This is a genomic window from Candidatus Chlorohelix sp. (assembly GCF_037138995.1).
GTDB lineage: Bacteria > Chloroflexota > Chloroflexia > Chloroheliales > Chloroheliaceae > Chlorohelix.
Genome location: NZ_JBAXHI010000025.1, coordinates 1 through 57,671, shown reverse-complemented (window position 1 = coordinate 57,671; position 57,671 = coordinate 1). Strand labels below are relative to the sequence as shown.

The window sequence follows — 57,671 nt, the reverse complement described above, 5'->3', positions numbered from 1 at the left end:
AGCTTAGTTTTAACCGCTTCCGCTACCAGAGTGCTGTCATCCACTACCAGTATTTTTCGTTTTGGCATCAATAATCTCCTAAGATAATGAGACACGCACAAATATATATAATTATAGCAAAATTTTAACAGTCTAATCGGTCAAATATTCGATTGTATTAAGCAAACTATTTTGATTAAAATCACTTTTTGTAATATACGCCTGAGCGCCAACGGCAATACCCTTACGTTTTTGTTCCTCATTATTTAGTGAGGATACAATTATAACAGGTAAATGACGAAGTTTAGAATTTGATTTTATGTTGGTAGTTAGCTCAAATCCATTCATATGTGGCATTTCAATATCAGATATTACAAGATCATAGCGATTATCAACCAATAGAACCTCAAGAGCGCGAGTACCATCATCGGCAATATCTACCAAATAGCCATTCGCCTCAAGAATGCTTTTTTCCAATTCGCGGGTGGTAATGCTATCATCCACCACCAGAATACGCTTCTGGCGCGGTTTTTCCTCTTTTAATTTCAAACTGCTGCGGGTAGTTGTTATTTTTACTCGAGCGGTTGAAACCAGATTGGGTACATCCAGAATCATTACAACCCTACCGTCACCTAGAATAGTCGCACTACTGACATGCGGAACTTTTAACAGCCTTCCCAGACTCTTTATTACGATTTCAACTTCATCTTCAAGAGAATCGACCAGTAAGCAGAAATAGCGTTCGCTGGAACCAACCACAACGGCGGGCATCCGCTCAAAATTAAAACGCGCCGGATTACGTCTTTCACTTTCCATATTCATCATCAGGATACGGGTACTCGCGGTAGGGTCAGCCAAGGTCAACCCGATTTGCGCTTCAGCAATAGCGCCTTTCGGACTCGAATCGCCTGAGTTATAGCTACCCCTAACCGCCAAACCTTTTCCGGCAGTTTCATTCCGGTTTCGTTGCATAGCAGTTTGTTGCCATTGGAAAACAGGATGTTTGGCGTTAGGAAATTCCCCTAGCAATTCGCTCAACCGTATAATCGGCACCAGTATATTCCGATGCAGCACTACATCTCGTCCTACTCTAGTTAGAATATCTTTTGGCGCAAGATACAACATTGAATCGATGTTAGGGGCAGGAATAGCATAAACCTGAGAATCAATCTTAACCAGCAGAGCGCGACTGGTGGCAATTGTTAAAGGCACTTTCAGGGTAAAGGTTGTGCCTTTTGTTTCTTCGCTTAGTATGGAAACCTGACCGCCCAACCGTTCCACATTCTTCTTAACTACATCCATCCCTACACCACGCCCGCTGACATCGGTAATTATGGCGCTGGTGCTAAAACCGGGTTCGTAAATTATCGCAATCAGTTCTTCTTTGGACATGTTGAGCGCACGGCTTTCCGACATCAAGCCCTTCATTATGACACGTTCTCTAATTCTATCGAGATTTATACCGCTGCCATCATCCGAGATTCTGATAGCTACAAAGCTTCCTTCCTGCGCCGCTTCCATAGTCAAGTGACCTTCTTCCGGTTTCCCAACCGCAAGTCGTTGTAATGGGAATTCTATCCCATGATCTAGCGCGTTACTGAGCAAATGCAATAGCGGGTCGCGAATATCCTCCAGCACCTTCTTGTCAACTTCAATTTCACCGCCCATTACGGTTAGTGTAGGATTGCCGCGCCCCAGAGAACGCGCCAAATTACGCACAAAGGGGCGAAATTCCTCAAATAAAGCGCCAATTGGCAATATACGAATACTCAGTACATTGCGTTCCAGTTCATCTACAGTATTTTGTAGATGGTTGGCATGCTCCTCGTAAACTCTAAAAGTGGAGCGCAAAAGCCCTTCTATAAGATTATCAATTTCCTTAACATCGAGCAGTTCTTCACGTAATTCAAAAAGAGTTGCAATCTCGGAAAAGACGCGGTTATTTGTAATAAGCGCACGTGATAAGGGACCAGAACGTTGCTTGCGCCTTAACAATTCCATAATATGCCGCAATTTATCCAGCACCGACATTGCTTCCATTTTACTCAGCACAAATTCGCTGGAAATATTCATCAGGTCATCCAGTTTGTTGACATGTACCGATAGGGTTTGCGCTTCTAATCGGTTTGCCGGAGGGGATGAAATTTTCTGGACAAAACCAGTTGAAGGCACTTCTGTTTCTAGCTCACTCGTAGTACCGAGCAGGCTATGTAATTTTTGAGCTAATTCGCCGGTATCCTCATCAGAAGGCATATTGCTCACCGCATGCTCGATATATTCCAGTCCCTCAAAAATAGTATCGAGCATATTAGGCTGTAGCTCCAAACCATTATCGCGAGCAGCAGCAAAAATTTCTTCAAGTTCATAGGCTACCTTCTTGATGCTATGATAGCCAAGCATCGCGGCGTTGCCTTTCACAGTATGCGCTAACCGGAATAGCTCTTGCAAAATCGCGCTATTGCCGGGCGAACGTTCCATTTCAACCAGCAACTGGCTGATTTTTAGGAGTTGTGCATGCGCTTCTTCGGAGAATCTTTGATTGTGCGATTGAACATGAGTAGCAGCTAAGGGAACTTGCAAAAGCTTTTTCAGTTTATCGGTTATTAAAGTTGTATCGGGTAAAGTAGAGCCGGAAGTAACCGAAGCGTTCACACAACTCTGCAATATATCCAACGCTTCAAACAGCAGGTCGGTTGTTTCGGGGCGCATAGCTAATTTGCCATCGCGCATTTCGCTGAAAATAGTTTCCATTTCATGCGCTAAATTACTAACCGGAATAATATTCAGCATTCTAGCGTTACCTTTAAGCGTGTGCGCCGCTCTGAAAATGGAATTAATCAATTCCAAGTTCTGCGAATCTCGCTCAAGGTCAACCAACTGCTGGCTTATTTGTAGAAGTTGCTTATCAGCTTCTTCTTTGAACTTTGGTAGAAATTTATCCCTTTCCAATTTCATCTACTTCCCTTATCAATTCTGCTATCAGAGCAAGGAATTTTTGCCTCTCCAATTCTGAAAAAAGGTCGGGTCTTTTTAAAACTTTGTTCAGGCTATTTTCCAGTCGCTCGGCTTTACTGGCAATTTCTTGCAGCCCCACCATTGCCGCCGAACCCTTAATAGTATGACTCAAGCGAAATAATTCCCGCAATTCAGGGTTGAGAGCCATAAGCTGTTCAGTATTTTCGATAGGTTGGGGAGAGATATTGGGCTGAACTTGGCGCAAGCCCTTTTCAAGCAGTTGCAAATGCGCCGCTGCTTCTTGCTTGAAACGAAGCACCCATTTCAAACTTGTTGGCGGTAAATTCATAGCATTCTGCCTGAATAAATAATATCTTTAAGGGTAGCCAGATTAATCAAAGCTACCGGACGACGGGTATCATGGGCAACTTTATTTCTATCCACATTAGCGCCATCCAATTTCGGTTTGCCAAACGCAATAGCCTTATTCTCGATTGAGCTTATCAAGTTAACCGGCTGTAATATTCCAGCATCTAGCAATGGTGCATCTTTCAAGTGCAGAAACTCATGTTCCACCAGTACCATTCCCATCAAAATTCCTTTGAGAGCAGGAGCTACCCAATGTGGTAGAGTATGAATATCGGACAGACGGAAGTTTTGAATTGTAAGCAAATCATCCAGCGCAATACCGAAGGGTTGTAAAATCGTACCGCCTGCTCTGGTTGTGCCGCTAACTAGGACACGAGAACGGTTAAGCGTGTCCAACTGTGGTAATTTTAACAGGCGAGCTAATTCCAACACGGGTAATCTACTATCCTGATATGCTACTTCAGCCCAAAAAACTTCTTCATTGGGTTGTGGTGAACGCAACACCTGAATATCGGAAACAATAATGTTATAAATCTGGCTCATCAGCAACGCCACGGGTTGATTTCCGGCATAACCAAGCATTAGAGAAACCTGCTTGAGCGTAGTTGATTTGCCAGATAGGGCAGCGCCATTTAGCAATAACTCATTTAGCCCTTTGGAAAAAGAAGGAAATTCAGAAGGCAAACTTACCAACTCATTTCGTTAGATTACGCCTAATCTTCATCGGCTACAATTCTTAATATTGCTTCTATATTTAAAACCCCAAGCAATTTACCGTCAAGACTGATTTCAGCATTAATATAGTTGCTGATACCAGAACTGCTCTCTACCTGTTTGTTCAATCCACTTTGGCGTACATGCTTAACTTCGGTAGTCGAGTCAACCAGCACCCCGAATGGGTCGCTTTCATGATTGATTATTACTATGCGACTGGCACGAGTTGGCAGTGAAGGAATCAATTCAAACATTTTGTGCAAATCAATCAAGGGATATATTGCGCTCCGATAATTGACTACTCCCAATATGTATGTTGATGCGCCCGGAACTTGTGTTACTTCCAGCATCCGCGATACCACTTTGATATGCTCTAGCAGTATTCCAAACCATTCATCGCCAAGGTAAAAAGTTAGCAGAGTCACATCCGGTTCAGGGGAGATTTGCCCTGCACGCTCATTGATGCGTTTCTCTAACTCAAGGGCAAGGAGTTCTGCTTCAGTAAATTCTTCACTTTGCATGCTCACTTTAATTATACCCCTTCCGGTTTGAGTGAAGAAGTATCCAATTTATCATGATAAGAAATTTCCTCATCTTCTGATTCCAAACCGGGTATATTGACATTTGTTGATGAGATGCCGCCGCTACCCGTTTCAGCAAGTCGTATTTTGAATTGGCTAGTAAGTTGCTTCATAGCTTTAGCTACTTCATCTAGAGAGGCTGCCAGTTTGCTATTCTGAACCGCAGAGGCAGCCGCATCCTCAATTACTAGGGCTATTTGCCGCATGCTTGCCACTACTTGTTCGCTGGCGCTACGTTGTTGCTGAGTTGCCAAAGAAATAGCATTGGATAATTGGGCTGTTCGGTCAATTTGCTGAATTATATTCTCATTAGCATCGCCGGAACGATGCGCCAACGCCACACCGTATTCCGCCTGTTTCATACCCTGTTCCGTGGACATAACGCTGGCAGCAGTAGCGTATTGGATTTCGGTTAGCGCTTCTTGAACCTCCCGGGTAGCGGCACGGCTGCGTTCTGCCAGTTTTTTAACTTCAGCCGCTACTACCGCAAAGCGTTTACCGCTTTCTCCCGCTGCGGCGCTTTCGATGGCAGCATTTAGAGCCAGCAAATGGGTTTGGTCGGCAATTCCGGTAATCTGCTCAATTATATGACCTACACGCTGTGAACGCTCATTCAGTGCTAGAATTTTCTCAGCAATATCCTGCACTTTCAGTTTTAGCTGATTTATACTGTTAATGCTTTCCTTTAAAGTAGTCTGACCTTCGCCCGCATCTACCAAAGCTTCTTCAGCCGCTTTCACCACCAGTGAGGCTGATTCGGCAATCTCTCCGGCAGTATGATTTAGCTCCTCGATTGTCAGGGTAACTTTCAGCACCGCTTCAGCTTGTTCATTGCTGGAAGTTGATGAAAAGCGACTGGCAGACGCAATCATTGCTGAAGATGCGCTAATCTGGATGGATTTTTCCTGTAATTGGCTATAGGATTCGGCAAGACGCTGGATTGTGTCATTGTAGGTTTTGCCCAAATCTCCAAATTCATCCCGATTGATGATTTCCAGTGAAGTAACCAAGTCACCTTCTGCTAAACCCTTGAGACGCTCTTTAAGAGTCAGAACAGGACGTGTAAATAAATAGCTGAAACCTGTACCAAGTCCCAATGCCAGCGTTATGGCTAAAAGACTAGCAAATAATAAAACCCACAAGGCGGTTTCCTTGTATAGGCTGGCTTGCCTGACTATCTCGGTATTTCGCACCTGAACATTGGCTTGAATTTTCGTTACCGCATCATGAAATTCAGATATTTTTGTGGTTACGTTGTTTAGTTCTATATCTGTCTGAGTCCATAGATTACGAGCCAATTCAAGTTGATTAGTTACGCTCAATTCTATAACCCGATCTAAATCCGTCATAAGAGTCTGCAAATCGCTAAGCACGCCACGCGCTATTTGTCGAAACTCTGAGGATTGCAAATCCTTCAAGGAAAAGTTGTCTAACAAAGCCTGAATCTGCTGGATGGTTGCATCAATCTGAACTCGTTGCCCTTTATAATCCACCACATAGCCATTAAGAAGAGAAATAACTATAGAAGATTGAGCAGAATTGGTTAATCTTAGCTCATTAGTACGGTTGATTGTATTTATGTCAACTCTTATACGACTAAGTTGACTCCCTAAATTATCAGTATAATGTATCAGATCATGTGCATTACTGAATTCAATTTGTGAAGAATAGACCTGATTCAAATTATCTATCAGGTTTACTCTCACAGAAATTCCGAAGATAGCAATGATAATAATACAAAGGCTGGTAACAAAAAAACCGCTGAGCAATTTAAAAAAAATGTTGGCTTTCCACAATTCAAGCCAGCGCAACAACTTGTTCATTTGCTCTGGTTACATGCCTTTCCAAGTCAGATTTATGCAGTAGGTAACGAAGATAAAACTTGGCAAATATAGTACGATTTTTACAAGATATATTGTAATCTTTGTAAAAATAATACTACCATAAAAAGGGGAATTTGACAGTAGTAATTCTCAAGATTTAAACCAGCAGAGCGAGTCCCCTTTCTGCCAGTTTAAGGGCAAAAGAAACAGAGGAAGCCAGTTCTTCAAGCTCGGTCAGGCTCAGAGAGTCTATATTTATTTGAACCAGCCGGTCACGCGCATCTTTGGCTTTAGAATAAAATTCGCTGGCGCGTACCGGAACTGCCTGTTTTTCATTTATAGTTACCCGCAGGCTGATAACAGCTTGCTGCAACTGCTGAACCAGACTCCGCGAGTTAGCCTGTAGCTCTTTAAACCGGTTAGCCTCTTGAACAGCACGCTGTAACCCATCTTCCAGCAAATTTAGGGCTTCTACCGAAAGCCGATAGCAAGTGAGGTCTTGGGGAGGGTTTGCTTTAGTAGCTCTACGCGCTTCACCTATGCGTTGAATCGCATCAAATAAATAGGTGTTAGGGTCAATTTTGATAACAGGGGTAAGACTGTCAAGTTCGTTTTTTACTTCCTGTAACCGGCTAAGAGCTTTTTGCAGCGTTTGTTCAGCTTCCCCGGCAGCCTTTTCAAATTCTTTTCCCGCCAGTTTGATACTATCGAGTTTGGTCATAGCCGAATCAAGCATGGAATCGGCACGTTGGCACAAATCCAGCGCCTCATGAAAAACCGAACGCTGGTTAGACTGACGAGCCGCAATAATAAGCTGAGTCGCTGCCGATGCTTCTCGCTCTGAGGTTAGCAAAGCTGCGCTGGTTTCGGGGTATTTTTCGGCGTGTGCTAACCCCATTTGTTCCACTACTGAACGAGCGTTCGCCAGCGCCGAATCAACGTTCAGTCGTTTCTTTTCCACATTATCAAGGCTTTGGTCAACATTCTGGCGGGAACGATCCAGTTTCTTTTTTAGGTCGGTGGCTCGCTGTAATTGCTGGCGCATTTCGGCAGCTTTCGCTTCAATACGCAAAGCAGGTTGCACCAGCATATAAGCTTCTTGCTCAGTTATACGTTCTCCGACACTGGAAACGGTCATCTGTGCCACTTCTTTGAAAAGGTCGTCCAGCATAAGCTGACCGCGCTCCACCAGTTTTTTCAGGCTATCCAGTTCGGAAGGGCGGTAATAGGGCGCGTCTAGTTCTGTGCTTATCCGAATTTCCGCCAATGCCGAATCAAGGTCGGTTACTTGCGCTGCCGCCAGATTGCGCCGCCTAGAAACGGCTTCCGCCCTATCCTGTGCTTCCTTTTTACCTCCACCCGGAAACATAAATTAAGCTATTGCGATTTGAATATTATAGCGAGTACCGATTTTAATCACATCTCCATTCTTGAGTAGCACCGGCTCACCCGGTGGCATATCCGCATCATTTAGAAGGGTACCGTTTGAGCTTTCTAAATCCTGTGCGTAAAATTGTTCATCTCCAGCCTCTCGCCAAATAGAAAGATGGCGGCGAGAACTAGCAGAATCATCCAGCGCTACATCCGGGAAAATTCGAGTTTTTATATCCTGCCGTCCTAATAACAACTCACGACCTATGTAAATAACAGTTGCCACGCCATAGGGACCAGAAATTGTGAGAGTTAAATTTCCGGCGGCTTTGGCAGGCGCAGCTACCTCCTGTACAGCTACGGCGGCAAAACCCGAAGCAGGTTGAACCGCAACCGCTACAGGGGTTGGTTCGGCAGCCTCTACGGCAGGCAGCGGCGCACCGCTCACAAGCATTTTCTCAAAATCATCCGCGCTAATATCTGGTTGTGCGTTATTTTTCACGGCAGAAGCTGGTTGCGGGGCTACTACCGGAGCAACTTGAACCGAACTGGCGGGTATGGCGTGTTGTTTGGTTAAATCATAACCGCAATTGAAGCAAAAAACATCGCCGATGGTAAATGGCGCTTTACAATTGGGACAAATCAGAATATCTGAAACCGGAGTAGGAGCAGGTATAGCGACTGAGGCGGCAATTACTCCGCTTGCCGGTACGCTCACCGGAAGTTGTACGCCACAATTCTCGCAAAATTCCACGTCATCAGGGTTTTCACGGCTGCATTGCTGGCATTTTACGCTCATTTTTCCCCCCTTAGTAACTTATACATTCCTGTCAGATTTTTACTTCAAGCGACTGGTTTTGCCACTATTAACCGCTACACTCTTGAGGTCAACGGCGCTGGCAGCTTTGTTCAACCGTGCCGTACCATTCGGCTCATTGGTAACGATTTTCTTGAGCATTTGGGTCATATTTTCGTTGCCAGTTTGCTCACTCAATTGCAAAGCCCGACCCAGTAATTGGGTGGCACGCTCGTTGTCACCCTGCGCCAACGCTTTATGACCTTCTTCAACAATGTTGCTAAGCTCGCTCTGATTGGTGTAATGCGCTACATGCCGCTCGATTTTAGAGGATTCTACCGGGTCATCTGTCCATTGGGCGAATATCCAGCCTTTTTTATCGGTTTTCTCCTCAATATCACCCTGTCCGGCTACGTAATACAACAAACTTGGACGCGCCATCAAAAATTGCTGACCCGGTGTGTAAGTGGGTATAGTTAAATCTACTACATAATCCCGCTTTTCATCGCGCCCAAACGAACCAAGTTTAAACTCGGTAATCCTGGGGCTATCAGGGTTTGGAGTGCCTGTCAAAGGCAAAATACTGGGATAAACCTGTTGCACCGATTTAATGGTTACGCCCACAGGTGTCCAAAGATTTAACCGCACGTTGGTAGCGGTAATTTTTTGCATCTCGGAAAAGGCAAAACCAAAAGCTCCGGCAATCTGGTCTGGAGATGGGATTATATCGGCGCTGCCCTTTGTCTCATTGGCAATATATTTTAGCTCGTCTTCATCCCAATCCACTCCCATACCCCACGCGCTAACCTCAATATCGGCTTCTTTAACCCGTTGTACCGCTTTATCAAGGATATTGCGCTTCTCTCCCTCGTTTTTGCCATCCGTCAGAAACAGGATTTTACGGGCGCGTCCCTGTGCGGAAGACATTTCGCGGGCAACCGCCGCCAACCCAGTGGACATGCAAGTGCCGCCATTGCTATAAACATTGCGAATAGCAGCAATAGCGCGAGCTTTACTTTCGGGGGTTGCCGAAGTAGGCGGGACAATTACATTAGCCGTTTCATTAAAAGTAACTACCATAAAAGCGGTGCTAGGGTCAGCCGATTGAATTATGCGAATGGCAGCATCTTTAGCTGCCTCAATCTTCTGCCCTTCCATTGAGCCGCTGCGATCAATAATTATACTCAGCGCAAGCGGCATAGAGCCTGTTTTGACCAACCCGCTATCTTCAAGGCTAAGTGACACCACTGCCTGCATAGTAGAAGCGCCAGTACGCAAATATGGGTTCTGGTAAGCCGAAACGTCGAACATCGGAGACTCCTCATCGGTGTTAGTTCGAAAATGGCATGATAGCGCTTAGCTATCTTTAATTATACGCAATAAGACACCAAATAGTCACAACTCGTTTCAAAATACGCTTAACCAATTTTAAGCTTTAAATCAGCCGCCACGGTGCAACCTTGAACTTGGCTCGCACTATCGTTTCTCGGTTAAGAGCTTGCGGGACACGATGCAAATACGCCCGGTAATTTTCCTCTGCCAATTTGCCCAACACTCGGCGCGATGGCGTAGGGGGCGGGGTTTGCGATAAAGGTTGGTGCGGTAAGGAAAATTGAGAGGGCAATTTGTTTTCAGTCGCTAACTCAGCAGCGCGACGGTAAAAATCTGCCATAACTAGCAAAAAGTCAGGAGTATCCACCCCCAACTGGCTGAGTCGTCTCAACGATTCGGAAGCAACAGCCAAATCTTCAGGACCGCTTTGCGGTTTGCGATAAAGAAGAACACGGCAGATTTGTAAACGTGCCTCGATATACCATGAAGAATTTTCATTTACCCGTTCGAGAATACGTGCCGCATCGTCAAATCGGTGTTGTTTCAGTGTCGCTTCGCACGCTCCGAAAATAGCATCGGTGTTGTCCAAATCGGTAGTCATCACCAGATTATAACTGTCGAGAGCGGCGGAAATATCGCCCATCGCGAGTTGAACCCGCGCAAGCGCCAGTTGGGGGGGCAGTTCACCGGGTAGATGCTTTGCCACTTCCATATAAGTCTGGCAAGCAGCCGGATAATTCTCCTGCACCTCCAGCAAACGCCCGCTAAGCCAAATCGCTTTCCAATTAAAGCCTGTTTTTCCGTACACCACATCCAGTTGGGTTTTGGCTTCTCCATACTTCTTTTGTTCGATGGAAACTTCTGCCAAACGCAAATGGGCATCCACGCTGTCACGGTTGCGCCCTACCGCCTCGTTATAAATCCGCTCTGCCGATTGCAAATCTCCGCGCATCATTGCCATATCGCCCTGACGCAAGAAATCAATAGCAATGTCGCTTTCATCCAATAGGGTATAACCTTCCGCATCCAACCGATTGGTCTGGTAGAGCGAACCAGACGCAAATAACTTACTACGTACTGGAACGCCGGGTTTGCCCCCTTCCAGAATCCGAAGCAACCCATTTAGCTGGTCATTGAGTTCATCGGCGCTCTGGAAACGACGCGCCGGTTCAGGATGCGTACCACGATACAAGAGGTAGTACAAAGAAGGTAGGGATTTATACACCGGGAAAGCATCTATTGGAGGCATACCATACTGTGGTTTGTTCAAATCCATCCATGTAACCATCCACGCCAGCGAACGGCAAATGGTGTACAGGTCGGTTTGGGGAGAGGGATGATCTACCGCTTCGGGGGCGTAAAATCCGGTTGTACCATAAACCGCTTCAGGGTCTAGCTCGTATTTAATTACCGTACCTAGGTCAATCAGCTTAACGGTTTGGGAACCATCCTTGAGCGTTTCGACTATCACATTCTGAGGCTTGAAGTCACAATAAATCAAACCTAATTTGTGCAAATACGAAAAGGCAGACAGAATCTCAATAATATAGCGAACCGCTGTAGCCGGGTCAAAGGGGCGGTTTTGCTGCTCCATAATCTGATAGAGAGTACGCCCATTCACAAATTCCATCACGATGTAGCCTTCGGTGCCGATGTTAAAAAAATCGTAGATGGAAACTATTCCGTGATGCTTGACAGCAGCGAGAAACTCACGCTCTTTGATACTAGCAGCTACTAGGTCGGGGTCATCACTGTGTAACAGAGCCTTGATAACTACCTGTCGCTTCAGGATGGTATCATCCGCCAGAAAGACCGCGCCCATACCGCCTTTACCGACCATGCGTGTGACGCGATATTTGCCGTTTTCACCCAACATCATACCTTCGCGCAGTTCGGTGCGAGGCGCTTCCTGTGTGGTAAGATGCGGAGAATTGGTTGAAAGCTTGCTGCTGGTTATCAAGCCCGCACCCACAAAGTTAAAACCGCACTTGCGACAGAAGCGGTCGGCTTCCTGCAATGGGGCGGAACAACTGGGGCATTTGGTTATCGGTCTGGAGACACGACCAGAAGGCGGACGCGCAGAGCCGGTTGTGCCTGATACAGCTTTTTGTGCTACGGGAGCTTGCCCGCCGCTTGCAGAATTGACCACTCCATTTTTGGAGAGTTGCGCCCCACAATTTTCACAAAAATCGTCTCCGGGATTGGGCATTTTCCCGCAGTTTTTGCACTGTAATCCAGCAGCAGAAACCACAGCCGGAATAGCAGCCTTATTTGAAGGCGGAATCATAGGGCTACCCGCCATTACATTAAGAACAACTCCGCAATTGTCGCAAAAATCATCTTTCGGCGAAACTTTAACACCGCAGTTAGGGCAGTTCATGACCCATCCTTATTAACTGTAAATAGCTTCTACTATGATAACACTAACGTTGTCCTGCCCGCCATTCTGACAAGCTGTTTGGATAAGATGCTCGACAGTTTGGGGCAAATCTTTTTCATTGCCCAAAATCTTCTCAATCGCAGGGTCTCTAACCATTTCCCATAACCCATCCGAACACAAGAGTAGTTTATCGCCCGTATAAAGGGTGCGGTCATAGGTATCAACTACAATAATTTCTTCCGGCGAGCCAAGCGCATGTAAAACCACATTACGGCGAGGGTCGGTATAAACTTCATCGCGAGTAAGTAGCCCCTGCTGCACTAGGTCTTCAACCAACGATTGGTCACGAGAAACTCGCGCAAGCCGCATTAATTCAGAGGCAGGCGTGGAAGAAGCAGAACCGGGTTTAGCCAATTTCTGGGTTTTGGCGCTGGCAGAAATTGGAGAGAGGCGTTGTGTAGGCGCGTCTGCGGTTGTTTCCGGTTTGAGCCGCCACAGGTAAGTACGGCTATCACCCACATTAGCCACCACCACCAAATTATCCACCACACAACAAAGCGTTGCGGTAGTACCGGAGTCATAATTGTGGGTAGCATTATACTGGCGGATACGCAAATGCGCCTCTATCATGCTTCGATGTAGCACCTCACTAATTTTTTCCTTGCTCACAGCCTGACCATCTAGCCATGGAAAAAGTAGCTCGGATATTACAATGGAAGAAACCGTTTGGATTGCACTTTTACTGGCAACCTCGCCGGCTGCTTGACCACCCATCCCATCTGCTACCATGTAAAAACCAAAGCTTTCCGGGTGAGCTTCGTACATACGGCGAGTTTCCAACATAAAGATGCTATCCTCGTCAGCATTGCCGCGGCGAGCAATACCCTCGTTGGTGTTGCCGGCGCTATGCAACCTCCAACCCAACCTAACGCCGCTACCTTCCAGCATCTTTACGGTTGGTTGTGGATATAATAAAGTCTCTGACAAAGTAGCCTGTTCAATTTCCGGTAGCCCAGTTTTAACCTTTAACGCGCCGCAGCTTTCGCAATATTCATCGGCAGTCCGATTCTCAGTTTTGCACTGGGGACATAACCAACTTTCAAGCATGGCAACCCTCTCCTGTGCAACGGGCGGCGGTATTAAATCGGCGAAAGAACCAAGAGTGAGCGGTTCTGACGGTGTATCGGGCGATTCCAACGCTGCAAGTTGCTCAGGAGCTTCTAACTGATTAGAAGGAGCAATCGGCATTTCTCTCAACATTAAATTTGGCGCTCTGGGTCCTACTAGAGATTGCCCACAGGTAGCGCAATATGCATCATCTTCATTAACAGCACCTTTGCAGGTAGGACAGATCAATGCCATATTTATTCTCTCTTGCCACTTTAATAAGTATCAGAATTAAGCCACTTTGCTGTTCTGGGAATCTTTCAGCTTGTCAGTATTAGCCTTTTTAGATAATTCTTGCATCGAATCGGAGGGCTTCTCATCTAATTCTAAGTGAGTTTCCAACGGCTCGACTTTCAAACGGGCAATTCGCAGATTGTCCATTTCCTCCACCCGGAGGTTATATTGCCCTAATGAAATTTCATCGCCAATACCAGCGGTACGACCCAGTTCACCAAACACAAAACCGGCGATGGTTTCGTAATCGGTTTCTTCAAATTCTACTCCGAAGCGTTCTGCAAAATCGGGCAACGCCATAAGCCCATCCACCGAACTAGAACCATCGGACAATAATTCTACTTCCAAACGCGCCCCTTCCTCGCGGGTATCGAACTCGTCCTGCACCTCGCCAACGATTTCTTCCATAATATCTTCCATCGTGACAATACCCGCAGTGCCGCCATATTCGTCAATAACTACGATTAAATGAGCCTGCTTAGATTGCATCTGAGTTAACAAATCTTCGACCAGCACTGTTTCCGGCACTTTTAAAACCGGGCGCATAACATTCAACAGGTTAAAAGGTGCAGCCAACATCCGGTTACGTAAAAGCGGGAAAAGGTCTTTAACGTGGATTACGCCAATAATATTATCAAGAGTTTTATCATAAACCGGGAAACGAGTATATCTCTCGTCAGCAGCCATTTCTACTAGCTGTTCGAGTGTGCTATCTTTAGAGACACCGACAATCTCGGTGCGCGGCATCATTATCTGATTGACCGTTTTGTCACCGAAATCAAACACGCGCCTTAGTAATTTTTCTTCCTGCCGATCCAACACCCCCGCTTCTCGACTTTGAGTTACGAGCATTTCCAGTTCCTCTACTGAGTGTACCGAGGCGTGTTCGTTAGAAAGCGACAAGCCCAGTAACCGCACCACCATACTGGCAACCCCGTTCATGAAAATAATAAACGGTCTGAAGACTAAAGCAAAAATATAAAGCGGTCTGGATACAAACAAAGCCACGTTTTCCGCTCGTTGCAGGGCAATGGATTTAGGCACAAGCTCGCCAAGCACGATGTGAAAACAGGTGATTAGAGCAAAACCAATCGCAATTGCTACACTATGTGCAACCGGCTCTGCTGCCTCTCCTGCAATCCCGATAAAGAGAGGTTCGAGCAAATGTGCCAGTACCGGTTCGCCAACCCAGCCTAGGGCGAGACTTGCCAGCGTAATACCAAGTTGAGTTGCTGCAATGTAATTGTCAAGCCGATTCAATTCGGATTGAACTAATAGAGCGGAACGTTTTCCTTCTGCCACAAGCTGGTCAATGCGAGTAGAACGCACCTTTACAAGTGCAAACTCTCCCGCTACGAAAAAGCCGTTAGCGCTGACCAGCAATACAATCGCCAACAGCCCGAATATGGAACCAGTATCCAAGTTATTAAACACTCCACAAGGTTAGCTACAAGACAAGAGTTGATGAATTTGTAGCACACCGCTATTATTAAAAAAGTTCTTTTTATTATACAGGATTTACGCTTTTTTTAGTAAAAAGTTTGAGCGAACTGCACTTTTTTTGAATCTAAAATATCATACCCGCAGTTTGTCGATAAGTATTACCGAACCTGATTAATTTTCACTAAGAACCGTTCTGAAAGCACAGGAGAAATAATTAGCAAATTTACGTGGTAGAACGAGCGGGGCTATGAATTTCGAAAAGTCACAGCATCCCCGCCCATTACAGGTTGGAGCTACAGAATATAGCGGCTTAAATCCTCATCTTCTACTAGGTCGCCCACCTGCTGCTGTACGTATTCGCGATTGACCACAAAGCAGTCGCCCTTCCGCTCGGCGGCGCAGAAAGAAATTTCTTCCAGAACTCTTTCCATTACAGTATGTAAACGACGCGCCCCTATATCTTCGTTGCGCCGATTGACCTCGCTGGCAACGTAAGCAATCTCATCAAGACCGTCATCTTCAAATGTGAGGTTAACGCCTTCAGTAGCCAGCAATTCAATATACTGATGGGTTAGCGAATTATGAGGCTTAACTAATATTTCCTTGAGGTCTTCTTTATCGAGGCTATCCAGTTCAACCCTGAGCGGGAAACGACCCTGCAACTCTGGAATCAAATCGGAAGGTTTGGCGTTATGGAACGCCCCTGCCGCGATAAAAAGAATGTGATCGCTCCTTACCGAACCGTAACGAGTCATTACGGTTGAGCCTTCAACGATTGGCAGCAAATCGCGCTGCACCCCCTCACCCGAAACATCCGGACCGGTTTCGTTGCCATTTCCTACAATCTTATCAATTTCGTCCAAAAATACCACGCCCATTTGCTCAGAACGGCGCAAGGCTTCATCTACGACCTCATCGAAATCTATCAGCTTGTGGGCTTCTTCGTTAATCAGCACTCGCCGCGCATCTTTAACAGAAAGGCGACGAGTGCGGCGGCGGTTAAGCGACCCAAGACTCTCCATAAAATCAGGAAAGCTATCTCCATGCTCATCAGTACCCATGCTGGCTACAAATTCGATTATTCCGCCAAAGCTCCCGTCATGGTCAAGGTCAATTTCAATGGTTTGCTCTTCCAATTTCTTTTGGTTTAGCATGTTAGCAACATGGCGGCGGCGGCGTTTCAGGCGGCGCTTTTCTTCAGGTGAAAGCTCCGGCTCATCTTTTTTATCGTCACCTTCGACAAGCTCAATTTGCTTTTCCAGTTCGGCGGGCTTCTTACGATCTTTATCCTTGTAATAAAGTTGCAGCACTAGATAGTTTACCAGTTTCTCGTTGGCAGCAACTTCAGCTTTTTCGTTTACTTCCTTGAGCTTTTCCTCGCGCACCATCTGAATACTGGCTTCCAGCAAGTCACGAATTATTGACTCAACATCGCGCCCCACATAACCCACTTCGGTAAATTTGGTCGCTTCTACTTTGATAAAGGGCGCATCAATAATTTTCGCCACCCGGCGGGCGATTTCGGTTTTGCCTACCCCCGTGGGACCAATCATCATAATATTTTTAGGAGCTATTTCCTCACGCAATTCCTCGCTCAGACGCAAACGGCGATAGCGATTGCGTAAGGCAATAGCAACAGCACGTTTGGCTTTGTCCTGACCCACAATAAATCTATCCAGTTCTGCCACAATCTGTGGTGGAGTTAGATCGGCAAGGGGAGTTATGCTAGTAGTTAATTCGGGAGGACGATAAACGCTCTCCGGGTTTTGTGTGTTCTTCAATATATCGTTCAAGTAAAAAGTAACCTCATCTTATCCAATATTCAGGTTTATCAAAAAAACCTGTTTAGTACATAATTATAACATATGCCAAGAGTATGGCACTTCCTTATACAATAAATTACAAAGCGAGATAAATGCCATTGGAATCATCAATCTGCTAAAATAGCTTGCCAACAAATCGTAAAAACCAATAGACAGTGAGCAAAATGGAAAAACAGCCCGTCATAACAACCTATCTGCAAATGCTGAAAGCGGATGAGCTTATTCCCGGCTTCAGCGAGAACCCACAGCTAACAATTGTGCAAGCTTGCGAACCTTTGCCAGCGTTCTACCGCTTTCTGTATGGCACGGTTGGGCGCGATTACCAATGGATTGACCGCTTGAGTTGGACAGACCGCCAATTGCATGAGTACCTTGCCTCGCCCAATATTGCCATTTGGGTGGCGTATTATTGTGGCACGCCTGCCGGATATATCGAACTGGCACGCGAAACAAGCGAACTGGAAACTGAAATCGTCTATTTTGGGCTAATTCCTCAATTTCACGGACGCGGCATCGGCAAACACCTTTTGAGCTTTGGCGTACAACGCGCATGGGAAGCACAAACAGAACGAGTGTGGCTGCATACCTGCACGCTGGACGGTAAATACGCCCTTAACAACTACCTACAACGAGGATTCAGCATTTATAAAGAGGTAGTAGAACCTCTTACATATGGCAAAGTCAGCATAAATTAACAAAATTCTAACAATTCTCTACTTGACATTATTAACTTACTTTTGTATAGTTACTATGTAATAGTAAGTAATACTGCTAGTTAAGCAGCAAACATAATATAAGCCTTTAAATAAACTAAGGAGATAAGACACTATGATTTGGGCAATTGATAGTTCGCATACAAATGCTACCTTTGCTGTAAAACACTTGATGATTTCCACTGTGCGCGGACGTTTCGGGGCTGTATCCGGCACCATCGAATTTGACCCTGCAAATCCAGAAGCTGCTTCCGTAGATGCCAGCGCAGATGCTACCAGCATTGATACCCGCGAGGAAACGCGAGATACTCACCTGAAGTCACCTGATTTCTTTGATGTGGAAAAGTTCCCGACCCTCACCCTCAAAAGCAAGAAGGTTGAGGTATCTGGTGAGAATGAGTTCAAAGTAACTACCGACCTGACCATTCACGGAATTACCAATGAAGTAGTGTTCGATGTAGAATTTCTAGGCACTGCCACCGCTCCTTATGGTGGTGGGCATCGGGCTGCTTTCACCGCTAAAGCCAAGATTAGCCGTAAGGATTTTGGAATTAATTTCAATATGGTACTTGAAGCCGGCGGCGTAGTAGTGAGCGATAAGGTCAGTATTGAACTTGAGCTAGAAGCAGTACAACAGGATGCGGCTGCCGTCTAAGTTTGGCTCTATAAAATAAAATACCGAGACATTGATAGGAGCGGCTCGGTTTGGGTCGCTTCTTCTATATTAAAAAGGGCAATTGCGCGTTATCAACTGGTGAAATACTCAAATTAGCAGGTGAGAAAAAGCCGGGTTTCTAGTGTTTGATTTATATTGAAAAGTAATCGCGATAGCAATACACTGTACGCCATATATAAATGAGGATAAAGCTATGCAAGTTAAAGAGCTTGGACATGTAGTGTTTTTTGTACGTAACCTTGAGAAATCGGTGCAGTTTTATGGAGGGGTTTTAGGCTTTCCTCAAATAAAAATCGAGATGCCGCAAGCGGCGATGTTTACCACCGGGCGCACTCACCATGAATTGCTGCTCATCGAAATAGGCGCACAAGTTCCGGCGGCAGCGCGGGGGTATCGCGCCGGATTGTATCATATTGGCTTGAAAGTGGGCGACACCCTTGAGGAGTTGAAAGCCGCCAAGCAAGAATTGGAAAGTGCAGGCGTGAGAATTTTGGGGATGAGCGATCATTACGTCACAAAGAGCATTTACCTTTTAGACCCGGACGACAACGAAATAGAAATATATATTGACGCTGACCCTGAACTATGGCGAAAAGACCCTACCGCTATAGCTGCTCCCACCAGACCGCTCTATCTGTGAAATTCAGCATTAACCGGAATCGCTATTCTACCCGATTCCGGTTGCTCCGCAACGACAAAAAGCCACCTACTAAAAACAGAGTTGCGCCAACAGTAGCCAGCGAGGCTTCTAGCAATCCGTCTTTTTTCTCGAAAATTATATAGAGTTGTGCCTGTGACCAAAAATAAGCCCCCGGCAACCCCAACAATAGTTGCACAAAACCGCCCATAACCGGCTTTTTAATAGAACGCCATGCGCCCCAAATGCCCAATAATGCCGGTAAAGCGATAAAAATCGCACCCTGTCCGAAATTAGCCACTACAGGGGTGGGATTCGGGCGAGAGCTAAACCCGATTAGCCCCCACACTAACAACAAAATAAAGCCTCCGATAAAGCCGGGAAGATGGATTTTTATTCTTCTCATTTCACACCTAAAGCCAAAATATTTAATTCAGTATTTAGCGTTTTTGCCCTTATCTGTATCAGAATATCCTTCAAGATATATCTCTAGTTAGAGAAGGATACGTTATCAACCAAAATTCATGAAAATGAAAAAACCGGGCAAAACCCCCGGTTTTCTTGCTATAAATATAGCTACTGTTGCAATACATAAGTGCCGGGCGCATCGGCAAGCACGGGGTAATGACCCCCTGCGCCTATCGAGGGCGGTTCGACCTTACCGCTCGAATGCGCTCCCAACCAAGCTTGCCAAGTAGACCACCATGAACCTTTTTGAACCGGAGTAACTGCTTGCCAAATATCAGGGTCAACATACTTATCTGTGGAGTAGCGAGTGGCTATTTGATAAGAACGGTTCGCATGACCCGGTTCACTAACAATGCCAGAATTATGCCCGCCACTGGTCAGTACAAAGGTAACATCCGTATCCACCGGTAGCATTAGTTTATATACCGAGCGCCACGGCGCAACATGATCTTTGCTGGTAGCTACTGCAAAGATGGGAGCGCGAATATCGCTTAGCACAATCGGACGGTCACCAACTTTGAAATGTCCTTCAAAAAGAGCATTGTTCAAGAAAAGACTACGCAAGTATTCAGAGTGCATACGATACGGCAAGCGCGTACCGTCAGTATTCCATGCCATCAAATCATTTAGTTGTTCAGCATGTCCAAGCAAATACTCATTAATCATACGCGACCAAATTAAATCGCTAGAACGCAATAACTGGAATGCTCCTGCCATCTGCTTTATGTCAAGATAGCCCTGATTCCACATAATATCTTCAAGATAATTTACCTGTCCCTCATCAATAAAGAGCATCAATTCGCCCGCTTCGGTAAAATCGGTCTGAGCAGCCAATAAGGTAACACTTTGTAAGCGGTCATCCCCATCTCGCGCCATTGCCGAAGCCGCGATTGTCAGAAAAGTACCGCCGATACAATAGCCTAAAGCATGAATTTTACGATCAGGAACAACCGCTGAAACTACATCAAGGGCTGCCATAATGCCCAAGGTGCGGTAATCCTCCATACTAAGGTCGCGGTCGTGCGCTTCAGGATTTTTCCACGAAATGAGAAACACAGTATGCCCGTTGTCAACCAGATATTTCACCATTGAATTCTGAGGTGAAAGGTCAAGGATGTAATACTTCATGATACAAGCCGGTACTATCAACACAGGTTCGGCATAAACATTAGGGGTGGTTGGCGAATACTGAATTAACTCTATAAGGCGGTTGCGATAAATAACTTTACCGGGCGTAATCGCCACATTTTTACCAACTTTGAATTTTTCCGCGCCTGCCGGTTTCTGTCCCTGTAGGGTGCGCTGCCAATCCTCTATAAAATTTGAAGTTCCTTTTACCAGATTAGCGCCACCTTCCAACATAGTAGTTTTTAGCACCTCAGGGTTGGTAGCCACATAATTTGAGGGCGATGCCGTGTCCAGCAATTGCCTTGCCGCGAAATAAAGGAAATCTTCATTATGCCGCGAGACACCCGGAATACCAGTAGTGGCATAATGCCACCATTGTTCGGTCATTAGAAAAGTTTGGGAGTAGAGGTTAAAGGGCCATTTTTGCCATTCTGCGCCATTGAACCGGGTATCTTGTGGAAGAGGCTTGATAACCGGTTCTGCATTAGGGTCGGCAGAATGTGAAGCGTAGAGCATAAGACGCTGCATATTGCGCTGCATATTATCTAATAATTCTGCTTGTTTGCCGGGAGAAGTACCAAGATGCACCAGCCAATCCAAATATGCCAGCATAAGAGCGGAAGGGGATATACCCATATTAAAACGCCCTGCCCAAGCATGCACCATCCGGTCAATATTTGAAAATACTTCGGGGCTTCTCATCGTGTTTTCCATAATTTTACTCCATTGAAATACTCAAAGGTTTCGATTTGAAAATGCGCTAACGTTAAAAGACAGTTTTTATAATCCGAAAAAAATAGTTACAAATACCACAAGCTAGTTTATAGAATAAAGGTAAATTTTAAGGTAAAAACTAATGGTAAATTGTAAATATTCAGCCTAATAATACCTTGGAAAGGAGGGGATTGCCAGAAAAAGTGATAATTTGGCATTAAGTTTTGATTGCTGATATAGTACAATCGGGCTATGACCTTTTTTTAATATTCCTGATAGAGTAAAATTTACCTAAGAGTCAAGTGTAGCTTGTCTCAAATTCCGTGCAATATTCTCCCAGGAACGGCAAGACAGCCTTTCCCTTCAGCATAGTCCAAATTTCCTAGATTTAGCTGTATGCTTTAACAAGAGGGAGCTATATTAACATGATAAAATTACCGGGTTTGATAAAAAACAGGGTAACTGTTAACAAGAAAGCCAGATTGCGGCACCCGTTACAAGGGCAAGGTCTGGTGGAATATGCTTTGGTCTTGATGCTAATAGTAATCGTGATAATCGTTATACTGGTTTTTCTAGGACCTCAGATTGGAAATATGTTCAGTTCTGTAACCAAAAGCCTTTCATAATGGCTTTGAAGCAGGGCGGGTATTGCACCCGTCCTCTTTAATTATTGGCTGAAATCATTATAATGCTGCTATATGGTAAAAATAGTGGAATATATGAGTAATCACTACATCCTTACCCTTTCCTGCCATGATGTAGCGGGCATTGTTGCCGCCGTTGCCGGATTCTTGACCGAAAACGATGGGTTTATCATCGAGTCAGCCCAATTTGGAGACCCCTCCACCGGACGTTTCTTTATGCGCTCCGAATTCGTATTGGGCGAATACTCATGCGGCTATAAGGCGTTGAAACAGAAATTCGGGGTGGGGGTAGCGCACCACTTTGGTATGGAATGGCAGATTGCCGATACCTCTATCAAGCCGCGTGTGGTGATATTGGTTTCTAAATACCGTCACTGCCTGAACGACTTGCTGCATCGCTATTCCACAGGCGCTCTACCAATCGAAATCCCGTGTGTTATCTCAAATCACGAAGATTTGCGGGAGCTTTGCACGTGGTACAAAATCCCCTTTATTTATGTGCCAGTTGTGAAGGGAGATAAGCAAACGCAAGAAGCCAAAGTGTGGGAGCATTTGGAGCAAGCTCAGGCAGAAGTGGTGGTACTGGCGCGATATATGCAAGTGCTTTCGCCGATGCTAGTATCCAACATGGCGGGACGCTGCATCAATATCCACCATTCGTTTCTGCCAAGCTTTAAGGGCGCACGCCCGTATCATCAGGCGTATGCCCGTGGCGTGAAGCTCATAGGCGCAACCGCACATTATGTCACCAACGCTTTGGATGAAGGTCCGATTATCGAGCAGGAAGTCGTCCGCGTGGATCACAGCAACAGCCCCGAAGCGTTGGTGGCATTGGGCAGGGATAGCGAATGCCTCGTTCTCGCCCGTGCGCTAAAATACCACATCGAACACCGCGTGCTGGTTAATGGGAATAAGACGGTGGTATTCCGGTAGGTTCTCATCAAGGCTAGGGCAACTTTTAGGGCGGTTTGACCCTGATTAACGAGTATGTTAGTATGGTTTTGATAGGGAAAATAGCAAATATCTTGCACTATCAAGAAGAGGGGAGTGAACTGGCACGCCGAACCTCTAGCAACCTGTCGCTATCGGCAAGGTGCTAAGTCCAGCCCGGTAGGGAAAGATAGAAGCCCGTGTAATAGCGCGGGAACTTGTAAACCTTCCGGTATATACGGAGGGTTTTTTGCGATTAGGAGGATAACGGATTGAGCAACCAGATTTTTAATCCATTCGGCAGCCCGGAAAAGTATCAGGCTTCCCGCTTTATGCAGGAACTGGAAAAGCGTGTGTTGGTTTACGATGGCGCGATGGGTACACAATTGATGGAACGCAACTTAACCACCGATGATTACGGCGGAGAACAGTATCACGGTTGCAATGAATATCTGGTCTTAACTCGCCCTGATGTTATCGAAGAAATCCATTCCGCTTATTTCTCGGCAGGCGCGGATGTAGTAGAATCCAATAGTTTCACCGGTAGCCGCATAAAACTAGACGAATATAAACTTGGTCATCTGACCTACGAAATCAATTTTCACGCCGCTCAAATTGCACGCCGCGTTGCGGACCGCTTCACCGCTGCCGACCCCTCACGCCCGCGCTTTGTCGCCGGAAGTATCGGACCTACCGGTTTTTTGCCTTCCTCAGAAGACCCTACACTAGGCGGCGTTACTTTCGACCAACTTAAAGAGACTTACGCCGAGCAGAGCAAAGCCCTAATCGAAGGAGGCGCGGATGTGTTGCTGATTGAAACCTCACAGGATATTCTGGAGGTTAAAGCGGCGATTTTCGGGATTCGTGAAGCCATTCTACAAACCGGAAAATGGGCGCCGATTCAAGCACAGGTTTCGGTGCTGGACGGTAACGGGCGAATGTTGTTAGGTACGGATATTGCCGCCGTCATGGTTACGCTGGAGAGTTTACGCGCCGATATTATCGGGCTTAATTGCGCCGTTGGTCCCGACCTGATGCGCGAACCGCTGCGCTACCTGAGCGAACACAGCAAAATTAAGCTCAGTTGCTTGCCCAACGCCGGATTGCCGATTAATGAAAGAGGGCGCACCGTTTACCCGCTTCAGGCTGTACCGATGGCGGAAATCCTGAAGGAATTTGTAGAAGAATTGGGTATTAATATCGTTGGTACTTGCTGCGGTTCTACCCCTGACTATACCGCCGAACTGGCAAAACAGGTGTGGGGACATGAAAAGCCAGCGCGTAAGGTTCAAGCCGAACCGCTGGTTTCGAGCGGTATTCGCGCCACCTCCTTGTTACAAAACCCGCCTCCGATGCTAGTTGGCGAACGGGTGAACAGCACCGGTAGCAAGAAGGTACGGCAACTGCTATTGGCTGATGATTACGATGGGTTGATGACCATCGCCCGCGAACAGGTGGAGGGTGGCGCACATACGCTGGACGTGCAGGTAGCTTTGACCGAGCGCACCGATGAGGCAGAACAGATGCGCCGTACCGTCAAGAAACTTTCTACCGCCATCGAAGCCCCGCTGGTAATTGACTCAACTGAAGCGGATGTAATTGAAGCTGCCCTGAAAGCTGCGCCCGGTCGCTGTATCATCAACTCCATCAATATGGAGCGAGGAACTGAGCGTATCGAAGCGATTATGCCGTTGGCGCGCGACCATGGCGCAGCGGTTATCGCCCTTACCATTGACGAAGAGGGCATGGCGCATACCGCCGAGCGGAAATTTGAGATTGCCACGCGCATCCGCCAAATTGTACATGAAAACTACGACCTACCGGATAACGCCCTTATTTTCGATTTGCTGACCTTCCCGCTTACCACCGGGCAAGAAGACTTGCGAGAAGACGCTTATCAAACCCTTCTGGGTATCAAACGCATAAAAGAAACATACCCGGAGGTTTTAACTATTCTAGGGGTTAGCAACGTGTCGTTCGGAGTAGCGCAACGGGCGCGAGCAGTGCTTAACTCGATGTTCCTGCACCATGCGGTGCAATACGGACTGGATATGGCAATTGTGAATCCAAGCCACATCACCCCCTACGCTGAAATCCCGGATGAGCAGCGCAAATTATGCGATGACCTGATTTTCAATCGAGACCAAGATGCCCTGCCCCGCTTTATCGAGTTTTTCGAGAAAAATACCAGCGCCGGAGTCAAAGCCGAAGCGGAAAACGCAACCGCTGGTATGTCGGTAGCTGAGAAGTTGCATTACCAGATTTTGCATCGCAAGAAGGAAGGCATTGAAGAACTGGTGGATGCCGAAGTGGAAAACCGAGGCGCAGTGCCGGTACTAAACGAAGTGTTGCTGCCTGCTATGAAAGAGGTTGGCGACAAGTTTGGCGCGGGCGAACTGATTCTGCCTTTCGTGCTGCAAAGCGCGGAAGTGATGAAAAAAGCGGTGGCACGGCTTGAAATCTACCTTGAGAAAAAGGAAGGCTACACCAAAGGCAAGGTGGTACTTGCTACCGTCTTTGGCGATGTGCATGACATCGGCAAGAGCCTTGTGAATACCATCCTCACCAACAACGGCTACACCGTGTACGATTTGGGCAAACAAGTTCCGGTCAACACCATCATCGAGAAAGCGGTAGAAGTAGGCGCGGATGCCATCGGTCTATCCGCCCTACTGGTCAGCACTAGCAAACAAATGCCGTTATGCGTACAGGAATTGCAACGGCGCGGCTTAGATTTTCCAGTCATGATTGGAGGCGCTGCCATAAACCGAGCTTTCGGATACCGCACCAATTTTGTAAATAACAACCCTGAAACGCCCTATACACCCGGCATCTTTTACTGCAAAGATGCTTTTGAAGGCTTGTCGGTTATAGACAAGCTCACCGATAAAGCCGCCAGCGCCCAATTTAAAAACCAGTTGCTGATAGAAGCGCACGCTTCGATTTTGAAAGAGCATGAGCGTGATGTCCGCTTAGCGCAAACGCATGCGCGACAGGAAGCGGAAGCGGCTGCCAACGCAACGCTGAACGGTAGCGTTCGTCCTAGTGGCGTGGAAGACCTCAAGCAACTACCCGAACCGCCTTTCTGGGGTTACTGCACGCTCAAGCAATTACCTTTAGAGCAGCTTTTTGACTTGCTGGATAAAAACACCTTGTTCCGATTGCATTGGGGCGGCGGTAGCAGCAAGAAAAAGCTTGAGGGCGGCTATGATGCGCTGGTAAAGGATGAGTTCGAGCCATTGTTGGCAGAATTGCGCGAGTCGGCAGAGCGCGAAGGCTTCCTTGCTCCCAAAGCGATTTATGGCTACTTCCCGTGTCACGCCGAGGGCGAAGAAGTAGTAATTTATGACCCTGAGAACAAGCAACACGAGTTGACCCGTTTCAGTTTCCCGCGCCAACCCGGCGGCGAGAAGCTATGCCTTGCCGATTATTTTGCCACTACCCAAACTGCCTACGGCAAATACGATGTAATACCCTTACAAGTAGTTACCGCCGGACACGTTGCAAGCGAATATTGCGAACGACTCAACAAGCAAGGTGATTATAGCCGAGCATACTTTGTACATGGTCTTGCCAGTAGCATTGCGGAGGCTGCCGCCGAGTATCTCAACCGACAGATTATCGCAGAACTGAGTCTGCACGAAGGACAAGGCAAACGCTATAGCTGGGGTTATCCCGCTTGCCCCGACCTAGAAGACCAACAAAAGTTGTTCCAACTGATGCCCGTCACCAGCGAAATTGGGGTGAGCATCACCGAAGCGCACCAACTCGACCCAGAACAAAGCACCGCTGCGTTGGTGGTACACCATTCCGGAGCCAAATACTACTCCACCCTAGATCGCGAATCACTTTCCCGCCTGTAGTAAAATAGTAAGAGTGGACACAGGATTAGTTTTAGCCTGTGTCCGCTACCCTAACCATTTTTAGCAGGAGCAGTATTTCATATGGCTATAGGTTTTCAGGTTACTTTTGATTGTAGCGACCCGAACAAACTGGCACATTTTTGGGCGAATGCGCTACATTACAAAATCCCCAACCCACCATCTGGTTTTAATACATGGCATGAATTTCTCAAAGCGCGAAACATTCCTGAAAGTGAATGGGATAGCAAATCCGCGATTGAAGACCCGGAAGGCAAAGGCTCGCGTATTTTCTTCCAGAAAGTACCAGAGCCTAAAATCGTTAAAAACCGGGTGCATCTGGACTTAAATGTAAGCGGTGGCTTTTCGTCTCCGCTGCAAGACCGGATTGATCGGGTTAAGGCAGAAACAGCGCGTTTAATAACACATGGCGCAACCTTGCAGCGCGAAATACAAACCCAAGATGAATACTGGATTGTTTTGGCCGACCCAGAAGGCAACGAGTTCTGCGTACACTAGAAATCCGACAGGTTGAGAACAAGAAAAATTGCCGTAAAAATAGGGAGCGTATCTTTAGTGACACGCTCCCTGCCTGATTTTATCGGCTAATTGTGCGGTTTGGTCCGCGTAACAAGTAGCCCAAGCCGAATAGTAATAAGCCCAAGACCGCCCACCATATATCAAATTGCCAGATAAGGAACAATAAGCCAAGCACAACGGTAGCAGCGCCGGTAAATAGGGGCGCTATTTTTTCCGCCGATTTAAACCCAGTGTTAAAGCGACCCCATGCGTTGTAAACGCCAAACGCGCCGATTACAATAAGCGCAATTCCTGCTACAAAGCTCAGTATGCCCATTTGTCATTCTCCTTTTTCACTAACAGTGATAGCCAAGTTCACGAATATATAGTGACTACTCCCCACGCCTAATACCCCCCCCTAAGTAGGGCATAACCCTTCGGGTCACAGGCAGGCGGCGGGGGCATTTAGGGGCAAACCCACAGCTTGTAATCCCAAGCTTTTGATGTTTAAGGCAGCGTTGATGTCACGGTCTATATGCAATTGGCAATCTGGACAAGTGAATAATCTATCAGAAAGGATGAGCTTATCCAGAAGCCGATGACCACATTTGCTACAGGTTTGGCTGGTGTAGGCAGGGTTTACAGCAATAAAAGTGTAGCCAGCTTCTTCCGCTTTGCTACGCAATATTCTGAAAAATCCCGACCATGCCACATCGTGAATGCTTTTGGAGAGACAATGACTATGCACCATCCGATTGACTGTCAAATCTTCTACCGCGATAAACCCAAACTGATTGACTATCTTTCGGCTATATTGGTGAGAGAAGTTAGAACGCTTGAACCCTATCCGTTCGTGAGTTCTGGCTACAGCCTTGCGCCTAAATCTTCTTTCAGGAGTGCCTTTAGTTTCTTTGGAAAGCTTACGTTGAACCTTAACCAGAGCCTTTTCTTCCTTGCGAAAGAAGCATGGGTTCTCAATCTCAGTTCCATCCGAGAGGGTGGCAAAGGTGTTAAGCCCAACGTCTATACCCACAACGCTCTCAAGTTTAGGCAAGCGTTTAGGTTCTATTTCAACCGAAAAGCAAGCGTACCATTTGCCCGTAGAACTACGACGCAGGGTAAGGGTTTTAATCGTCCCTTCGATAGGACGGTGCAGTACCAGTTTGAGGTTGCCAATTTTGGAAACTTCAAGGCAGTTACCCGCCAACTTAAACCCACTTTGGGTATAGGTGAGGCTGTCATAACGCCCATAACCTTTGAAGCGAGGATAACCGGGTTCTTTTTCGCCCGATTTAACCCGCCGAAAGTAAGCTTGGAAAGCAAGGTCAACCCGTTCGGTAACATTTTGAAGTACCTGACTGTGAACGGTTTCCAAGGAGGGGCGAGAGGCTTTAAGCACAGGAATACGCCGCTTGGTTTCGTAGTAATTGGCAATACGTTTTTCTTCTTCCAACGCCTTTTTACGAAAGCTCAAAGTATCGTTGTAAAGCCAGCAACACTCTTCAAGGCTTGCCTCAAGAATGTGCGAGGTTCGTTTGTTGGGGAATATCCTGCACATAAAAGCTTTTCGCATAAGAACAATCATACTATAGCTTTAGGTAAATGTAAAACTGTTGCCTAATGCCTCGCATGCGCTAGAGTGGTGGCGGATTCAAAACTTAACAATTTGAACTTGCTACCACTTGTGAAAGAATACTATTTTTTGAAATGCCCTGTGAATCCAAACAAGAGACGGTTGCTTTAACGCCGGAGTTTGCTAAGATTAAATTGAGGATATATTGCATAGATTCAGCAATTCGATTATGCTATACTTGAAGAACATGCCGGCTTTATCCCCTGTTTCTTGTACCGTGACTAACTCTTGCCGGTAGCTATTTGCGGAGGTTAAAATGTTTGCTTTTGACAAACCTGTGGTTTGGGTAATTATTCTATTGATTGTTATTGTGCTGTTCGGAGCAGGTCGCCTGACAGACATCGGGAAGTCGCTAGGTCGTGGTATTCGAGAGTTTAAAGAAGAAACTCAGGCTGCCAATAAAGATGCCAAGCCAGAATCCACTACTACGGTTGCCAGCAGTGCCGTTACCCCTGCGGATAATGAAGAAGTGGTGATTACCCGCCGTGAGCGCAAGCGCGAGGACGGCACTACCGAAGTTATAGAAGATCGAGTCATTCGCAAAAAAGCGCAACTATAAGGCATTAGAATGGCGTGTACAGGTTAACCTCTGATGCGCCAGACTGGTAAATTATGAATCTAATCTTTGCCATCGGTACATTGGCATTATTGGCATTAATGTATTGGGGTGCGTATTTTAACGGCAAAGAAATTAAGAATATCCAAATCCGGGGTAATTTGCTATTACAATTCCCGGAATTTCTGTTTAAACTAGTCCTTTTGGGTCTTTGCCTTGGATTAGCTTCCTCCTATACAATGGCGCGTACCGAAAGAGTTTTCGGCTGGTCGCCACGAAATTTTGGCGTTGAATTAGTGATAGGCGTGATTATCGGTCTAGTAGTCCAATACTCCGTCAACTTTATCTCCGGTTTGGCAATCCGCATTTGGGGTCCGCAAATCTACTCCCCTATCATCATGAAGAATGTAGTGCCACGCAAACTCAGCGAATGGATATTAATCCTTATTCCCCTATTGCTGGCAGTAGCGGTGGAAGAAGTTTTGTTCCGGGCGTTGACAGTAGGGGGGTTCTCAAGCCTGATAAACCCGTGGATAATGGCGATAGGCTCTTCTATACTATTCGGTTTGGTTCATGTGCCACAGGGCAAACTAGGCATGGTGTTGACCGGGTTAGTCGGTTTTATCTTTGCCGCAATCTTTATAATTACCAACAGCTTATTAGTGGTTATCAGCGCACACTACGTAATAAACCTACTCCAACTTGCCAAAGCGGGCGAAGAAGAAAACTGGCTAAAGCGTTTTACCCCTGCTGCCTCGCGTGACGATACCAACACTTAGCCGAGAGCAGTATGGTAACGGCGCGTAGGCTCAAACAAAAGCCGGTTCCCATTCAGAACCAGCTAATAGAACTCCAGTAAATTACTAGTGAGAGGCTTTCTGTGGCGCAGAGTTAGCGTTGTTTTTATCTAGCAACGGCACGAGGCTCTCGGCAAATTTCGTGACCTGCTCCCAATCGGTGTACTCGTAATCGCGTTTGATGTCGGTTGGTCCCAATGAGTTGCGGGTAATAATGCGCAGCAACACTTTGTTGATGATATTATACTTGGTGTACTGTAACGCTCCACCGATTAGAATAGTATTGGCAGGTTTCCAGCCTGTCTCGGTCTGAAAGCGGTCTAAATATTTTTCAGCCACCGCATACAGCCGAGAAACTTTTGAGACGGCGCTCACGCTAACCGAGAAAAAGGCGGAGGGCTTGCTGCTAAGAAGGTCGAGATTGGATTTCACGAACTTCACAATATAGGGTTGGTGTTTGCCGCTATGAATCGAAGCGCCCACCAATATAAAGTGATAATTGGCGAGATTAAGGTTAGAGGGTAGTTCGTTACCGCGCACCACCTCTACTACATGTCCTTTACCCTGCACTACCTCGGCAATTCGCTCGGCGATTTTTGTGGTCTGCCCTTCTCCAGTGCCGTAAACAATCAGCAACTTAGCCATATTTTAGTACCTCTCTTAAACGTAAGCTGTCTAAATTTATTATTCATCCAGCAACCAGTCAGAAACATAGTTGAGCGATAGCACTGTAAAAACCAAACTCATACTAGGAGCCAAAATCATCCAAGGACTTGTCCTGAAATGTACCCCTACTTCGTTAATCATATTGCCCCAACTTGCCCCCGGAGGTTGGACACCTAACCCCAGAAAGCTCAGGCTTGACTCGCTCAAGATTACAAGTGCCATACCAAGCGGAACCAACGCCGCAATTGGGCGGATAAAGTTGGGGAACAAATGCTTGATTATTATATGGCGCGAAGATGCCCCCATAACACGCGCCGAATCTACAAACTCGCGCTGTTTCAGGGAAAGCACTTGAGCGCGTGTAAGGCGTGTAACATCGGGCCAGCTAATCAAGGTGATAACAATAAACGCGGTCAGAATTCTTGGAAGGGTATCCACCACACTGACCACCAATATAATCAAAAGCAAGCCGGGGAAAGCATATAGCAAATCGGCGACACGCATAATAATAAAATCCGTCCACCCGCCGAAGAAGCCAGAAAGCACGCCCAACGTCAAACCAATGGAAAGCTGAAAGACTGTCACCCCGACTGCCAGCACAACTGTTACTCTCGCTCCATGAATCAAGCGACTCAGAAAATCGCGCCCCAACCCATCAGTACCGAGCCAATGTGTCGCAGAAGGGTCTTGCCATGCTACCCCTTTACCGCGTTCCTGATATTCTGGACGATACGGAGAAATCTGGTCGGCGAAAATAGCGCAAATAAGAATCACAAAGATAAAAAGTAGGCTAAAAAGTACCAACATATCTCGCTTACGCCCGAACCATGTCTTTTGCCGTTTCTTGAGTAAAGGAAACTCATCCGGCATTGCCTTAGTAAGGTATGGATTTTGCTCCTGCGAGTTTAGCTCAACTGTTGACATAAAATTAACCAATACTTCTGGTACGCGGGTCGATCATCGTATTCAAGATGTCCACCAGCAAGTTTATGATAATAAAAATAGTAGCCAGCATTAACGTAGAAGCTTGTATAACCGAGTAATCCCGCGAAGGAATTGAATCAATGGTCAGGCTGGTAAGACCCGGAATACCGAAGATTCTCTCAACGAAGAAAAGCCCGGTAATGGAACGTCCCGCCAACGGACCAATAACAGTAATAACCGGAATAAAGCCATTTTTCAGGACATGCCAGCGCATTATATGGAAAGGCGATAACCCTTTCGCACGCGCCACCGTCACATATTCCTGCCGCAGCACTTCCACCATTGAGGAGCGACACACCCGCGCAACAAAGGCTGCCGGAGCTAAAGCTGCCACTATTACAGGCATTATGATATTTTCCGGTTTGCCCCACCCGCCCGGCGGTAACCATTTTAAACCTACTGCCATGCCCCAAATCATAAAATAGGATAACACAAAACCGGGCATTGCGCCAAAAAAGCTAACCGCCGCCGTTATAACCTTGTCCGCGAGCTTTCCACGCCGGAGCGCACTCCATAACCCGAACCAAACACCCATAAGCGAGCCAAGCGTTATGGATAGCACACCCACCAATAAGGTAGGACCTATGCTCATTTGTATTATATCAACTACCCGCATATTGGCTTTGGCAAAGGAAATACCGAGGTCGCCCTGCGCTAGGTTGCCCAAATAGGTAAAGAGTTGCAGCCACAGCGGTTGGTCAAAACCATAATGGTGACGCAACTCCGCAATTGTCTCATTATCAACGCCAAGCCCAATCAATTGTTGGAATGGGTCACCAGGTGCAAGCCTTCCAATAATAAAGGTTACAATGACCACACCCAGCAGAGCCGGAATGAAAAACAAAATACGTCGCAATACAAAATTCATTTGATAATTACAGTGGCGCAGTTAGCTACACCACCGCCTTTTTGATTACATTACTCGATTATTGTCACCACAGGCTGCGAGTGTATCGCAGTAACTACCATCAACAAAATAGCTACTAAAGGGGAAGTTTTTACTTCTCAATTCTTGCTCCTTTTAATTCCTTAAATTGCCTGTTAGCAACAAGGGACTGCTAAAGCTTTTTGTGCTAAATCGGATAAAGGTAGCGCGAAATAAAGTAGTTCCCGATTCAAACTATTATAGTAGAAGTTAACACTAAAGAGGGCTAGTCGCTGTAACCTGAACTACCAAACAGTAGTTTGTTTAAATCTTTACTAGCTTTTTTACCCTGCCTTTGGTAACACTCGCGTGACCTATAAGAGCCAGTGCAAGCTCTCCTAAAAAATCCCCTCTCCCGATTTTACGGGAAAGGGAATCGCGAATTTCTAGCTTAGCGACTACGCTTTACCATTTACTCGGCAAGAAATCATCCTCGTCTGTGTACGGGCTAATAGGTTTTTGCGCCGGAATTACCTCACCTTTGACCACGTTTCGGTTTTTGGCAGAGTAAGCCGCTACTCCGGGAAATATCGAGTCATCCTCATCTGCCTCAACTGTAACGGGCTGGCTTGGGGTAGAAATAAGCTCATCATCCGTTCCGGTAGCCGCTTTCTTACCTTCAGCGTACATCCCGCCGTATTGCTCAAGTCCGGCGTGTTTGCCCATTTTAGAAAGGCGGAAACCAAGTTGCCTCGCATCATTGGTCAATACGGCGGTAAAGCGATTGACGATTTCCAGCACCTCATCGCCTAGCATTTCCTCACGCTGGATTAATGCTTCCGCCAGCGCGTGGCACATGTCAGCGTTTGACGACAACAGAGTTTTCACCCGGCGATACTGATTCTGGAGGAAAGCTTCAATTTCCTGCACCGATACAGCCTGCTCGCCCAACACTTGCGAAGATGAAAGATGCCCGTTCATACCAACGAGGTTACAATACAAAATTGCGCGTTGGGTAGCATTGGCAAGGTCGCCGCTGAAACCGGTCATTGCCGTGTTCAGGAAAAGTTCTTCGGCAGCGCGGCTTCCAAGGCTTACCTGAATATCGGCTTCAATTTCATCTTTGGTAAGGGTATAGCGTTCTTCTTTGGGTTTGGGCTGCATAAAGCCCAACGCCCCGCCGTGTCGAATGATAGTCAATTTTACCAAATCTTCATGAGGGTTCAACAACACCTGTGCTACCGCATGCCCAACTTCATGGTAAGCGATGCGCCGTTTCTCCTCGTAAGACATGCTGCGAATAGGCATGCGAAGACCAACCTCGAACAAATCGCGGGCAGCGAGTATATCCTTGTAGGTAATCGCATCGCGTCCGTCAAAGTGAGCGCGTACCACCGCTTCGTTAATGACGTACCGGATAGATACAGGGGTATAGCCAATAGTCTGGGATACCACTTTGCTCATAGGGATATTTTCGTGGTTTACCTTGTCGAGGTAATACTCAATAATCTCACGGCGACCATCCGCATCCGGCAAGTCAACCTTAATCTTGCGGTCAAAGCGACCGGGGCGCAGCAAGGCTTCGTCCAGAGTTTCTACCAAGTTGGTCGCACCAATGGTTAATACATTTTTTCGCACCGCTTTTTTGGCTTTAAAATCAATACCGAGCCAGCGCAGGAATTTACGGGACATTGAGTCATGCACAGGTGGCGGATCCATTTGCACCAGCAGTTCGTTAATCAAACCGCTGCCCATGCCGCCCATCATACCACCCATGCCCATACCCATACCGCCCTGCTGCTGTCCGGCACGTTTCTGCCCGATAGCATCAATTTCATCCAAAAAGAGGATGCAAGCGCCGTATTGATCTGATAGTTTATTGGCTTTTTTGTACAGGGCTTTGATGCTCAACATACCACCCGCTACAAAGGGGCTTTGCAAACTAGCGGCAGAGCAATAGCCGAAGGGCAAACCCGCTTCGGTAGCGATTGCTTGCGCCAGATAGGATTTACCTACGCCGGGGTCGCCTTCCAGCAACAAACCGCGAATGACCTCGCCGCCCATTTCTTTAAATTCACGCGCCCCCTTCAGCAAAAGCACCACTTCACGCGCCATTTCCAGCACTTGCGGATTGCCTTTGTAATCTTGGAAGGATATGCCGGTTTCACCCGGCTTGAGCCAAAATGTACGAGGGCGAGCAATGGCAAAGAACATTATGTAAATCTGGAAAAGCGCGAATATGGCAGCAAAAGCCAATTGGAAAGCCAACTGGACGATTGTCTGCGAAATTCCGGCAAACCCGCTCTGGCTATATATCGGGAACAGGAAGTTCCAGATAAGCAACACCAGCAAGGTTAGCGCAATCCATGAGCCTAAGTGCTGGCGAAGGGGGTTGAATTTTACCTTCCTCCCCATTCGCTCTATCGCTTCGTCCACCTCGTCCTTACGAGTTACGGGGCGACGTTTACTGCGTAAATTCTCCATGAATTAATCCTCGTTACTTCCTTGTATTTAAACCATTAAGGAATAGTATTCTGCATCCCATTACTCTGAATGCGTCCTAACATTGCGCTCAGAATAGGGTCGGAGGTGGTAATTGCCTGTATTTTACCGCTGCCATCCAAAATTATTAGATAATCATATTGATCGGCGCGGTCATCGTATTGAAGCGTGGCAGAATATTTGGCTTCAGCATTTCCGGCAGGATAGCTCTTGCCGCTAACAAAGCTGTAACCCACATAACTCAGCTTGATATTCTGGCTGGCAGCATCGGTTTTATAATTATTCATCTCGGCTGCCATAGTGGTGGGGGAAATTCCCTTCACGCTCAACGCTTTCTGGTAACTTGCGCTGAAAGAAGCCCAGATTTTTTTGGAGTCAAAGGAGGTTAAGCCTGACATCAACCGCTCTGCGACAAAGCTAGGAGAGAGCAATTCCGAACCGGTTTGCGGCAGGGTAGCGCTATTTGAGGGTCTGCGAAGAGCCGCGCTAACGATAGGGTCTTGCGACACAATTTCGGCAACCATATCGTTGCTATCGTACTTCACCACAAACACGGTGGAGGTTTCGCGCCCATTTACTTTATAGCTAACGTTGTACATCTCGGCGTTTGAACCGGTATCGCGGGTTTGCCCGGTCTGAGCCAGTTCAAAGCGGGTATATTGCGGTTTCTCGCCGATTATATCAAGTTCCTTAACCGCACTATCAATCGCGGTTTGCATGCTAGTTTGGGTAAAGCCATCGGCGGTTAGAGCCTTCTTGTAGGCATTGCTCAACCCGTTCCAAATGAGTTTAGCATTGAATTTTGAAATGCCCTGCAAAACCTGTACCCCTGCGCTGCGCGGCTTGAGCGTTGCATCGGAGCTACGCACCAACGATTCGAGAAAAATCGCTTGCATCAAAGGGTCGTTGCTGGTTATTTGCGCCACACGCCCGCTCATATCAAGACCGATAGTATAAGTAAATTGCGGGGTGGCACTATTTTTCATGTATGCAGCATATTGTTCAATTGTCGAAGTAGAGGTGGTATCGGTTTGATTGCCGCGCAAAGTGAAATGATCGTAATTAGAGGCGTTAGTATCGCTCTTGAGCTTGTCAAAAGCCGCCTGTATTATCGCCTGATCCACGCCAGATTCAGTTAATTGCTGGCGGTAATCATCAGAAAGCGCCACCCAAACTTCTTTCGCGTCACTTTTGGAAAGACCTAGCAGCAAATGGATACTGCCTTCACCCGGCTTTACTAGCGGGTTTGCGCTCCGCACAGTGGTGAAAAACAGAGTTTTGGACATCTGCGAGTCATCGCTCATAATATCGCGGATACGGTCTTTAGCATCCACCTTCAAAGCATAATGCGTTTTGGTTTCAGTTGCGCCGACCTTCAGAGTAGCCTCAAAGACATCGGCTTTACCGCTACCGTCCCGCAATTCTCCAAAGCCTTGCCAAGTAAAATATTCATACACAATCGCATTGCCGCTATCTTGGGAGGGTTTTTTAGCCTCATCCAACAGTTGTTGCAAACGCGCTTGGTCAACCCCATTACGGGCAAGGGTCTGGCGGTAGTCCTCGTTAAAGCCCTGCCACATCTGAGAGGCGTTGTAAGCGGCAAGCCCTTTTAGCGTCTGCACGCTAGACTCCCGCGCCGTACCTGTCACCCCATCGGCGTTACGAAATAGTGAACTGGAATTATCTGCGCTGGCAATATTCAAAAAATTGGTCGAAACAAGCAAAGTGATTGCTGCCGATAGGAAAGCTATAATAAAGAAACTACCCACCGGATGGCGCGTAGTAAACCGCCCGGTATTTATGGTCATCCGTCCTAAGCCCCGAAAGAAACGGATTGTAATACGACCAACTATTTTAAATATCATAAGTGAACTACCCCTTATGCGAAAATTAATTAAAGGCGATTATTTTGCCTTGCCCAGCCACAACAAGGGTAAAAGGCTCATCTATCATTTTCTTATTATTATCTAAATATCGTGCAACATAGAAATGTATGGTCTGCCCATTCCCGCCATCAAAACCACCGATATAACGGTATTCTTGGTATTGCATGCCTCGTTCTTTAAACTGGACAAATTGTCGCACAAAGTAATCTTTGCCCCTGCCCACCTGAGCAAGCTGGTTTTGGAGTTGAGCATCTAACGAATTCCATATATCATCGGCATTGAGATAAATCTGACCGCGCATAAAAGCTTCAGTAATCTGTGGCGCGTTGGTGGTATTTATTTTTGGAGATGCGGCAGAAGCTTGAGTAGAAGCGTTCTTACTTACTACCGTCTGGGGGTCGCCTACTACTATATTTATATTGAAAACTGTTATAAGCAACCAAATGCCGCCCACCACAACCGCAATAATTACCGCCCCGCCTAGAATCGTTTCATGGCGACCGATAAACTTGAATATCCCTATGGTGAAGCGACCTAACCCGCCAAAAAAACGGGTAAGTAAACGACCAAATACGCGGAAAAGTAACATATACCGCACCCGGTGTTATTTTATTTTGAGAAGTAAGACCGGAACAAACGCCGAGAGGCTCGCCTGCAACGAGTCTCCGGGTTAAAAATTGAATATGAAAAGAACTACCTGCGAAGCTGGCATCCTTAGCAAGGATTATAACCGAGTTTTGGGTCTATAAGTGTTAAATAACTATTAAATGACTCTGAAATGTTTGCTAATATATAGTAAGAATTATAGCGTCAAATAGCCGATTGAAAACATGTAAATCGGATTCTACTCCAGATTCCAGCTTCTGAGGAATAATTCCCAGTTTTTGCGACGCTGGCGTTCTTCTTCTTCGGGGCTAAACCCATAATAAGGGGGAGTGCCAAGCGGTTGGATGCGTTCTAGCAGCGTTTCTATTTCTGGCAAAATCATCAGTCCAAAGCCTTTATCCTTAAAATTGTAGGAATAATCGGCTTCAAGAGCGTAGGGGTGGCGAAAATGCTCGTCCATAAAACCCAATTCGTCCTCAACCAACACGCGACGGAAGCACAAAAAGCTGCCTTCAAGCGCATCGGGTTGCGCGTTAGCAAGGCACAGCCCTACCGCTTTTCCAGCCTGCCGTTCGAGCTTCAAACCTGCCAAACCGTAGAGGGCGTATTCTTCCATAGTGTAAAGGCGTTGGTAGAGCGCGTCAAACAAGTCGCCTTTCAGTTTCAAGCCCGGTTCGAGCAGCAACAACCAACGTCCGCGAGCTTGCCGGAAAGCAATATTGCGGGCTGCTGCTAAGCCCAAATCCTCCGCGAAAAGCGCACGAAAATTGCGGTAAGAAGTGTTGAGAGTTTGAAGATATGCGGTTGTCTCATCTGCGCCGTTCAAATCCACCACAATAATCTCAACCTTACGCTTCGAGTTGATGACCTGTGCCAGCAAACTGTTCAGGGTGATTTTTAGCTCAGGCAAATTCTGGCGCGATACCAGACACACCGTAAAATCGAAGCGGTCTTCCTCGCGCAAGAAAGAGCGCACTATGCGACTGTTCTTGAGGCGTAACAAGCCGCCCGGTTCCTCTTTCTGTACTTCTTCTCTATGCTGTTGCTTTTTCTCGAAAGGCTTGTTTTTGGAATCGCTCATACGGGGCGTGCCTTTTGCCCCTTCTCTGCCCGTAACCGGATTCTTGGGCTTCTTCTCCGGATAACGGGTTGGCTCTTTTTTCGGTTCGACAGACGCAGGATTATCTAGCCCCAGTTCAAAACCAAGCACGCGGTCAAACTCAGCCAACAAACGCAAGCGGGAGGCATCGTCCAAATCGCTTTGCAGCAGCATTGCCCATAGCACCGTCAGAGCGCGGGGCAAGTTCAGGTCATCGGCGATTTGCTCGAAAAAGCGTTTGCGCCACTCTTCGATTAAGGCAAAGGCTTTGCCACCTTCAGCAACCGCGCCGTTTGTATTCTGAGCTTTCAGGCGCAAAATCAAACTTTGCAACCTTTCTAAAGCGTTAGCCGAATCGGTAAGAGCGCGTAGGGGGGGCATAGTATCGCGATAATGGGTTGAAGCCAGCCAATAGCGCAACTCGGCGGGACTGAATCCTGTCAGGTCGCCGGGGTTTATAGCAGGGTCAGGTGCGCCGAGCAGTAGTGTAAAAGCCGCCTGTTTGCGTTCTTCTTCTTCCGTTATGAGGTGGCAATCGGTGGCATCAGCTTCACTAACACGCTCAAGTTTCAAGCGTTTTCTCTGTAAAGCCTTCCCAAGCCAATCCAACAGGCAACTCAAACGCAAGGCTGCGGGAGTACGCCTGTCCTCAAGCAAAGCGGCGGGTACATAAAGCTTTATTAGACCGTTGCGGTCAGGCAAATTTTCTTTGTGGCGGCTACGCGCATTGTATATTTTTAGTTCCATTTGCCTAGAAGTATAGAGCAAAAGCCTCAAAATGTAAAAGTGGGGCAAGGTCAGAAAGGAGGGTGCAAGTCATACGCTCCGTTCCGCCGTAGTATCAGCCCGCAGTTCTAAAATTAACACAAACGAACCGGCACTGCTTCTTCAATTAAAATTGCGGGATAAATCAGACTCAGTTTATAATCAGGCGAAATATAATGGGATTTTATGGATTGAGAGGAAAGAAAGATTAAAAGTGGCTAAAGTTTTATTAATTGATGACTCGGAATTTATGCTGGATATTATAAAGGATATGCTAGAATCATTGGGCTACCAGACTCTAGCAACCCTTGAACCTGAAGAATTTCGCCGTTTGGTGCGAGAAGAACAGCCCGACTTAGCGCTGGTGGATGAGATGATGCCAAATATAACCGGTACTGAATTGGCGCGAGAACTGCGAGCGAGTTCTGATTTATATCTGATAAATCTGCCGATAGTTCTGACCGGAATTCAAAGCGGCGGAGGCGGAATCCCCCGACTTTGGCGGCTTTTGAAGCCATTTACTATTGAAAAACTTGACGCATTGCTTGCCGAAATTCTAGCGATATAGCCTCAAAATACGAACAAATTATTAAGTTTTATGTTATAATAGATGGGTTAAGATATATGTCGCATAATCTAGGTGCATTTAGGGAGGTCGTATTCGGTGGCTAAAGATATAGAAGAGATACAGAACTATTCGGCGCAAAGCATCAAAGTGATGGATGATATTGAGCATGTACGCGCCAGACCTAGTATGTACATTGGTAGCCCCGATTTGTACGGTCTTCACCATCTCGTCTATGAAATTTTCGACAATAGCGTTGACGAAGCCATGAACGGCGGCGCAGATTATATCGAAGTGCTTATTCATCCTGATAATAAAATAACCGTCAATGATAACGGGCGTGGTATCCCTACCGACATGCACACCGGCGAAGGTCGCCCCGCGATGGAAGTAGTTATGACTAAACTACGCGCCGGCGGTAAGTTCGGAGATGGCGGTTACAAGGTATCAGGTGGTTTGCACGGCGTGGGCGCAAGCGTAGTAAACGCACTCAGTACATGGATGCGGGTGGAAGTGCGCCGCGATGGTAAACTCTTTTATCAGGAGTATGAACAAGGGCGCATCACTTTCGATATGAAAGTAACTGAAGACCCGACCAACGGCTGTGGTACAACCGTTATCTTCAAAGCAGACGACAGCATCTTTACTGAAGGCACAGTTTATAACTACGAAACATTGGCGCAGCGTTTCCGTGAAACCGCCTTTCTCACCAAAGCCCTCAAAATACGGGTGGTGGATGAGCGCAGCGATCAGGAGCAAACCTTCTATTTCGAGGGTGGCATCGTTTCTTTTGTACGACAACTGAACCGCAAACGTGGGGTAATCCAGCAGCGTGCCTTCTATGTAGATAAAACTGTTGACAATACCAAAGTAGAAGTGGCGATGCAATACAACGATGGCTATAACGAATCGGTTTTTGCCTTCGCCAACAACATCAATAACGTGGATGGTGGTACTCATCTCACCGGTTTCCGCACCGCTTTGACCCGCACTATCAATAACTATGCGCGTAAGAGCGGCGGACTTAAAGAAAAAGATGATAATTTTACCGGAGATGACATCCGTCAGGGCTTGTGCGCTATCGTCAGTGTGAAGCTGTCCAACCCCCAATTCCAGAGCCAAACCAAAGTTAAGCTGAGCAATGCCGAGGTCAAGACAATTGTTGAAGCGGTGGTAGGTGAAGCGTTGGAGGCGTGGCTTGAGCAAAACCCCGCCGATGCCAAGCGCATTATTGATAAATGCTTGTTGGCGCAGCGTGTACGGGAAGCTCAGAGCAAAATCAAAGAAAATATCGTGCGTAAGGGCGCTTTCGATGGCTTGTCCCTTCCCGGTAAACTGGCAGACTGTTCAGAGAAAGATGCCACTCGCAGCGAACTGTATATAGTTGAGGGGGATAGCGCAGGTGGTACCGCCAAGCAGGGACGTGACCGCCGTTTTCAGGCGATTCTACCCTTGCGCGGTAAAATCCTCAATGTTGAACGCGCTGCAATGGATAGAATGCTCAGTAGCGATACTATTCGGTCACTTATTACCGCACTCGGTACTGGTATTGGTGACCAATTTGAACTGGCGCGTCTGCGTTACCACCGCATCATCATTATGACTGACGCTGATGTGGACGGCGCACACATTCGTACTTTGCTGCTAACTTTCTTCTTCCGCAATATGGAGGAGATAATCTCGAATGGACATCTTTATATCGCGCAGCCGCCGCTTTATCGCCTTGCTCACAGCAAGCAAGTAGTTTACGCTTATAATGACGCGGAAAAAGATACTGTGATGCAGCGGTTTAATTCGGACAAGGTAAACATCCAACGTTACAAAGGTTTGGGCGAAATGAACTCGGAGCAATTGTGGGATACTACGATGGATCCGCGCAACCGTACCCTATTGCAAGTAACGATTGCTGATGCAGCCGGAGCCGATGAAGTGTTCCAAATGTTGATGGGCGATGAAGTGCCGCCCCGCAAGAGCTTCATCACTACCCACGCCAAGTACGTGAAGAACCTCGATATTTAGAGCAAGCAACTAAGGGCGGTTCGCTTCCACTTTAGGAGACAAGCGTACCGCCCTTCTCAAATTAGCCGAATCCCTCCTTCTTATCTCGCCCCTTATTATCCATATCAATTGATATTTCAACAACCATTAAGATTTCAAAAGGTGAGAAAATTTACACCTATCTTTTATAATTGTCCACTTTACACTATCTAATTAATCTGCTATTATTATCAACGGGCGCGTTACTGTTAATAATACACTAACTGACAGTGGCTATATACAGGTTCAGATATATACATTACAGGGTGAATTGCGCTATATGTAGGCGGGATTAAGTAGTCATAGCAAGTTCCCACCTGCTATAGATATTATCAATCTAAGTCAAAATGTTTGCCAATGCAAGGGGTGCAGTCGCAAGCGTTAAGCATTGAGGAGGACACAAGCTAATGTTCAGGTTCTTGAAGGTGAGGGAGAAGCGCGTCAAAACGGCTTCTAGGTTTCTTATTTTAACCATGTTGCTGGCAAATCTGGCATTGTCAGCTTGTGGCGATTCTACCAAAAGCGCGACTACCGATGACAAAAGCGATATTGCAGTAGGTAGTTTGCTGGACGAAACGGGACCGTTGAATATTTATGGCAAACCGATGGCGGATGCTGCCAAACTTGCTATCAAGGACATCAACAATAACGGTGGGGTGTTAGGGCGCAAGTTGAAGCTCGTTTCCTATGATACTCAATCGGACACCGGGAAATATACCCAACTTACCACTCAGATTATCCAGCAGGATAAAGTGGCGGTATTGATGGGTGGCATTACCAGTGCCGCGCGAGAAGCGATTCGCCCGATTATTGACCGCAACAAGCAACTGTATTTCTACAATGTGCAGTATGAGGGGGGCGTTTGCGACAAAAACACCTTTCTGACAGAAAATGTACCTACCCAACAGCTTATCCCGCTGACCCAATGGGGCATCAAGAATGTGGGTCCGAAAATTTACGTGCTGGCGGCTGACTATAATTTCGGTCAAATCAGCACTGATTGGGTGAAGCAATACGCTGCTCAGTTTGGCGGTCAGGTAATCGGTACTGATTTTGTACCCTTGGATGTTTCCGAGTTTGGCTCAATCATCAGCAAATTGCAGGATGCAAAGCCTGACATCGTATTCTCCATTTTAGTGGGCGGGAACCATATTGCTTTCTATCGCCAGTTTGCGGCGGCAGGGCTTGGCGCAAAGATGAAGATTATTTCTTCCACCTTTGGGGTCGGCAATGAACAAATCGTGCTTTCATCCGCCGAATCCAAAGATATTGTGGTCGCTTATCCTTATTTTCAGGAGTTGACCAACCAAACCAACCAGAAATTTGTAAAGATGTGGCAAGATGAGTATGGCAAGGATTATCCCTATATTACAGACCTTGCCGAAGCTACATGGAACTCATGGCATATTTGGGCAGAGGCGGTCAAAAAAGCTAATAGCCTTGACCGCGAAAAGGTAACGGCAGAAATCGAAAAGGGTTTGACGTGGGATGCGCCTCGCGGCACGGTGCAAATGGATGGGGCTACCCACCACGCCACCTTTGATATAACAATTGCTCGCGCTAACGACAAAAAGGGCTTCAACTTGATTGAAACCCAGAAAGCGGTACCGCCTGCGTTTGAACAGCAAGTATGCAATCTGGTGAAAAACCCAGAAACCTATACCCAGTTCACGCCCGGACAGAAATAACCCGAATAGCCGGCAATCCTGCTACAATAAGCGAGAGGGTTGCCGGTTTTTTTGTAAGGATTTTTAGATGAATCTTGACCAGTTATTAAATCAGCTATTAACTGCGCTGACTAGCATTTCACTGCTGCTGCTTATCTCCATCGGGCTGGCGGTGATATTCGGCATGATGGGTATTATAAATCTGGCGCATGGTGAATTTCTGATGCTAGGGGCTTTCGCTACGTTGGCGGGGGTGCGTGTTGGGCTGAATATTTGGCTGGCGATGCTGCTTGCGCCCTTACTGGTGGGGCTGTTCGGCTTGTTGGTAGAGCGGTTGCTTATCCAGTTCTTATACGGGCGATTGGCAGACTCGATGCTAGCAACATGGGGCTTGAGCCTGATTATGGTGCAGGCGGTGGTTTTTATCTTTGGTACTACCACTCAAGGAATCCCAACGCCGCTCGGCAATTTCAGCCTTGGTCAATATTCGGTTTCGTGGTATTCAGTGGTATTGATACTCGCGGCGTTATTGCTGATAAGCGTTGTTTTCTGGGTATTCAAACGCACCCGCTATGGGCTGCTGGCGAGGGCTGCGATGCAATTGCCGGAAATGGCTATGTCGTTGGGCATCAACACCCGACGCTTGAATGCGCTAACCTTCGCCTTCGGTTCGGCGCTAGCAGGGGCGGGGGGCGCATTACTCGCACCGATTACTGGAGTCGTGCCGGGAATGGGACAGGCATACATCGGACGCGCCTTTATGAACGTCATCATTGCCGGTCCCGGAGTTTTGACCGGAACTACCGCAGCATCGGGTTTGCTCGGCACGGTGGAATACACCGCCTCGTATGTCTCAACCCCTTTTATCGGGCAAGCCGCGCTACTCATCTTTGCCATTGTGCTGATTCGCTTTTTGCCAACCGGGCTTTCAGGACGCTGGGGCAAGCAATTATGAAGTTTCTCTTGCGGAAAATCCCCTTTGAAGCCAAAGGGTTGCTAGTTATTGCGGGTGTCGCGTTTATTTTAACCGGATTGGTCGAAGATTATCAGGCTACCCAATGGACTGTATGGGTAATTTATGGGCTGTTGGCATTGAGTCTAACGCTGGTATGGGGCAAGGGCGGTATTTTTAGTCTGGGGCAAGTCGCCTTTTTTGGAATAGGCGGCTATGCTTACGGGGTAGTGGGCGTAAACCTGATACATACAACCGGAGAGAGCCTGAGCGCGTTGGTGGCAGCGGGTTTGCTGGCTGCCCTATTTGCAGCAGCCCAAGGCTTTTTTATGTTTTACGGCAATGTCGGCGATGTTTATATAGCGGTTATAACGCTGGCAACTACGTTGGTACTTTATACTTTTATGCTCAGTACCTCCGGGCGGCAATACGCTATCGGCATCGCTTATCTCGGCGGTTTTAACGGTATGACCAATGTGCCACCGTTAACCCTTTTCAACTCTTTCTTAAGTCAGCGTGACCTTTTGCTGGTTACTATTATCATAGCGGCGGCAATCGCTTTTGTGGTGCGCTTTCTGTTGCGGCGACCTTTTGGCAGAGTGATTGCCGGACTTCGTACCAACGAGTTGCGTACCCAATTGCTCGGTTATGATACCCGCCGTTATAAATTGCTGCTTTATATGTTGGGGGGTGGAATTGCCGGATTAGCGGGAGGCTTCTACGCTGCGTGGGGTCAGTTTATAAGCCCTACCGTTTTTAGCCTTTCTCAAGCTTCGTTGGCGGTTATATATGTGTTGGTGGGAGGGCGTGCCTCGCTTTCAGGGGCTTTCGCGGGGGCAATTCTGGTGGAGGGATTATCTACCAATCTCAGCAAGGGAGGCACAGAGGCAACCCCAATTGTGCTGGGTTTGGTAATGATTCTTATTGTGCTGCTATTACCAACCGGAATAGCGCCAGCCCTTGCCACTTTGCTAAAAAGAATCCAAATTCGGGGTGGAAAAATAGAGACAAGGGGCTTAAGCCCCTTGCTTGAAGAAAAATTTTTAAGTAAGACCATACCAACCGCGAGCGCTTTTCGAAAAAATAGCGGTAGGCTGGAAACGGTGGAATTGCGTAAGACCTTTGGCGGGTTGGTGGCAGTGGCAAACGCCAGCCTCACCTTTGACTCTTCCGGTGTATATTGCCTGATTGGTCCTAACGGGGCGGGGAAAAGCACCTATTTTAACCTGCTGATAGGTCGTTACAAACCCACATCCGGGCAAGCGTTATTTGCCGGAAAACCGCTGAACCGCATGCCAATCTTTCGGCGAGTACAACAAGGGATGGGTATAAAGCTACAGGTGGTTAGCATTTTTACCGAGTTGAGCGTATTTGAAAACATGTGGTTGGCAGCTTACGCCATTAGTCGCAATTCACTTTGGGCGGAGCAGCAAGCCGGACAGTTGTTAGAGCGGTTTGGTCTGTTGCAGTATGCGGATGAACAAGCCGGAACGTTGGCGCACGGACAGCAACAATGGCTGGAAATCGGGATGGTGTTGGCGCAAGAACCTTCTGTTATTATGCTGGATGAGCCTACTGCCGGGATGACCCGCGAAGAAACCGCCCGCACCGCCGAACTGGTCAGGGAACTTGGGAAACAGGCGAGCGTGATTGTGGTTGAGCATGACATGGAATTTGTGCGCTTGCTGGATGCGCCTGTTACTGTCTTTCACCAAGGGCAAATCTTTGCGAAGGGTCGCCTTGAAGAATTGCGTCAGAACGAGGATTTGCAAAACATTTATCTGGGGAGATACCGCAATGTTGAAGTTAAGTAACCTTGCCGCCGGTTACAAACGCACCACTGTGCTAACCGGGTTCAACCTTGCGATAAAAAGTGGGGAAATTATAGCGGCGATGGGGCGCAATGGCGTAGGCAAATCTACTTTGCTTCGGACAATCGCCGGTACACTTCCGCTACAATCCGGCTCTATAACATTTGACGATAAAGACATCTCGCACAAACCAGCGCATGAACGCGCCCGAATGGGTATAGCCTATGTACCACAAGGACGTGAAATTTTCCCCAATCTGACTGTGCTGGAAAACCTCAAGGTGGCGGGTTATGCTTCTCGTCAACTCGACCTGAACTTGAAACTGGAAGAGATTTTTAGTGAATTTCCGGGGCTGGCGGAAAAGCGCAATTTGCGGGGCGGAAGCCTGAGCGGTGGACAGCAACAAATTCTAGCGTTGGCACGCGCCTTGCTAACAAATCCCAAACTATTACTGCTGGATGAGCCAACCGAAGGAGTGCAACCTTCTATTATAGAGCAGATAGCAGAGATTATTCGGCGGATTAATACGGAGAAAAAAATAACGGTTTTGTTGGTAGAACAAAACTTGGATTTCGCGGCAAATCTGGCGGAACGCGCAATTCTAGTGGATAAGGGGCAAGTTAGGCGCGAAATTTCCGCTACGGAGATTCTGCACGACCGGGATTTGCAGCGGGAATATCTAGGTATTTGAGCGAGCGCTTGAGCAACAAAAATCCGACTCATCGAAAAACGAGCCGGATTTAATTTCAATAAGCTACGCCAACAGCTTACTTTTTGCCTAATTTAATGCGTTTAGGTTGTGCAGGATTCGCAAGCTCAGGCGGTAATTCTAACTCAGGAATCTGAATTTCCACAATTGTACGTTCTGGAACTACTTCAGGTTCGGTAGAAACGGGAACTTCCTTGACTAACTTTACACGCTTTGGTTGTTCAGATACGGGCATTTCGATAGGAACTGCCGGAATATTTTCCAGTGCATCCGTTCCTACAATTTCACCCATTGATGGCAACTCGTCAATTAATGAGTTATTGGGTTCTACGTAATTACTTATCGAAATATAATCGGTCTGCCGATTTTTGAAAGGCACATTAGGGCGAGCTTCAGAATCGCTTCTTTCACCTTCACCAGTTCCCCGGATAGTAAGCCGATTACGTTTTTGAGGCGGTTCTGCTGAAGCCTTGCCTCCCATCATACCCATTGGAATATAACGGCTAAGAAGAGGCTGCATCAACGGCATAAGCGCTTTGCCAAGCAAGGGGTTTTTATCCAGATAGCCGCCTTCAAAGATTACCCGCAGCTTCATCAGCGCAGAATGCTTTGTGGATTCATCATTTGATAACAAACCGGGAATGCTGGTAAGAATTGCAGCAGTCTCACTAACATCTGCAACGCTTTTGCCAAAACTCTGCCGTCCTTCGAATAAACCATGCGCTAGGCGGCTGATGCTGTACATGCTCGGAACATCCCTGATAGTCGCAGAGGATGGGGTAGCGACATTTGCGCCCTCACCGGGTGCAGTTGGTTGTTCAGAATCGGGCGGGATAAGATTACTCTGATTCTGATAGGGTGACTGAACCGCCGGTTTATCCACAGGTCTAGGTTTATAGGTTGGTTCTGGTTTAGGCTTATACACTGGTTCGGCAGGCACAGGCTTATAGACCAATTTGGCAGGTTCGGGTATTGGTTTATTTTTCTGTTCAGTCGGCTTGCTGTAGTTGCCTTGCTCGTAGGCATCCAGTTTGCTCCTTCCGGTGTAGCTTCCCGTGTTGCTCGACTTGAAGCCGGAAGAATCATTCTGATTATTATTTCTTAGTTGATAAGGAGAAGCATAACCGCGCTTCAGAGTAGTGACACCCTGATAGGGGCTTGGCGGGGGCGTTTGCCGCGTTTCCATGCTACGTAGCAAGCGTTCTTCTTCAAGCTCACCTTTCTCAATGTAAACGCCGTTAGGCTGTCGTACATAGAGTGGGCGCATTGTAGCGGGAACAGTAACTAGGCGTGCCGTAGATTCATCTAACTCAGCCTTAAAAAGGGTAAAAAACTCGGTTGCGACCTGCTCAGGTTTACTCGCAATAAAATAGTTCATCATCTTCTGGCAGATTTGCACATCCTCAAGTGGTATCAAATCTAGGAAAATGTTTATTGTGTTTCCGATTGGCTCGTTTTCATCTTTCGCCACTACTTTTGGGCTGTTGGCGCTATCATCTTTGGCGCGTAGCGAGATGCGGCGTTTGCTTCCGGTTACGGGAACACGATAAGCGAACTTTATTACGCCTTCAAGCGGGTTACGCCTGCCGAACCTTTCGATAGTAATATTGGACCAAATACATTTATCAATTGTATCTTTGGATCGCCCACGCGCCCACGTAATAAGATTCTGATTGGTCAAAATTGCGTAATCATGCAGGGTAAAACCTCCCAAGCGTGCGCCTGCATCATCCAAGATTATGCAATCAAAAACAGCCAATATTTGCTCATCAGAGGAAAAGATATTACGATCGGCGGCTATTTGGAGAAAATCCGCCAAGTGTACACGCACTGTATTTCTACCGACATAAATGTTTGAAGGCACCTGTATATCCATAGTCACCTCGTACTAATATAAAATAGCCCTACGAGTTTATAATTTTGCTGTAAGCTATTATACATTACTTCAAGCCTACTCATGTAACTTTAGTAACAGTCAAGCAGGGCTGTTGCAAGAAAGAAATTGTCCTCTATAAAACGGTTCTCAAAGGGGTTTGGGCAAGGGCGCGTGGTGATTTTGTAGGGACGTATCGCGATGCGCCTTCGTTGGGTGGCGTTTTTTGTGGGTGATGTGGCAATAAAAGAAGGGCGGTTCGCCTGTGCCCCGTAGTGGGTACGAACCGCCCCTACGGGTTAATTCTCTTGGTGGTTTGGCTGGAGTGTTGAAAATATAAATACTGACTATGCAACCGCCCTGTCTGCAATTCTGTAATTTGCTTAGTTGAAGTAAAGTGGTTAAATGTGATATAATCCACAAGCACAAAAAGAGTTGGAGAGGTCGCATAGCTGGCCTAGTGCGCCCGTCTCGAAAACGGGTATGGTTAACACCATCGTGGGTTCGAATCCCACCCTCTCCGCTTCCTCAGATAGCTTCGCAAAGTAGCTGCTATCTCAACTATACTAACGGGGGGAGGTCGCATAGTGGCCGAGTGCGCTCGCTTGGAAAGCGAGTAGGGTTAACGCCCTCGAGGGTTCGAATCCCTCCCTCTCCGTTTTTTATGCGCCTGTAGCTCAGTGGACTAGAGCATCGGTCTTCGGAACCGAGTGTCGGCGGTTCAAATCCGTCCAGGCGCATCCTGCCTCCTATATACCTGCTTTTATCTGCTTCTATCCACAATTCTTAAGTAGTATAATTATCCTGTCTGACACCATATATTATGCTAGAAGGAATGCAGAGAATGAGTGCAACCTCGGACGGAAACAAACCCAACCTAGTACTTAAGCCACTAGCAAAGCTGCGGACAGGGAAAAACATTGCGACCCCTAAGCGCCGTTCAGGGTTGGATATGCAAAACCGAGAACCCCGCGTGGAAATATGCGAGGAAGAAGGGTTGCCGGTACGCTGGATTAACATAGAACGCGCCGAATCAGTCGAAATAGATTGGCTACATCGCAATTACGAATTTAATCCACTCCATCTCGATGACGTAACCAGCTATATGCAACGTCCAAAACTGGACGATTTTGATGATACCGATTACCTCTTTCTGGTGTTGCACTTCCCTGTTTACAATAAATCCGAAAAGGTCAGCGTAGCAGAAGAAGTGGATATTTTTCTAGGACCTGATTACATTATTACAGTTCACGATGGTAAGCTAAATCCGCTTAACCGATTATTTGAGCAGTGCAAAAATAATCCCGGCAAACGACACGGTATTCTTAGTCGCTCACCTGCCTACACTCTGTACAAAATTCTGGATATATTGGTGGAATATGTCTTTCCAATTCTTAATAAATTATCGCAAAATCTGGACGAAGTTGATAGCAAGATATTTCAGGCAAGCTCGCAAGCAACTATCTACCAGATTTCGACAGTGCGGCGAGATATTCTGGCAGTGCGGCGTATATTAAAACCACAAATCTCGGTGTTAAGCAGCCTTGAACGGCGCAAACGGATAGTAGAGATTGGTGATGACGACCTTGAACCACTCTATGCCGACATTACCGACCATATAAATAAGGTGTGGGATAACTTAGAAGAATTCCGAGAAGTAATAGAAAGCCTGTGTAGCACCTACGATTCGCTAAATACCCATCGCCTAAACATGGTCATCAAAACACTCACTATGATTTCGGTAATTATGCTACCGTTGACCGTGATTACAGGCTTCTGGGGTATGAACGTAAAAGTGCCGTTTCAGGGAGATGATTTTGAATATGCTTTTCTGATAATCTTGGGATTGATGTTTTTTTCAGTAGCCTCTATGTTGGCAATTTTCAAATGGCGTAAGTGGCTCTGAACCGAAAGAAGTAATGAAATGCCCGGAGATATATCAGCAGATGAAGTTTACGCCGACCGAGAATTATTGAACCGACTAGGCTATGGGATTTTCGATGTGCAATGGGGTAAAAGCGGAGTCGGCTTCGAGAATGTGCGCGACTTCTCATATGTAGTCAGGGAGCATGAAGACCCCAAGCTATACCGCCGCAAAATTTTCGAGCTGGTTGGCAAATATTACCCAAACAATCTGGCTAAGGCTGTTTGGGATAAATTTATAGACCATAAATGGGTGATGAGTGAGCAGCGCGGCGAAGAAGTCAGCCTAAAAGTCGCGGCTGAGGATTGGATAGAAAACCATAGCCACGAATTTCTCAAGGAGTGGACTTTTAAACAACTCGAAGTGCCATACCGCATCCGCAGCGCTAACGAACCACGCAAAGATTTCCTGAGTGTCGTAACGGGGAGGGTGTTCCCTAACCTCCAAGACTTGTTGAATGTTGGTTTTAGCGTAAGCGATATTATTTGGGCGCGTTTACATGAGATAAAGCCTATCCCCAAATCTCAAAAAGTGCAGGAAGAAGCAAAAGCTTCACAAGGTGAGGGTTACTATGTACTACAAAAGATAAACCCTACTGAATTTAATTACATTCGGTTGGTAGCAAATTTGACCGGACATGTTATTCAAACGCAGGAAGAAGCGGAGAAGCGTTGGCACGAGATATTAGAACACAAGTGGTATATGAGTGAACGCGAAGGTAACGATGTAGGGCTACGAACTGCTGCGCTTGATTATTATCGTAGGCTCAACCTGCTGGCTGAAACTGAGCGTGGCTCAGAATAATAAAATAACAAAGGATTATTATCCCTTGCTAGAATTTTTGCACAAGCATATTATAAAGTCATATCTTAAAGAATGGCAAGGGGGTTAGCCCCTTGCACAAACTTTTTAGAACTTACTTTCTACCTAAAAAGCCGATTTGCGGCGCTTCAGGTTGCGAGGTGCTACTAGGTTGGTCAATCTGATCTGAAAATATACGGCTTCTTACCAAGAAGTTAGCAGCAAACTGCCAAACAATCAGTACTAGAAAGAAGATAAGCACACCCAACAAAGACATATCGGGCGGAATATCCGTTGGAGCAAGCTTCTGCGGGTTTGAACCCGACGGAGGTGGTGTTTGCGCCAATACAGTACCAGCAAAAATAAACATGCTCAACATTACCAATGTAATGGCGGTGGTGAGCTTCACCCAAGATTTTTTCACAAATTTAACGGGCTGCATAGGGCTTCCCTCGCTACAATTGCCAAGATTTTGAAAATGAGCAATAAGAAAATGGTCAATATCTAATACTATCTTAGCTCTTTTGAGGCATACTTGTCGGTAACTAATGCTACAATCAGTTCTTGCGCTCAACAGGTCAAGCAAGATTGTTCAAGGCGCTTAAAATAAATGTGGCAAGGATTAGAAGGCATGCTGATAATCTTGGGGTTTGTCAGGGTTGGTCTCTGGAATTAGGCGAAAAACGGTGAAGATAGCTGCTATCTTCACCCAACAAAATTATAGGCATTTAAGGTTTTGGTCTAATGAAATTAGCAATTTTTAGACGAATGTATTCTAATGGAGAATTAGATAGTCGGTCGTGAATTTTATTTAGTTGCTCTGTTTTTTCTTTGTAGGAAACTTCGACATGCATCGTGTAATTTAATAATTCTTCAAGAGATTTTTTTAATCGTTCATTTTCACTATAAACATCCTTGATGGAAAACGACCTCATTATAGCTTGATGTGCCGTAGTTAATAGACTCCCTATATTAGCAAGATATAATTGGGAATGCTGATTAAACAATTCCTTAAATATATACTCCTTTTGGGATAAGGTCAGCATACGACTCATTGAGTCATTACGATAACGATAAAAAAACAAGGGTTCTTGAATCTTTACAACCTTTTTGCCTAATTCAAGCAACGAAAGCCAAAAATCCCAATCTTCCCATCCCGGAAGTTTTCTGTAACCAGAAGTTCTATCCCAATCTTCTCTTCTGAATAGACCAGAGCAAAATATATAGTTGCTTAATAAAATATCCGGCATAGAATACTCTGGCAATTCCCAAATACCAGTTCTATCGCCAAAAAATTCTGCTATACAATAGACAATTCCTACATCAGTATTCGCATCAAGGATATTTATGGCTTTTTCAATGTAAGTTTTTTCGATTTTATCATCAGCATCCAAAGGAAGAATATAGCTACCATTTGATTCTCTTATTCCTATATTCCTCGCTTCTCCCAACCCCGCATTAGGGATATTGATTATTCTCGTTTTTGGTCTTGAAAAAGAGTTTAGTATTTCAATGCTTTTTTCATCATTTGAACCGTCATTGACAATGATAATTTCAAAATCTTGAAATGTTTGATTTAATACAGATTCTACTGACTCTTCCAAGTAATGTGCCTGATTAAAGCATGGTATAATAACAGATATAATTGGTTTCATAAAAATTATTCTGGTTGAAAACCTCTTCTGAAATAGCGCTGTCCTATGGATTTATTTAACTGTAGAAAGACTTAGCAGATTTCTATATCCTACTAGTCAGAAGTTGGTTGTTCTACGAATTTGAGTACAAACCTAATAAATTATATCATAACTTCTTGTAACGAGTGAATTTGACTTAATTCACGTACAGACTTTTCCATTTATCAGGTTCAACATAAGAGTCTTAGAGTTGATATTTATTTTTTAATACATAAACCTTCTGGATTCCTTGCCAAAATTGTTTCTTTTTCGTTATTTTTATGGTAAAATTGAAGGGCAACAATATTTACTTTTTTTTAATCTAGGATTAATGTCATTCAATAATTATAGGCAAATGCAGTGAGAAATGCCATGCTTGAACCTAAATCTGCCAAATTTTTGCCAATATCTCCCAGATTATTAAGAGGATACTAAGCTATCTTGTGCTATAATTAAGTTGCTTTTATAGGTATATTCTAGTGCAATAAGGAAAGAATTATGGGAAATAATCTAAATCAGGAACAATTATTACAAGAGATGAGCGAGATGCGAGCGGAACTTGCTAGTTATAAAACCGAGATTAGCAGCCTTACTAGCCAAGTTAACTCGCTGAAGCAAGTTTTGGGCAGTAAAGGAGCAGAGCCAAAGCTTCAAAACATTACTTCTCGCCGTCGAATGCTGAAAACTCTTGCGGTTGGCGCTGCTGCTACTGGAGCTTTGGCATTTACCACAGCGAATGTGAATAAGGCATATGCAGCGTCATATGACCCTGCCGCAAACGCTATTGAAGCTACACCCGCTGCGGCAGGCTATGGTGGGTTATTCCAAACTGGCGGGCTTGCAAATATTCGTTTAGCTCCAGCATCTACTGCTAAATTTGCGAATGGCACCCCTACTGACGGCAATTCTCACCAAGCCGGTGAACTGTATGTAGACTCTGACGGCACGCTTTACTACTGCTATAGCGGTACTGGCTCTGATAGTGGTAAGTGGCGCATATTGGCTGGGACTTCTACCTCCGGTTCTTTAATCCTTTTCTCAAACCCAGATCGGTTTGTTCAAACAAACTACCAAAATGGTACGGGCTATGGGATCGGTACTAATCCCGGTGTGGTTAACGGTTTTACACCGTTGTGGGCGCCGGCTAGCCTCTCTAATACTACCTATGTAAAAACCTATCCTCTAGCAAATAAGACAGGGCAAAACGGGCAATACATACCTGCTAATGCCACAGGTGTGCTTGGCTTCTTCTCGGTTCAGGCAATGGATCCGAATACAAATGGAGGTTTTGCGACTTTATGGCCCGCCGGGCAGCCTTTCCCGCCAACTTCTACGACTACCTTTAATGCAGTTCCACAATATACATCTACCCAATTCAGTTGTTCACTTGGCACAGGAGGCGCAGTCTGTGTGGCATCTAGAAATACTGTACATGTAGTTATTGATATTGCAGGCTATTATTTATAGTCTGGTGATTACACACGTCTTTGTTTCTGCCCTTATTTGAAATTAATAAACTCAGGAGAGCAATTTCAATCTTGAGTTCTATCAGGTTCAAACTGTCAGGCTCTACAAAGATGTGTGTATCCAAAATTATAGTGACTTGCTTGGAGGACAAAGCCCTTCCATATTTTTAGAGTAATTACAAAGAAAGTACCGCTTCAATAATGCTAACAAGAAACGAAGTTAGAAGCCCAATTACAGGCACTACAAATGTAGAACTCGTAGATGAAATAAGTGCAGAAGTAGCTATTTCGAACTATAGAACAGAATATGATATTGATGTCAGCGATTATTTTTCTGGTTTGAAGACTATAAAAATCTACAAATGTAACGATACTGGATATAGATTTTATTATCCCTTTGAGTTAGCCGGAAGAAGCGACTTATATGAAAAGCTGCAATCTATTTCTTGGTATTACTCTTTAAGATATGAGCATCAAGTTGCTGAAAAATATATTAAACCTACTGATTCTGTATTAGAGGTAGGTTGTGGGTTTGGGTATTTTCTTGAGAAACTGCAAAAGAACGGGATATCTTGCGTTGGTCTGGAATTTAATGAAGAGGCTGTTAAAAATGGGATTAGTAGAGCATTAAATATTTCGAAGCAAGATTTGATTGAACATACCGCTATAAACCCAGAAGCCTATGATATAGTTTGCTCATTCCAAGTAGTGGAACATGTAGCGCAACCGTATGATTTTATTAAAGCTTCTGTAGATGCTTTAAAACCGGGAGGGCTTCTTATTATTGGTGTGCCGAATAATAATCCTTATCTGTTCCGCAAGGATAAGTACCACACATTGAATTTACCTCCTCATCATATGGGCTTATGGGACAAGCTATCCTTAGCAAATATGGGCAAGCATCTGAATTTGGAAATTGAAGAAATATTAGTGGAGCCACTTCAAGATTGGGAAATTGAACAATATATTAAAATAAGTATTAATTCGAGCATACTAAAAATCATTCTGTTATTTTTCACATCAAAAATAAGACCCCTTAGAGTACGTCTAATGTTTCGGAATTTTTTTAGATTAAAATTTGATGGGCGAAATATTCTAGCTATCTATAAAAAACCGTAACAGTTCCAGCGAGTGAGTTGGAAAGGGAGGGATGACCACCAAGTTTTCACCTTGCTTTTTCATGGTGGCAAGGTAGCCTCTAAATCGGTGAAAGTAGTTGACACCCTCCTGACTGCACACCCCATAAATTCCAGCGCTGCCCTATCGGAATAAACAACAGGGTTTGCAGCAACTGTCTTCCCCGCATCGGCAGGTTTTTGATGATTGCTTTAAGCTTTCATACTGGCATTAAGTTCACCGGAGCGCGTTTTGCACCATTCTTCCAGAGTAATGAAGGGTCTGCCAAGAAGAGATAATGCGGCGTTACTATCACCGTTTTCGAGTACCTTCACCTTTCCGGTATAGCTGAAAAATGGAAGCGCTTGTTTAAGTTCTTTGCTATTGCTCATTAAGGCAATAAGCCGCGCCATCATTATTGGAAGGTTCGAGACAACCGCATTCGGGTTAAGCTTAGCGCAATAGATTTTCAGGGCATTTTCCATAGTGTAAGTTTCTGAACCAAGCACATATATAGCTTTTCCGACAACTTCTGAACTTTTATATGCTTTGGAAACCATCTCGGCATAATCGGTTGCGCTAACCCAATGCAAACTAAACGGTTGTTTACCGATAACGCTTGCTCGTTTCCCCTGAACAAAGCGAGGAAGCGATTCCATAAAAAAGGTGGATTTGAAAATAGTATAGGCTAAACCTGATGAAGCTATTGCCGTTTCAGCTTGAAATTTTGCATTTGTACCAGCAAACCAGCGATTTTCCTCGCAAACACTTGCGCCTGACAAATATGTTATGCGCTTTACCCCAATTTTTTTTGCTGCTTCAACTGTATTGATAACACCACGTCTCTCTAAATCAGGGTCTTGCCCACCGTCCAAATTGATATGAACTCCATCGCAATTACGCAAAGCTGTTTCAAGTGCGTTGGTATCTTCAACATCGCCCACCGCAATTTCAAAATCAGATCCAAATTTTGCTTTGGCTTTTTCCAAAGAGCGGCTTAGTATGCGAACTACATACCCATCTGCTTGTAATTTGCGAGCGACAGGCTCACCCAACAACCCGGTTGCTCCGATAACCAATATTTTTTCTACCATACTTTAAGCTCCTTATATTCATATTCTTGACGACCTATGAGACAATATATACTATCTTACATATGTATGTTATTACATAGTATTTAATATGTCAATACTTTCATATGTTAATTAGTATATAGGGATAGATGATGACAAATTTAGGTTATGCCTTAATGGGAATGCTGGCGGATGAACCTCGAACAGGCTATGATTTGGCTCAACTCATGAAACAACAGGTTGGATATTTCTGGAGCGCCAAGCATAGCCAGATATATCCTGAACTTGCTCGTTTGGAAAGCGAAGGTCTGGTAACTTTCGAGGTAATTGAGCAACAAGATCGACCCCATAAGAAGCTATATCATATTACGCCATCAGGCTTAGAAGCT

At 46.0% G+C, this 57,671-nt stretch carries 48 protein-coding genes, 3 tRNA genes and 1 riboswitch (1 of these 52 running past the window's edge); of the genes, 23 read left to right on the top strand and 28 right to left on the bottom strand.

Translation table 11 applies throughout. The features are described from left to right. From WCK19_RS12240 to hslU, 13 genes are all read right to left on the bottom strand, one after another. Positions 1 to 68 carry the 5' end (the start) of a response regulator gene (locus WCK19_RS12240; RefSeq protein WP_342397669.1) on the bottom strand. 340 nt of this gene lie to the left of the window's left edge, so the window shows 68 of its 408 coding nt (coding positions 1-68); it begins with the start codon at positions 66 to 68; its stop codon lies beyond the left edge, outside the window. A gap of 64 nt (positions 69 to 132) precedes the next feature. Next, positions 133 to 2,934 (bottom strand): hybrid sensor histidine kinase/response regulator, encoded by a 2,802-nt coding sequence (locus tag WCK19_RS12235; RefSeq protein ID WP_342397668.1) that lies wholly within the window; start codon positions 2,932 to 2,934, stop codon positions 133 to 135. Further along, positions 2,915 to 3,283 carry an Hpt domain-containing protein gene (locus WCK19_RS12230; RefSeq protein ID WP_342397667.1) on the bottom strand — a complete coding sequence of 123 codons (369 nt, stop codon included), beginning with the start codon at positions 3,281 to 3,283 and terminating at the stop codon, positions 2,915 to 2,917. The genes WCK19_RS12235 and WCK19_RS12230 overlap by 20 nt, the downstream gene beginning before the upstream one ends. Further along, the gene (locus WCK19_RS12225) at positions 3,280 to 3,987 is read right to left on the bottom strand and encodes a hypothetical protein (protein WP_342397666.1); all 708 of its coding nucleotides are present in this window, start codon (positions 3,985 to 3,987) and stop codon (positions 3,280 to 3,282) included. Before WCK19_RS12225 ends, WCK19_RS12230 begins: the two co-directional genes overlap by 4 nt. Before the next feature lie 29 nt (positions 3,988 to 4,016). After that, positions 4,017 to 4,538, bottom strand: a complete 522-nt coding sequence (locus WCK19_RS12220) for a chemotaxis protein CheW (protein WP_342397677.1) — start codon at positions 4,536 to 4,538, stop codon at positions 4,017 to 4,019. A gap of 11 nt (positions 4,539 to 4,549) precedes the next feature. Then, on the bottom strand, positions 4,550 to 6,421 hold the full coding sequence (locus tag WCK19_RS12215; protein WP_342397665.1) for a methyl-accepting chemotaxis protein: 1,872 nt from the start codon (positions 6,419 to 6,421) through the stop codon (positions 4,550 to 4,552). Between the two features lie 157 nt (positions 6,422 to 6,578). Then, positions 6,579 to 7,790 carry a hypothetical protein gene (locus WCK19_RS12210; protein ID WP_342397664.1) on the bottom strand — a complete coding sequence of 404 codons (1,212 nt, stop codon included), beginning with the start codon at positions 7,788 to 7,790 and terminating at the stop codon, positions 6,579 to 6,581. Positions 7,791 to 7,793: 3 nt separating this feature from the next. After that, positions 7,794 to 8,591, bottom strand: a complete 798-nt coding sequence (locus WCK19_RS12205; RefSeq protein WP_342397663.1) for an FHA domain-containing protein — start codon at positions 8,589 to 8,591, stop codon at positions 7,794 to 7,796. Between the two features lie 39 nt (positions 8,592 to 8,630). Beyond that, entirely contained in the window at positions 8,631 to 9,899 is a 1,269-nt protein-coding gene (locus tag WCK19_RS12200) for a VWA domain-containing protein (RefSeq protein WP_342397662.1), read from the bottom strand. Between the two features lie 124 nt (positions 9,900 to 10,023). Beyond that, positions 10,024 to 12,300, bottom strand: coding sequence for a tetratricopeptide repeat protein (locus tag WCK19_RS12195; protein WP_342397661.1), 2,277 nt, complete (start codon positions 12,298 to 12,300; stop codon positions 10,024 to 10,026). Between the two features lie 12 nt (positions 12,301 to 12,312). Beyond that, positions 12,313 to 13,662 carry a protein phosphatase 2C domain-containing protein gene (locus tag WCK19_RS12190; RefSeq protein WP_342397660.1) on the bottom strand — a complete coding sequence of 450 codons (1,350 nt, stop codon included), beginning with the start codon at positions 13,660 to 13,662 and terminating at the stop codon, positions 12,313 to 12,315. A 36-nt stretch (positions 13,663 to 13,698) separates the two neighbouring features. Further along, positions 13,699 to 15,123, bottom strand: coding sequence for a hemolysin family protein (locus tag WCK19_RS12185; RefSeq protein ID WP_342397659.1), 1,425 nt, complete (start codon positions 15,121 to 15,123; stop codon positions 13,699 to 13,701). Between the two features lie 314 nt (positions 15,124 to 15,437). Further along, on the bottom strand, positions 15,438 to 16,937 hold the full coding sequence (gene hslU / locus WCK19_RS12180) for an ATP-dependent protease ATPase subunit HslU (RefSeq protein ID WP_342397658.1): 1,500 nt from the start codon (positions 16,935 to 16,937) through the stop codon (positions 15,438 to 15,440). 194 nt (positions 16,938 to 17,131) lie between these two features. Between hslU and WCK19_RS12175 the strand changes: the two genes are divergently transcribed. The 3 genes from WCK19_RS12175 to WCK19_RS12165 all read left to right on the top strand — a co-directional run bounded on the left by WCK19_RS12175 (position 17,132) and on the right by WCK19_RS12165 (position 18,996). Further along, entirely contained in the window at positions 17,132 to 17,662 is a 531-nt protein-coding gene (locus WCK19_RS12175) for a GNAT family N-acetyltransferase (RefSeq protein ID WP_342397657.1), read from the top strand. 133 nt (positions 17,663 to 17,795) lie between these two features. After that, positions 17,796 to 18,335 carry a YceI family protein gene (locus WCK19_RS12170; RefSeq protein ID WP_342397656.1) on the top strand — a complete coding sequence of 180 codons (540 nt, stop codon included), beginning with the start codon at positions 17,796 to 17,798 and terminating at the stop codon, positions 18,333 to 18,335. 214 nt (positions 18,336 to 18,549) lie between these two features. Then, complete coding sequence (locus tag WCK19_RS12165; RefSeq protein WP_342397655.1) at positions 18,550 to 18,996, top strand: VOC family protein; 447 nt, start codon at positions 18,550 to 18,552, stop codon at positions 18,994 to 18,996. Positions 18,997 to 19,018: 22 nt separating this feature from the next. Here WCK19_RS12165 and WCK19_RS12160 read toward each other — a convergent pair whose 3' ends face one another. Then, positions 19,019 to 19,399, bottom strand: a complete 381-nt coding sequence (locus WCK19_RS12160) for a hypothetical protein (protein ID WP_342397654.1) — start codon at positions 19,397 to 19,399, stop codon at positions 19,019 to 19,021. A gap of 170 nt (positions 19,400 to 19,569) precedes the next feature. Beyond that, positions 19,570 to 21,303, bottom strand: a complete 1,734-nt coding sequence (locus tag WCK19_RS12155; protein ID WP_342397653.1) for an alpha/beta fold hydrolase — start codon at positions 21,301 to 21,303, stop codon at positions 19,570 to 19,572. 425 nt (positions 21,304 to 21,728) lie between these two features. On the opposite strand from WCK19_RS12155, the gene WCK19_RS12150 reads away from it, so the two are divergent. The 4 genes from WCK19_RS12150 (at position 21,729) to WCK19_RS12135 (ending at position 27,256) form a co-directional block, all read left to right on the top strand. Beyond that, positions 21,729 to 21,929 carry a hypothetical protein gene (locus WCK19_RS12150; protein WP_342397652.1) on the top strand — a complete coding sequence of 67 codons (201 nt, stop codon included), beginning with the start codon at positions 21,729 to 21,731 and terminating at the stop codon, positions 21,927 to 21,929. A gap of 93 nt (positions 21,930 to 22,022) precedes the next feature. Then, a complete protein-coding gene (gene purU / locus WCK19_RS12145; RefSeq protein WP_342397651.1) occupies positions 22,023 to 22,880 on the top strand; it encodes a formyltetrahydrofolate deformylase in 858 nt (285 codons plus the stop codon). Between the two features lie 94 nt (positions 22,881 to 22,974). Then, positions 22,975 to 23,074, top strand: a riboswitch (SAM riboswitch). Positions 23,075 to 23,149: 75 nt separating this feature from the next. Beyond that, the gene (metH, locus tag WCK19_RS12140; RefSeq protein WP_342397650.1) at positions 23,150 to 26,740 is read left to right on the top strand and encodes a methionine synthase; all 3,591 of its coding nucleotides are present in this window, start codon (positions 23,150 to 23,152) and stop codon (positions 26,738 to 26,740) included. 81 nt (positions 26,741 to 26,821) lie between these two features. Continuing rightward, positions 26,822 to 27,256: a VOC family protein gene (locus WCK19_RS12135; RefSeq protein ID WP_342397649.1), complete on the top strand. Its 435-nt coding sequence runs from the start codon at positions 26,822 to 26,824 to the stop codon at positions 27,254 to 27,256. A 79-nt stretch (positions 27,257 to 27,335) separates the two neighbouring features. On the opposite strand, the gene WCK19_RS12130 is transcribed toward WCK19_RS12135, so the two are convergent. Together WCK19_RS12130 and WCK19_RS12125 are read right to left on the bottom strand one after the other, a co-directional pair. Then, positions 27,336 to 27,593, bottom strand: coding sequence for a hypothetical protein (locus WCK19_RS12130; RefSeq protein ID WP_342397648.1), 258 nt, complete (start codon positions 27,591 to 27,593; stop codon positions 27,336 to 27,338). Between the two features lie 105 nt (positions 27,594 to 27,698). Then, complete coding sequence (locus WCK19_RS12125) at positions 27,699 to 28,829, bottom strand: RNA-guided endonuclease TnpB family protein (RefSeq protein ID WP_342397647.1); 1,131 nt, start codon at positions 28,827 to 28,829, stop codon at positions 27,699 to 27,701. 316 nt (positions 28,830 to 29,145) lie between these two features. On the opposite strand from WCK19_RS12125, the gene tatA reads away from it, so the two are divergent. Together tatA and WCK19_RS12115 are read left to right on the top strand one after the other, a co-directional pair. Then, positions 29,146 to 29,448, top strand: a complete 303-nt coding sequence (gene tatA, locus WCK19_RS12120; protein WP_342397646.1) for a twin-arginine translocase TatA/TatE family subunit — start codon at positions 29,146 to 29,148, stop codon at positions 29,446 to 29,448. A 53-nt stretch (positions 29,449 to 29,501) separates the two neighbouring features. Next, positions 29,502 to 30,224, top strand: a complete 723-nt coding sequence (locus tag WCK19_RS12115; protein ID WP_342397645.1) for a type II CAAX endopeptidase family protein — start codon at positions 29,502 to 29,504, stop codon at positions 30,222 to 30,224. Between the two features lie 84 nt (positions 30,225 to 30,308). Here WCK19_RS12115 and WCK19_RS12110 read toward each other — a convergent pair whose 3' ends face one another. The 7 genes from WCK19_RS12110 to WCK19_RS12080 form a co-directional block, all read right to left on the bottom strand. Beyond that, complete coding sequence (locus tag WCK19_RS12110) at positions 30,309 to 30,887, bottom strand: flavodoxin domain-containing protein (protein ID WP_342397644.1); 579 nt, start codon at positions 30,885 to 30,887, stop codon at positions 30,309 to 30,311. 39 nt (positions 30,888 to 30,926) lie between these two features. Then, positions 30,927 to 31,832: an ABC transporter permease gene (locus WCK19_RS12105; RefSeq protein WP_342397643.1), complete on the bottom strand. Its 906-nt coding sequence runs from the start codon at positions 31,830 to 31,832 to the stop codon at positions 30,927 to 30,929. A gap of 4 nt (positions 31,833 to 31,836) precedes the next feature. After that, positions 31,837 to 32,760 (bottom strand): ABC transporter permease, encoded by a 924-nt coding sequence (locus WCK19_RS12100; protein WP_342397642.1) that lies wholly within the window; start codon positions 32,758 to 32,760, stop codon positions 31,837 to 31,839. 462 nt (positions 32,761 to 33,222) lie between these two features. After that, positions 33,223 to 35,241 carry an AAA family ATPase gene (locus tag WCK19_RS12095; protein ID WP_342397641.1) on the bottom strand — a complete coding sequence of 673 codons (2,019 nt, stop codon included), beginning with the start codon at positions 35,239 to 35,241 and terminating at the stop codon, positions 33,223 to 33,225. 35 nt (positions 35,242 to 35,276) lie between these two features. Continuing rightward, positions 35,277 to 37,124, bottom strand: a complete 1,848-nt coding sequence (locus tag WCK19_RS12090) for a hypothetical protein (protein WP_342397640.1) — start codon at positions 37,122 to 37,124, stop codon at positions 35,277 to 35,279. A 25-nt stretch (positions 37,125 to 37,149) separates the two neighbouring features. Next, positions 37,150 to 37,734, bottom strand: a complete 585-nt coding sequence (locus WCK19_RS12085; protein ID WP_342397639.1) for a hypothetical protein — start codon at positions 37,732 to 37,734, stop codon at positions 37,150 to 37,152. A 255-nt stretch (positions 37,735 to 37,989) separates the two neighbouring features. Beyond that, positions 37,990 to 39,597 (bottom strand): glycosyltransferase, encoded by a 1,608-nt coding sequence (locus WCK19_RS12080; RefSeq protein ID WP_342397638.1) that lies wholly within the window; start codon positions 39,595 to 39,597, stop codon positions 37,990 to 37,992. Between the two features lie 232 nt (positions 39,598 to 39,829). Here WCK19_RS12080 and WCK19_RS12075 point away from each other — a divergent pair, with 232 nt between their 5' ends. The 6 genes from WCK19_RS12075 to WCK19_RS12050 all read left to right on the top strand — a co-directional run bounded on the left by WCK19_RS12075 (position 39,830) and on the right by WCK19_RS12050 (position 47,338). Continuing rightward, positions 39,830 to 40,183, top strand: a complete 354-nt coding sequence (locus WCK19_RS12075) for a response regulator (protein WP_342397637.1) — start codon at positions 39,830 to 39,832, stop codon at positions 40,181 to 40,183. 96 nt (positions 40,184 to 40,279) lie between these two features. Further along, positions 40,280 to 42,199 (top strand): DNA topoisomerase (ATP-hydrolyzing) subunit B, encoded by a 1,920-nt coding sequence (gyrB, locus tag WCK19_RS12070; protein ID WP_342397636.1) that lies wholly within the window; start codon positions 40,280 to 40,282, stop codon positions 42,197 to 42,199. A gap of 425 nt (positions 42,200 to 42,624) precedes the next feature. Next, a complete protein-coding gene (locus WCK19_RS12065) occupies positions 42,625 to 43,905 on the top strand; it encodes an ABC transporter substrate-binding protein (RefSeq protein WP_342397635.1) in 1,281 nt (426 codons plus the stop codon). Positions 43,906 to 43,972: 67 nt separating this feature from the next. Next, positions 43,973 to 44,839 carry a hypothetical protein gene (locus WCK19_RS12060; protein WP_342397634.1) on the top strand — a complete coding sequence of 289 codons (867 nt, stop codon included), beginning with the start codon at positions 43,973 to 43,975 and terminating at the stop codon, positions 44,837 to 44,839. Then, positions 44,836 to 46,650 carry an ATP-binding cassette domain-containing protein gene (locus WCK19_RS12055; RefSeq protein WP_342397633.1) on the top strand — a complete coding sequence of 605 codons (1,815 nt, stop codon included), beginning with the start codon at positions 44,836 to 44,838 and terminating at the stop codon, positions 46,648 to 46,650. Before WCK19_RS12060 ends, WCK19_RS12055 begins: the two co-directional genes overlap by 4 nt. Beyond that, positions 46,634 to 47,338, top strand: a complete 705-nt coding sequence (locus WCK19_RS12050) for an ABC transporter ATP-binding protein (RefSeq protein WP_342397632.1) — start codon at positions 46,634 to 46,636, stop codon at positions 47,336 to 47,338. The genes WCK19_RS12055 and WCK19_RS12050 overlap by 17 nt, the downstream gene beginning before the upstream one ends. Before the next feature lie 76 nt (positions 47,339 to 47,414). On the opposite strand, the gene WCK19_RS12045 is transcribed toward WCK19_RS12050, so the two are convergent. Then, a complete protein-coding gene (locus tag WCK19_RS12045; protein WP_342397631.1) occupies positions 47,415 to 49,232 on the bottom strand; it encodes a hypothetical protein in 1,818 nt (605 codons plus the stop codon). Positions 49,233 to 49,666: 434 nt separating this feature from the next. Between WCK19_RS12045 and WCK19_RS12040 the strand changes: the two genes are divergently transcribed. The 5 genes from WCK19_RS12040 to WCK19_RS12020 all read left to right on the top strand — a co-directional run bounded on the left by WCK19_RS12040 (position 49,667) and on the right by WCK19_RS12020 (position 51,957). After that, positions 49,667 to 49,752: transfer RNA gene (locus WCK19_RS12040), tRNA-Ser, on the top strand. A 50-nt stretch (positions 49,753 to 49,802) separates the two neighbouring features. Further along, positions 49,803 to 49,887 (top strand) — tRNA-Ser (locus WCK19_RS12035). An 8-nt stretch (positions 49,888 to 49,895) separates the two neighbouring features. Further along, positions 49,896 to 49,969 (top strand) — tRNA-Arg (locus WCK19_RS12030). A gap of 104 nt (positions 49,970 to 50,073) precedes the next feature. Beyond that, positions 50,074 to 51,135 carry a magnesium transporter CorA family protein gene (locus WCK19_RS12025; protein ID WP_342397630.1) on the top strand — a complete coding sequence of 354 codons (1,062 nt, stop codon included), beginning with the start codon at positions 50,074 to 50,076 and terminating at the stop codon, positions 51,133 to 51,135. An 18-nt stretch (positions 51,136 to 51,153) separates the two neighbouring features. Next, a complete protein-coding gene (locus WCK19_RS12020) occupies positions 51,154 to 51,957 on the top strand; it encodes a DUF4032 domain-containing protein (RefSeq protein WP_342397629.1) in 804 nt (267 codons plus the stop codon). 112 nt (positions 51,958 to 52,069) lie between these two features. Here WCK19_RS12020 and WCK19_RS12015 read toward each other — a convergent pair whose 3' ends face one another. Together WCK19_RS12015 and WCK19_RS12010 are read right to left on the bottom strand one after the other, a co-directional pair. After that, positions 52,070 to 52,396: a hypothetical protein gene (locus WCK19_RS12015; RefSeq protein ID WP_342397628.1), complete on the bottom strand. Its 327-nt coding sequence runs from the start codon at positions 52,394 to 52,396 to the stop codon at positions 52,070 to 52,072. Between the two features lie 286 nt (positions 52,397 to 52,682). Beyond that, a complete protein-coding gene (locus tag WCK19_RS12010) occupies positions 52,683 to 53,609 on the bottom strand; it encodes a glycosyltransferase (RefSeq protein ID WP_342397627.1) in 927 nt (308 codons plus the stop codon). A gap of 516 nt (positions 53,610 to 54,125) precedes the next feature. Between WCK19_RS12010 and WCK19_RS12005 the strand changes: the two genes are divergently transcribed. Together WCK19_RS12005 and WCK19_RS12000 are read left to right on the top strand one after the other, a co-directional pair. Beyond that, positions 54,126 to 55,094, top strand: a complete 969-nt coding sequence (locus WCK19_RS12005; RefSeq protein ID WP_342397626.1) for a hypothetical protein — start codon at positions 54,126 to 54,128, stop codon at positions 55,092 to 55,094. Positions 55,095 to 55,294: 200 nt separating this feature from the next. After that, positions 55,295 to 56,212, top strand: a complete 918-nt coding sequence (locus WCK19_RS12000) for a class I SAM-dependent methyltransferase (RefSeq protein ID WP_342397625.1) — start codon at positions 55,295 to 55,297, stop codon at positions 56,210 to 56,212. Between the two features lie 209 nt (positions 56,213 to 56,421). On the opposite strand, the gene WCK19_RS11995 is transcribed toward WCK19_RS12000, so the two are convergent. After that, complete coding sequence (locus WCK19_RS11995) at positions 56,422 to 57,303, bottom strand: NAD(P)H-binding protein (protein WP_342397624.1); 882 nt, start codon at positions 57,301 to 57,303, stop codon at positions 56,422 to 56,424. A 128-nt stretch (positions 57,304 to 57,431) separates the two neighbouring features. Here WCK19_RS11995 and WCK19_RS11990 point away from each other — a divergent pair. After that, positions 57,432 to 57,671: PadR family transcriptional regulator (locus WCK19_RS11990; protein WP_342397623.1), on the top strand; the 240-nt coding region annotated here is incomplete at its 3' end.

What these genes read in the sequence shown, in the direction of transcription:
- WCK19_RS12235 (WP_342397668.1), bottom strand. Translation starts at nt 2,934, where the DNA reads ATGAAATTGGAAAGGGATAAATTTCTACCAAAGTTCAAAGAAGAAGCT.
- WCK19_RS12230 (WP_342397667.1), bottom strand. Translation starts at nt 3,283, where the DNA reads ATGAATTTACCGCCAACAAGTTTGAAATGGGTGCTTCGTTTCAAGCAA.
- WCK19_RS12220 (WP_342397677.1), bottom strand. Translation starts at nt 4,538, where the DNA reads ATGCAAAGTGAAGAATTTACTGAAGCAGAACTCCTTGCCCTTGAGTTA.
- WCK19_RS12215 (WP_342397665.1), bottom strand. Translation starts at nt 6,421, where the DNA reads ATGAACAAGTTGTTGCGCTGGCTTGAATTGTGGAAAGCCAACATTTTT.
- WCK19_RS12210 (WP_342397664.1), bottom strand. Translation starts at nt 7,790, where the DNA reads ATGTTTCCGGGTGGAGGTAAAAAGGAAGCACAGGATAGGGCGGAAGCC.
- WCK19_RS12205 (WP_342397663.1), bottom strand. Translation starts at nt 8,591, where the DNA reads ATGAGCGTAAAATGCCAGCAATGCAGCCGTGAAAACCCTGATGACGTG.
- WCK19_RS12200 (WP_342397662.1), bottom strand. Translation starts at nt 9,899, where the DNA reads ATGTTCGACGTTTCGGCTTACCAGAACCCATATTTGCGTACTGGCGCT.
- WCK19_RS12195 (WP_342397661.1), bottom strand. Translation starts at nt 12,300, where the DNA reads ATGAACTGCCCTAACTGCGGTGTTAAAGTTTCGCCGAAAGATGATTTT.
- WCK19_RS12190 (WP_342397660.1), bottom strand. Translation starts at nt 13,662, where the DNA reads ATGGCATTGATCTGTCCTACCTGCAAAGGTGCTGTTAATGAAGATGAT.
- WCK19_RS12175 (WP_342397657.1), top strand. Translation starts at nt 17,132, where the DNA reads ATGGAAAAACAGCCCGTCATAACAACCTATCTGCAAATGCTGAAAGCG.
- WCK19_RS12170 (WP_342397656.1), top strand. Translation starts at nt 17,796, where the DNA reads ATGATTTGGGCAATTGATAGTTCGCATACAAATGCTACCTTTGCTGTA.
- WCK19_RS12165 (WP_342397655.1), top strand. Translation starts at nt 18,550, where the DNA reads ATGCAAGTTAAAGAGCTTGGACATGTAGTGTTTTTTGTACGTAACCTT.
- WCK19_RS12160 (WP_342397654.1), bottom strand. Translation starts at nt 19,399, where the DNA reads ATGAGAAGAATAAAAATCCATCTTCCCGGCTTTATCGGAGGCTTTATT.
- WCK19_RS12155 (WP_342397653.1), bottom strand. Translation starts at nt 21,303, where the DNA reads ATGGAAAACACGATGAGAAGCCCCGAAGTATTTTCAAATATTGACCGG.
- WCK19_RS12150 (WP_342397652.1), top strand. Translation starts at nt 21,729, where the DNA reads ATGATAAAATTACCGGGTTTGATAAAAAACAGGGTAACTGTTAACAAG.
- purU (WP_342397651.1), top strand. Translation starts at nt 22,023, where the DNA reads ATGAGTAATCACTACATCCTTACCCTTTCCTGCCATGATGTAGCGGGC.
- WCK19_RS12135 (WP_342397649.1), top strand. Translation starts at nt 26,822, where the DNA reads ATGGCTATAGGTTTTCAGGTTACTTTTGATTGTAGCGACCCGAACAAA.
- WCK19_RS12130 (WP_342397648.1), bottom strand. Translation starts at nt 27,593, where the DNA reads ATGGGCATACTGAGCTTTGTAGCAGGAATTGCGCTTATTGTAATCGGC.
- WCK19_RS12125 (WP_342397647.1), bottom strand. Translation starts at nt 28,829, where the DNA reads ATGCGAAAAGCTTTTATGTGCAGGATATTCCCCAACAAACGAACCTCG.
- tatA (WP_342397646.1), top strand. Translation starts at nt 29,146, where the DNA reads ATGTTTGCTTTTGACAAACCTGTGGTTTGGGTAATTATTCTATTGATT.
- WCK19_RS12115 (WP_342397645.1), top strand. Translation starts at nt 29,502, where the DNA reads ATGAATCTAATCTTTGCCATCGGTACATTGGCATTATTGGCATTAATG.
- WCK19_RS12110 (WP_342397644.1), bottom strand. Translation starts at nt 30,887, where the DNA reads ATGGCTAAGTTGCTGATTGTTTACGGCACTGGAGAAGGGCAGACCACA.
- WCK19_RS12105 (WP_342397643.1), bottom strand. Translation starts at nt 31,832, where the DNA reads ATGTCAACAGTTGAGCTAAACTCGCAGGAGCAAAATCCATACCTTACT.
- WCK19_RS12100 (WP_342397642.1), bottom strand. Translation starts at nt 32,760, where the DNA reads ATGAATTTTGTATTGCGACGTATTTTGTTTTTCATTCCGGCTCTGCTG.
- WCK19_RS12095 (WP_342397641.1), bottom strand. Translation starts at nt 35,241, where the DNA reads ATGGAGAATTTACGCAGTAAACGTCGCCCCGTAACTCGTAAGGACGAG.
- WCK19_RS12090 (WP_342397640.1), bottom strand. Translation starts at nt 37,124, where the DNA reads ATGATATTTAAAATAGTTGGTCGTATTACAATCCGTTTCTTTCGGGGC.
- WCK19_RS12085 (WP_342397639.1), bottom strand. Translation starts at nt 37,734, where the DNA reads ATGTTACTTTTCCGCGTATTTGGTCGTTTACTTACCCGTTTTTTTGGC.
- WCK19_RS12080 (WP_342397638.1), bottom strand. Translation starts at nt 39,597, where the DNA reads ATGGAACTAAAAATATACAATGCGCGTAGCCGCCACAAAGAAAATTTG.
- WCK19_RS12065 (WP_342397635.1), top strand. Translation starts at nt 42,625, where the DNA reads ATGTTCAGGTTCTTGAAGGTGAGGGAGAAGCGCGTCAAAACGGCTTCT.
- WCK19_RS12060 (WP_342397634.1), top strand. Translation starts at nt 43,973, where the DNA reads ATGAATCTTGACCAGTTATTAAATCAGCTATTAACTGCGCTGACTAGC.
- WCK19_RS12055 (WP_342397633.1), top strand. Translation starts at nt 44,836, where the DNA reads ATGAAGTTTCTCTTGCGGAAAATCCCCTTTGAAGCCAAAGGGTTGCTA.
- WCK19_RS12050 (WP_342397632.1), top strand. Translation starts at nt 46,634, where the DNA reads ATGTTGAAGTTAAGTAACCTTGCCGCCGGTTACAAACGCACCACTGTG.
- WCK19_RS12045 (WP_342397631.1), bottom strand. Translation starts at nt 49,232, where the DNA reads ATGGATATACAGGTGCCTTCAAACATTTATGTCGGTAGAAATACAGTG.
- WCK19_RS12025 (WP_342397630.1), top strand. Translation starts at nt 50,074, where the DNA reads ATGAGTGCAACCTCGGACGGAAACAAACCCAACCTAGTACTTAAGCCA.
- WCK19_RS12020 (WP_342397629.1), top strand. Translation starts at nt 51,154, where the DNA reads ATGCCCGGAGATATATCAGCAGATGAAGTTTACGCCGACCGAGAATTA.
- WCK19_RS12015 (WP_342397628.1), bottom strand. Translation starts at nt 52,396, where the DNA reads ATGCAGCCCGTTAAATTTGTGAAAAAATCTTGGGTGAAGCTCACCACC.
- WCK19_RS12010 (WP_342397627.1), bottom strand. Translation starts at nt 53,609, where the DNA reads ATGAAACCAATTATATCTGTTATTATACCATGCTTTAATCAGGCACAT.
- WCK19_RS12005 (WP_342397626.1), top strand. Translation starts at nt 54,126, where the DNA reads ATGGGAAATAATCTAAATCAGGAACAATTATTACAAGAGATGAGCGAG.
- WCK19_RS12000 (WP_342397625.1), top strand. Translation starts at nt 55,295, where the DNA reads ATGCTAACAAGAAACGAAGTTAGAAGCCCAATTACAGGCACTACAAAT.
- WCK19_RS11995 (WP_342397624.1), bottom strand. Translation starts at nt 57,303, where the DNA reads ATGGTAGAAAAAATATTGGTTATCGGAGCAACCGGGTTGTTGGGTGAG.